Source organism: Microlunatus phosphovorus NM-1, from assembly GCF_000270245.1.
GTDB lineage: Bacteria > Actinomycetota > Actinomycetes > Propionibacteriales > Propionibacteriaceae > Microlunatus > Microlunatus phosphovorus.
This window is the reverse complement of the sequence record NC_015635.1, coordinates 4,663,550-4,719,789: the sequence shown is the minus strand read 5'-3', so window position 1 is coordinate 4,719,789 and position 56,240 is coordinate 4,663,550. Positions and strand designations below refer to the sequence as shown.

60 protein-coding genes (2 of these 60 running past the window's edge) are annotated in these 56,240 nt (G+C 66.5%); 29 read left to right on the top strand and 31 right to left on the bottom strand.

The genetic code is table 11. From position 1 onward, the window contains the following. On the top strand, positions 1-1,129 hold the 3' portion of the coding sequence (locus tag MLP_RS21325) for a cystathionine gamma-synthase (RefSeq protein ID WP_013865259.1). Its footprint begins 14 nt before the window's first position; 1,129 of the gene's 1,143 nt are visible here — the last part of the coding sequence; its start codon lies off the left edge, out of view; its stop codon occupies positions 1,127-1,129. A gap of 140 nt (positions 1,130-1,269) precedes the next feature. Next, positions 1,270-2,511, top strand: a complete 1,242-nt coding sequence (locus MLP_RS21320; protein WP_197536453.1) for a globin domain-containing protein — start codon at positions 1,270-1,272, stop codon at positions 2,509-2,511. A 130-nt stretch (positions 2,512-2,641) separates the two neighbouring features. On the opposite strand, the gene MLP_RS21315 is transcribed toward MLP_RS21320, so the two are convergent. From MLP_RS21315 to MLP_RS21305, 3 genes are all read right to left on the bottom strand, one after another. Further along, positions 2,642-3,322, bottom strand: a complete 681-nt coding sequence (locus tag MLP_RS21315; RefSeq protein ID WP_013865257.1) for a uracil-DNA glycosylase — start codon at positions 3,320-3,322, stop codon at positions 2,642-2,644. Between the two features lie 120 nt (positions 3,323-3,442). Beyond that, positions 3,443-4,663, bottom strand: a complete 1,221-nt coding sequence (locus MLP_RS21310) for an MFS transporter (RefSeq protein WP_013865256.1) — start codon at positions 4,661-4,663, stop codon at positions 3,443-3,445. Between the two features lie 4 nt (positions 4,664-4,667). Beyond that, complete coding sequence (locus MLP_RS21305) at positions 4,668-5,537, bottom strand: MBL fold metallo-hydrolase (RefSeq protein ID WP_013865255.1); 870 nt, start codon at positions 5,535-5,537, stop codon at positions 4,668-4,670. Positions 5,538-5,667: 130 nt separating this feature from the next. Between MLP_RS21305 and MLP_RS21300 the strand changes: the two genes are divergently transcribed. After that, positions 5,668-6,264 carry a TetR/AcrR family transcriptional regulator gene (locus tag MLP_RS21300; protein WP_013865254.1) on the top strand — a complete coding sequence of 199 codons (597 nt, stop codon included), beginning with the start codon at positions 5,668-5,670 and terminating at the stop codon, positions 6,262-6,264. A 159-nt stretch (positions 6,265-6,423) separates the two neighbouring features. Then, positions 6,424-7,872, top strand: a complete 1,449-nt coding sequence (locus MLP_RS21295; RefSeq protein WP_049804623.1) for an AI-2E family transporter — start codon at positions 6,424-6,426, stop codon at positions 7,870-7,872. Positions 7,873-8,144: 272 nt separating this feature from the next. Here the strand turns inward: MLP_RS21295 and MLP_RS21290 are convergent, their stop codons facing one another. From MLP_RS21290 to MLP_RS26740, 3 genes are all read right to left on the bottom strand, one after another. Then, positions 8,145-9,410, bottom strand: coding sequence for a L,D-transpeptidase (locus tag MLP_RS21290; RefSeq protein WP_013865252.1), 1,266 nt, complete (start codon positions 9,408-9,410; stop codon positions 8,145-8,147). A gap of 226 nt (positions 9,411-9,636) precedes the next feature. Further along, positions 9,637-11,301: an MDR family MFS transporter gene (locus MLP_RS21285; RefSeq protein ID WP_013865251.1), complete on the bottom strand. Its 1,665-nt coding sequence runs from the start codon at positions 11,299-11,301 to the stop codon at positions 9,637-9,639. Then, positions 11,298-11,750, bottom strand: a complete 453-nt coding sequence (locus tag MLP_RS26740) for a MarR family winged helix-turn-helix transcriptional regulator (RefSeq protein WP_013865250.1) — start codon at positions 11,748-11,750, stop codon at positions 11,298-11,300. Before MLP_RS26740 ends, MLP_RS21285 begins: the two co-directional genes overlap by 4 nt. 233 nt (positions 11,751-11,983) lie before the next feature. Between MLP_RS26740 and MLP_RS21275 the strand changes: the two genes are divergently transcribed. Further along, positions 11,984-12,976, top strand: coding sequence for a hypothetical protein (locus tag MLP_RS21275; protein ID WP_156821250.1), 993 nt, complete (start codon positions 11,984-11,986; stop codon positions 12,974-12,976). Next, positions 12,973-13,386, top strand: coding sequence for a DUF2089 domain-containing protein (locus MLP_RS21270; RefSeq protein WP_013865248.1), 414 nt, complete (start codon positions 12,973-12,975; stop codon positions 13,384-13,386). The genes MLP_RS21275 and MLP_RS21270 overlap by 4 nt, the downstream gene beginning before the upstream one ends. A 72-nt stretch (positions 13,387-13,458) precedes the next feature. Here MLP_RS21270 and greA read toward each other — a convergent pair whose 3' ends face one another. Together greA and MLP_RS21260 are read right to left on the bottom strand one after the other, a co-directional pair. Continuing rightward, positions 13,459-13,971 carry a transcription elongation factor GreA gene (gene greA / locus MLP_RS21265; RefSeq protein WP_013865247.1) on the bottom strand — a complete coding sequence of 171 codons (513 nt, stop codon included), beginning with the start codon at positions 13,969-13,971 and terminating at the stop codon, positions 13,459-13,461. A gap of 30 nt (positions 13,972-14,001) precedes the next feature. Next, positions 14,002-14,439: a DUF4307 domain-containing protein gene (locus MLP_RS21260; RefSeq protein ID WP_172641612.1), complete on the bottom strand. Its 438-nt coding sequence runs from the start codon at positions 14,437-14,439 to the stop codon at positions 14,002-14,004. A gap of 138 nt (positions 14,440-14,577) precedes the next feature. Here MLP_RS21260 and mca point away from each other — a divergent pair, with 138 nt between their 5' ends. Continuing rightward, complete coding sequence (gene mca / locus MLP_RS21255) at positions 14,578-15,495, top strand: mycothiol conjugate amidase Mca (protein ID WP_013865245.1); 918 nt, start codon at positions 14,578-14,580, stop codon at positions 15,493-15,495. Between the two features lie 117 nt (positions 15,496-15,612). After that, positions 15,613-15,801 (top strand): hypothetical protein, encoded by a 189-nt coding sequence (locus MLP_RS21250; RefSeq protein WP_013865244.1) that lies wholly within the window; start codon positions 15,613-15,615, stop codon positions 15,799-15,801. A gap of 77 nt (positions 15,802-15,878) precedes the next feature. Here MLP_RS21250 and MLP_RS21245 read toward each other — a convergent pair whose 3' ends face one another. The 6 genes from MLP_RS21245 to MLP_RS21220 form a co-directional block, all read right to left on the bottom strand. Further along, entirely contained in the window at positions 15,879-17,243 is a 1,365-nt protein-coding gene (locus MLP_RS21245; protein WP_013865243.1) for an FtsX-like permease family protein, read from the bottom strand. Continuing rightward, positions 17,240-18,031, bottom strand: a complete 792-nt coding sequence (locus tag MLP_RS21240) for an ABC transporter ATP-binding protein (RefSeq protein ID WP_041790415.1) — start codon at positions 18,029-18,031, stop codon at positions 17,240-17,242. Before MLP_RS21240 ends, MLP_RS21245 begins: the two co-directional genes overlap by 4 nt. 123 nt (positions 18,032-18,154) lie before the next feature. Then, complete coding sequence (locus tag MLP_RS21235; RefSeq protein ID WP_013865241.1) at positions 18,155-18,580, bottom strand: MmcQ/YjbR family DNA-binding protein; 426 nt, start codon at positions 18,578-18,580, stop codon at positions 18,155-18,157. Between the two features lie 10 nt (positions 18,581-18,590). After that, positions 18,591-19,640 carry an ABC transporter substrate-binding protein gene (locus MLP_RS21230; protein WP_013865240.1) on the bottom strand — a complete coding sequence of 350 codons (1,050 nt, stop codon included), beginning with the start codon at positions 19,638-19,640 and terminating at the stop codon, positions 18,591-18,593. A gap of 45 nt (positions 19,641-19,685) precedes the next feature. Continuing rightward, entirely contained in the window at positions 19,686-20,429 is a 744-nt protein-coding gene (locus MLP_RS26735; protein ID WP_013865239.1) for an SRPBCC domain-containing protein, read from the bottom strand. Then, a complete protein-coding gene (locus MLP_RS21220) occupies positions 20,426-20,737 on the bottom strand; it encodes an ArsR/SmtB family transcription factor (protein WP_013865238.1) in 312 nt (103 codons plus the stop codon). Before MLP_RS21220 ends, MLP_RS26735 begins: the two co-directional genes overlap by 4 nt. Before the next feature lie 151 nt (positions 20,738-20,888). Between MLP_RS21220 and MLP_RS21215 the strand changes: the two genes are divergently transcribed. The 3 genes from MLP_RS21215 to MLP_RS21200 all read left to right on the top strand — a co-directional run bounded on the left by MLP_RS21215 (position 20,889) and on the right by MLP_RS21200 (position 25,931). Next, positions 20,889-21,791 (top strand): DUF6544 family protein, encoded by a 903-nt coding sequence (locus MLP_RS21215; protein WP_013865237.1) that lies wholly within the window; start codon positions 20,889-20,891, stop codon positions 21,789-21,791. 723 nt (positions 21,792-22,514) lie between these two features. Further along, a complete protein-coding gene (locus MLP_RS21205; protein ID WP_013865234.1) occupies positions 22,515-23,597 on the top strand; it encodes a Fic family protein in 1,083 nt (360 codons plus the stop codon). Between the two features lie 96 nt (positions 23,598-23,693). Continuing rightward, positions 23,694-25,931, top strand: a complete 2,238-nt coding sequence (locus tag MLP_RS21200; protein ID WP_049804620.1) for a 2OG-Fe(II) oxygenase — start codon at positions 23,694-23,696, stop codon at positions 25,929-25,931. Positions 25,932-26,064: 133 nt separating this feature from the next. Here MLP_RS21200 and MLP_RS21195 read toward each other — a convergent pair whose 3' ends face one another. The 3 genes from MLP_RS21195 to MLP_RS21185 all read right to left on the bottom strand — a co-directional run bounded on the left by MLP_RS21195 (position 26,065) and on the right by MLP_RS21185 (position 27,612). Further along, a complete protein-coding gene (locus tag MLP_RS21195; RefSeq protein WP_013865232.1) occupies positions 26,065-26,616 on the bottom strand; it encodes a PIN domain-containing protein in 552 nt (183 codons plus the stop codon). Next, positions 26,617-27,135, bottom strand: a complete 519-nt coding sequence (locus MLP_RS21190; protein ID WP_013865231.1) for an excisionase family DNA-binding protein — start codon at positions 27,133-27,135, stop codon at positions 26,617-26,619. A gap of 195 nt (positions 27,136-27,330) precedes the next feature. After that, a complete protein-coding gene (locus tag MLP_RS21185) occupies positions 27,331-27,612 on the bottom strand; it encodes a hypothetical protein (protein WP_013865230.1) in 282 nt (93 codons plus the stop codon). Between the two features lie 213 nt (positions 27,613-27,825). Between MLP_RS21185 and MLP_RS21180 the strand changes: the two genes are divergently transcribed. Continuing rightward, a complete protein-coding gene (locus MLP_RS21180; protein ID WP_013865229.1) occupies positions 27,826-28,284 on the top strand; it encodes a hypothetical protein in 459 nt (152 codons plus the stop codon). Between the two features lie 193 nt (positions 28,285-28,477). Next, positions 28,478-30,487 carry a thioredoxin domain-containing protein gene (locus tag MLP_RS21175; protein ID WP_013865228.1) on the top strand — a complete coding sequence of 670 codons (2,010 nt, stop codon included), beginning with the start codon at positions 28,478-28,480 and terminating at the stop codon, positions 30,485-30,487. 86 nt (positions 30,488-30,573) lie between these two features. Here MLP_RS21175 and trhA read toward each other — a convergent pair whose 3' ends face one another. Then, positions 30,574-31,296, bottom strand: a complete 723-nt coding sequence (gene trhA, locus MLP_RS21170) for a PAQR family membrane homeostasis protein TrhA (RefSeq protein WP_013865227.1) — start codon at positions 31,294-31,296, stop codon at positions 30,574-30,576. A gap of 196 nt (positions 31,297-31,492) precedes the next feature. Here trhA and MLP_RS21165 point away from each other — a divergent pair, with 196 nt between their 5' ends. Next, positions 31,493-32,317: an isoprenyl transferase gene (locus MLP_RS21165; protein WP_041793159.1), complete on the top strand. Its 825-nt coding sequence runs from the start codon at positions 31,493-31,495 to the stop codon at positions 32,315-32,317. Between the two features lie 342 nt (positions 32,318-32,659). After that, entirely contained in the window at positions 32,660-33,982 is a 1,323-nt protein-coding gene (locus MLP_RS21160) for a PhoH family protein (protein ID WP_013865225.1), read from the top strand. Between the two features lie 8 nt (positions 33,983-33,990). On the opposite strand, the gene MLP_RS26730 is transcribed toward MLP_RS21160, so the two are convergent. The 6 genes from MLP_RS26730 to MLP_RS21135 all read right to left on the bottom strand — a co-directional run bounded on the left by MLP_RS26730 (position 33,991) and on the right by MLP_RS21135 (position 37,462). Further along, positions 33,991-34,503, bottom strand: coding sequence for a hypothetical protein (locus MLP_RS26730; RefSeq protein ID WP_013865224.1), 513 nt, complete (start codon positions 34,501-34,503; stop codon positions 33,991-33,993). A gap of 85 nt (positions 34,504-34,588) precedes the next feature. Next, positions 34,589-34,738, bottom strand: a complete 150-nt coding sequence (locus tag MLP_RS28155; protein WP_197536452.1) for a hypothetical protein — start codon at positions 34,736-34,738, stop codon at positions 34,589-34,591. Further along, complete coding sequence (locus MLP_RS27590; protein ID WP_013865222.1) at positions 34,735-34,974, bottom strand: PIN domain-containing protein; 240 nt, start codon at positions 34,972-34,974, stop codon at positions 34,735-34,737. Before MLP_RS27590 ends, MLP_RS28155 begins: the two co-directional genes overlap by 4 nt. A 1-nt stretch (position 34,975) precedes the next feature. Then, positions 34,976-35,236, bottom strand: a complete 261-nt coding sequence (locus MLP_RS21145) for a hypothetical protein (protein WP_013865221.1) — start codon at positions 35,234-35,236, stop codon at positions 34,976-34,978. Between the two features lie 58 nt (positions 35,237-35,294). Then, positions 35,295-36,683 carry a class II fumarate hydratase gene (locus tag MLP_RS21140; protein ID WP_013865220.1) on the bottom strand — a complete coding sequence of 463 codons (1,389 nt, stop codon included), beginning with the start codon at positions 36,681-36,683 and terminating at the stop codon, positions 35,295-35,297. Between the two features lie 104 nt (positions 36,684-36,787). Next, the gene (locus tag MLP_RS21135; RefSeq protein WP_013865219.1) at positions 36,788-37,462 is read right to left on the bottom strand and encodes a polyamine aminopropyltransferase; all 675 of its coding nucleotides are present in this window, start codon (positions 37,460-37,462) and stop codon (positions 36,788-36,790) included. Positions 37,463-37,557: 95 nt separating this feature from the next. Here MLP_RS21135 and MLP_RS21130 point away from each other — a divergent pair, with 95 nt between their 5' ends. Continuing rightward, positions 37,558-38,109: a DUF4245 domain-containing protein gene (locus tag MLP_RS21130; protein WP_013865218.1), complete on the top strand. Its 552-nt coding sequence runs from the start codon at positions 37,558-37,560 to the stop codon at positions 38,107-38,109. On the opposite strand, the gene MLP_RS21125 is transcribed toward MLP_RS21130, so the two are convergent. Continuing rightward, positions 38,096-38,278, bottom strand: a complete 183-nt coding sequence (locus MLP_RS21125; protein WP_013865217.1) for a hypothetical protein — start codon at positions 38,276-38,278, stop codon at positions 38,096-38,098. The genes MLP_RS21130 and MLP_RS21125 overlap by 14 nt on opposite strands. 85 nt (positions 38,279-38,363) lie before the next feature. Between MLP_RS21125 and MLP_RS21120 the strand changes: the two genes are divergently transcribed. Continuing rightward, entirely contained in the window at positions 38,364-39,344 is a 981-nt protein-coding gene (locus MLP_RS21120; protein ID WP_013865216.1) for a GlxA family transcriptional regulator, read from the top strand. A gap of 32 nt (positions 39,345-39,376) precedes the next feature. Here the strand turns inward: MLP_RS21120 and MLP_RS21115 are convergent, their stop codons facing one another. The 3 genes from MLP_RS21115 to xseA all read right to left on the bottom strand — a co-directional run bounded on the left by MLP_RS21115 (position 39,377) and on the right by xseA (position 41,357). Beyond that, on the bottom strand, positions 39,377-39,766 hold the full coding sequence (locus MLP_RS21115; protein ID WP_013865215.1) for a phage holin family protein: 390 nt from the start codon (positions 39,764-39,766) through the stop codon (positions 39,377-39,379). 110 nt (positions 39,767-39,876) lie between these two features. Further along, a complete protein-coding gene (locus MLP_RS21110; RefSeq protein ID WP_013865214.1) occupies positions 39,877-40,122 on the bottom strand; it encodes an exodeoxyribonuclease VII small subunit in 246 nt (81 codons plus the stop codon). Further along, positions 40,119-41,357: an exodeoxyribonuclease VII large subunit gene (gene xseA, locus MLP_RS21105; RefSeq protein WP_013865213.1), complete on the bottom strand. Its 1,239-nt coding sequence runs from the start codon at positions 41,355-41,357 to the stop codon at positions 40,119-40,121. Before xseA ends, MLP_RS21110 begins: the two co-directional genes overlap by 4 nt. A 324-nt stretch (positions 41,358-41,681) precedes the next feature. Here xseA and MLP_RS21100 point away from each other — a divergent pair, with 324 nt between their 5' ends. Next, positions 41,682-42,644, top strand: coding sequence for a 4-hydroxy-3-methylbut-2-enyl diphosphate reductase (locus MLP_RS21100; protein WP_013865212.1), 963 nt, complete (start codon positions 41,682-41,684; stop codon positions 42,642-42,644). A 488-nt stretch (positions 42,645-43,132) separates the two neighbouring features. Beyond that, positions 43,133-44,083, top strand: a complete 951-nt coding sequence (locus MLP_RS21095) for a DUF7507 domain-containing protein (RefSeq protein WP_013865211.1) — start codon at positions 43,133-43,135, stop codon at positions 44,081-44,083. A 103-nt stretch (positions 44,084-44,186) separates the two neighbouring features. Here MLP_RS21095 and rmuC read toward each other — a convergent pair whose 3' ends face one another. Continuing rightward, on the bottom strand, positions 44,187-45,761 hold the full coding sequence (rmuC, locus tag MLP_RS21090; protein ID WP_231851365.1) for a DNA recombination protein RmuC: 1,575 nt from the start codon (positions 45,759-45,761) through the stop codon (positions 44,187-44,189). 478 nt (positions 45,762-46,239) lie between these two features. Between rmuC and MLP_RS21085 the strand changes: the two genes are divergently transcribed. The 6 genes from MLP_RS21085 (at position 46,240) to MLP_RS21060 (ending at position 51,173) form a co-directional block, all read left to right on the top strand. Next, positions 46,240-47,538, top strand: coding sequence for a M18 family aminopeptidase (locus MLP_RS21085; RefSeq protein ID WP_013865209.1), 1,299 nt, complete (start codon positions 46,240-46,242; stop codon positions 47,536-47,538). 43 nt (positions 47,539-47,581) lie between these two features. Then, on the top strand, positions 47,582-48,655 hold the full coding sequence (gene ychF, locus MLP_RS21080; protein ID WP_013865208.1) for a redox-regulated ATPase YchF: 1,074 nt from the start codon (positions 47,582-47,584) through the stop codon (positions 48,653-48,655). Between the two features lie 152 nt (positions 48,656-48,807). After that, a complete protein-coding gene (gene vapB / locus MLP_RS21075; RefSeq protein ID WP_231851364.1) occupies positions 48,808-49,071 on the top strand; it encodes a type II toxin-antitoxin system VapB family antitoxin in 264 nt (87 codons plus the stop codon). After that, positions 49,062-49,481: a PIN domain nuclease gene (locus MLP_RS21070; protein ID WP_013865206.1), complete on the top strand. Its 420-nt coding sequence runs from the start codon at positions 49,062-49,064 to the stop codon at positions 49,479-49,481. Before vapB ends, MLP_RS21070 begins: the two co-directional genes overlap by 10 nt. Before the next feature lie 98 nt (positions 49,482-49,579). Further along, entirely contained in the window at positions 49,580-50,266 is a 687-nt protein-coding gene (locus tag MLP_RS21065) for a GNAT family N-acetyltransferase (protein ID WP_156821248.1), read from the top strand. Between the two features lie 85 nt (positions 50,267-50,351). Further along, positions 50,352-51,173 (top strand): sulfite exporter TauE/SafE family protein, encoded by an 822-nt coding sequence (locus MLP_RS21060; RefSeq protein WP_013865204.1) that lies wholly within the window; start codon positions 50,352-50,354, stop codon positions 51,171-51,173. A 24-nt stretch (positions 51,174-51,197) separates the two neighbouring features. Here MLP_RS21060 and MLP_RS21055 read toward each other — a convergent pair whose 3' ends face one another. After that, positions 51,198-51,674: a DUF1877 family protein gene (locus tag MLP_RS21055; RefSeq protein ID WP_013865203.1), complete on the bottom strand. Its 477-nt coding sequence runs from the start codon at positions 51,672-51,674 to the stop codon at positions 51,198-51,200. 312 nt (positions 51,675-51,986) lie between these two features. On the opposite strand from MLP_RS21055, the gene MLP_RS21050 reads away from it, so the two are divergent. The 4 genes from MLP_RS21050 to MLP_RS21035 all read left to right on the top strand — a co-directional run bounded on the left by MLP_RS21050 (position 51,987) and on the right by MLP_RS21035 (position 55,856). After that, a complete protein-coding gene (locus MLP_RS21050; protein WP_172641610.1) occupies positions 51,987-53,660 on the top strand; it encodes a phospholipase D-like domain-containing protein in 1,674 nt (557 codons plus the stop codon). Between the two features lie 84 nt (positions 53,661-53,744). Then, on the top strand, positions 53,745-54,248 hold the full coding sequence (locus MLP_RS21045; protein ID WP_049804619.1) for a GNAT family N-acetyltransferase: 504 nt from the start codon (positions 53,745-53,747) through the stop codon (positions 54,246-54,248). A 19-nt stretch (positions 54,249-54,267) separates the two neighbouring features. Beyond that, entirely contained in the window at positions 54,268-54,972 is a 705-nt protein-coding gene (locus MLP_RS21040; protein ID WP_013865200.1) for a GNAT family N-acetyltransferase, read from the top strand. A 20-nt stretch (positions 54,973-54,992) separates the two neighbouring features. Beyond that, positions 54,993-55,856 (top strand): transglutaminase-like domain-containing protein, encoded by an 864-nt coding sequence (locus MLP_RS21035; protein ID WP_013865199.1) that lies wholly within the window; start codon positions 54,993-54,995, stop codon positions 55,854-55,856. Positions 55,857-55,877: 21 nt separating this feature from the next. Here MLP_RS21035 and MLP_RS21030 read toward each other — a convergent pair whose 3' ends face one another. Beyond that, positions 55,878-56,240 carry the 3' portion of a VOC family protein gene (locus tag MLP_RS21030; protein WP_013865198.1) on the bottom strand. The gene runs 75 nt beyond the window's last position, so only the last 363 of its 438 coding nucleotides appear in the window; its start codon lies beyond the right edge, outside the window; it ends in the stop codon at positions 55,878-55,880.

Sequence of the window (56,240 nt, the reverse complement as noted above, 5' to 3'; positions counted from 1 at the left end):
CACTCGCGCCATCCACGCCGGCCAGGAACCCGATCCTGCCACTGGGGCGGTGATCACGCCGATCGTCGCGTCCTCCACCTTCGCGCAGGACGGCGTCGGCAACATGCGGAGCGGGTATGAGTACTCCCGCTCGGCGAATCCCACTCGCACCGCGCTGGAGGAGTGCCTGGCCGCGCTGGAGGGTGGCAGCCGTGGCTTCGCGTTCGCGAGTGGACTGGCCGCCGAGGACACCTTGATCCGCTCGATCGCGAAGCCGGGGGCGCACCTGGTGCTGCCGCACGACGCGTACGGCGGCTCGTTCCGGCTGTTCGCCCAGGTGTACGAGCCCTGGGGTCTGCGGACCGATCCCGTCGATCTGACCGACCTTGCCGCGGTCGAGGCTGCGATCCGGCCCGGGGAGACGGTCGCCGTCTGGGTCGAGACGCCGACCAACCCGCTGCTGTCGGTCGCCGACATCGCCGCTATCGCCGAGATCGCCCATTCCCTGGGCGCACTCGTCATCGTCGACAACACTTTCGCCTCGCCGTATCTGCAACAGCCGCTGGCGCTCGGCGCCGACGTGGTCATGCACTCGACCACGAAGTACTGCGGCGGCCACTCCGACGTGGTGGGCGGTGCGCTGGTGGTGGCCGATCCTGCGCTGGCTGAGCGGGTGCAGTTCCACCAGAACGCGCTCGGCGCAGTGGCCGGTCCGTTCGATGCCTGGCTGGTGCTGCGTGGGCTGAAGACACTCGCGGTCCGGATGGAGCGGCACAGCGACAACGCCGAGCGGGTCGCCGGCTTCCTGGCGCAGCACAGCCGGGTGAGCGAGGTGTTCTATCCAGGGTTGGAGTCGCATGCGCAGTTCGACGTCGCCAAGCGGCAGATGCTCCGGTTCGGCGGCATGGTCTCCTTCCGGGTGCGCGACGGCGAGCAGGCGGCTGTCGACGTCTGCGGACGTACCAAGGTGTTCACCTTGGCGGAGTCGCTGGGTGGGGTGGAGTCGCTGGTCGAGCACCCCGGCCGGATGACTCATGCCTCCGTGGCCGGCACCGCGCTCGAAGTGCCGTCCGACTTGATCCGGCTGAGCGTGGGGCTCGAGGACGTGGCCGATCTGATCGCCGATCTGGATCAGGCGCTTTCAGGCTGAGGGGGCGTCCAGCCCATCAAGTGCATTAAGTGCGGGACTTTAGTCCTGAGAGCGTAGGGACCTCTGGACGTATCGGGGCGGGGTTGCCGTCGTGACTATGGTCCGTGACCCCCCCCACGTGCAGGAAGGATTCTCCCATCGTGTCCAGCCCCACCCTGACCGATACGCGACCCACCGAGTTGCTGTCGGCGAATTCCCAGGCCATCGTCGAGGCGACTGCCGCCGTCGTTGCCGCCCACGCCGAGCAGATCACCTCGGTGTTCTATCCGAAGATGTTCGCCGAGAACCCTGAGCTATTGCGCATCTTCAACCAGGGCAACCAGGCCACCGGCGAGCAGAGCAAGGCGCTGGCCTCCTCCGTGGTGGCGTATGCGGTGCATCTGATCAGCCCCGACGCGCCGCCCTTCAACCATGTGCTGCGTCGGATCGCCTACAAGCACTGCTCGCTGGGGATCCGCCCCGAGCAGTACACGATTGTCGGCCGCAATCTGATGGCGGCCGTTGGTGAGGTGCTCGGTGACGCGGTGACCCCCGAGGTCGCCGCCGCCTGGAACGAGGTCTACTGGCTGTTCGGCGCCCAGCTGATCGCCGAGGAGGCCCGCATCTACGCCGCGGAAGGCGTCGATCCGAACACCCCGTTCCGTCCGTTCCGGCTGGTACGCAGGATCGAGGAGACGGACGACGTCGTGACCCTGGTCCTGGAACCGGCGGACGGTGAGCCCGTGGCGCCATCGGCGCCGGGTCAGTACGTCTCGGTGTTCGTCGACCTGCCCAACGGCCGTCGACAGGGCCGGCAGTACACGGTCTCCTCGACCGCGCTCGGCACCCGAGTGCAGATCACGGTTCGCAAGGTCTTCGGTGTCGACGGCGCCCCGGACGGCGAAGTGTCCTCCTTCCTGCACGACAGCCTGAAGGTCGGCGACCTGGTGGACGTCAGCGCGCCGGCAGGTGACTTCGTGGTCACCGATGCCGACTCGCCGCTGCTGTTGGCCAGCGCCGGTGCCGGTATCACCACCGTGCTGCCGATCCTCGAGCATGTCGCCAAGACCCAGCCGGAGCGGAAGGTGATCGTCGCGCACGCCGATCGTCATGCTGGTCACCATGCGTTGCGCGACACCGTTCGGCACGTCGGCCGGTTGCTCGACGACTTCAGCAGCTACATCTGGTACGAGAACGTCGCTGACGGCGACACCAGGTCGTTCGAGGGCTACATGGACCTGTCCGCTATCGACCTTCCTGAGGACGTGCAAGTGTTCACCTGCGGGCCGCTGCCGTTCATGCGGCTGGTCCGGCAGTCGCTCGTCGAGCGGGGGGTCCCGGCGGAGAAGATCCGCTACGAGGTGTTCGGTCCCGACCTGTGGGCCGCCCAGATACCAAGTTAATTCGTCACTCGCTGCTCGGCGGCGCGCTCAAGACTCTGTCTTCCCTCGGCGCGCGCAGACGATAAGGCGTTGTCTGCGCGCTTCTCGGTCCAGACAGAGCCGCGCGCCGTCTCGCGGCCGCTCGCGACGGTTAGGTGAGTTGCCAGTTGATCGGCTGGCCGCCTTGGCGGACCAGCAGGTCGTTGGCGCGGCTGAAGGGGCGGGAGCCGAAGAAGCCGGAGCGGGCCGACAGCGGGGACGGGTGAGCGCTGGCCACGTACGGCACGTCGCCGAGCATCGGCACCAGGCTCTGGGCGTCGCGGCCCCACAGGATCGCCACCAGCGGGCCGCCGCGAGCGACCACGGCCTCGAGGGCTTGCCGGGTGACCTGCTCCCAACCCTTGCCACGGTGAGAGCCGGATTTGCCTGGCGTGACGGTGAGCACCCTGTTGAGCAGCAGCACGCCCTGCTCGAACCAGCCGCTGAGATCACCGTGCGGGACCGGCGCGATGCCCAGGTCGGCCTGCAACTCGGTGTAGATGTTGATCAGGCTGCGTGGGATCGGGCGTACCGACGGCTCGACCGAGAACGACAACCCGACCGGGTGTCCTGGCGTGGGGTAGGGGTCCTGGCCGACGATCAGCACGCGTACGTCTGCGAGCGGTCGGCTGAAGGCGCGTAGCACCCGATCGCCGGCTGGCAGATAGCCGCGGCCGGCCGCGATCTCGGCACGCAAGAAGTCGCCCAGCGCGGCCACCGTGGGTGCGACCGGCTCCAATGCCGCCGCCCAATCGGGCGCGACCAATTCCGACAACGGCCGCCTGCTACTCATGAGCGGAGCCTTTCACGTCTGGCGCGTTGGATGGCCACGATCTGCTCGGGTTTGTCGGTGTCGCACTAACTACAGATAGAGCAACACCGACGAGATCGAGCAGATCAGTCCGGGCGGTGCTTATCCGTCGGCGCCGGGTCGGGCCGGCACTCCGGCGGGCATCCGGGTGGCATAGCCGGCGGCGAGCAGCAGCAGTGCGGCACCGAGCCCGAAAGCCCAGGGAAAGGAGAGGTGATCGGCCAGCAGGCCGGCGACGATCGGTCCGACGATGGCTCCGGCGTCGGAGAACATCGAGAACACCGCCACCGGGGTGCCTCGCGAGCCACCCGTCGCGTCACCCACCGCAGCCGCGGGGGCGGTGCCCAAGAAGGCCGCCGCGACCCCGTACGCGCACAGCGCGATGATCAGCACCACCATGGTGGAGGCGAACGGCACCACCATGATGGACAGCCCGGCGAGCAGCCCGCCGCCGATCATCGCAGGCCGACGGCCGACGGTGTCGACGAACTTGCCGGCCGGCGCCAGGGCCACGGTCTGCGCGACCGCGGCGCAGGCGAAGGCGATCCCGGTCCAGGTCGTGCTGCGGTGCATGACCTCAACCACCAGCACCGGGACCATGGCCGACCGCACCCCGAAGGAGGTCCAGCCTTGGGCGAGGTTGGTCAGGCAGGCCGCCTGGAAGCGGGAGTCCGCGAACACCATGCGCAGCGGCACCGGAGGCATGGCAGGTGCGTTGGCCTGATCGGCACCGCGGGTTCTGGTGAGCAACATCAGGCCAACGCTGCCGGCTACGGCGAGGGTGCCGGCGTAGAAGAAGAACGGGGCCCGGATCGACACCAGGGCAAGCAGGCCTCCGATGGCCGGGCCGGCCATGCCGCCGAGCAGGAAGCCGCCTTGGAAGAAGCCGGCCGCTCGACCGCGGAGGTCGGGTGGCACGCTGCCCAGCAGCAGACTCATCGCGGAGACCGTGAACATAGCCGAACCGATACCGCCCAGCCCGCGGAGGACGAGCAGTTGCGGATAGCTCTGGGCCGCCCCGGCCAGGCCGCTGGTGAGCGCCACGATGAAGATGCCGACCGCGAGCACCGTACGCTCGCCGAGCGCGGAGATCAGCCGTCCGCATGCCGGGCTGATCGCCAGGCGCATCAGGGCAAAGACCGAGATCACCGCGCCGACCGCCGTGTTGCCGACCCCGAAGCTGCGGGCGAACACCGGCAGCACGGGGACCAGCACGCCGAAGCCGACCGCGACGCAGAAGGCGATCAGGCCCAGCACCAAGACGTCGCGGGGGAGTGAGGTCCGTTCGCGCAGCCGACGGCGGATGGCTGCGGTGAACGACACCGCCCTAGTGTGCAGGACGTGAGGCGGACCTGGTCGTTCCTTCCATCAGGGCGGTGTCGGTGGTCGTGCGGATGGGACCGAGCTGAGCGGCTCCCGGCTCGTGAGCAGCGAACACATTGACCTCTGGATGTGACGCGATGAAGGCCCGCAGCCGGTCCTGGTTGTGGAACCGCAGCGCCTTGTCCGTGGTCACGACTCGTTGGAACATGCCTACGGCGAAGGCGCACTCACGCTGGGGCTGATGGACCTCGCGGCGGTCGAAGTAGGCGTCGCCCGCGTTGAGCAGCCAACCCTGGTCGGTGTCGACAGCGACGCCACAGTGCCCCATGGTGTGACCGGGGAGGGGGACGAACAGGATCTCCTCGGGCAGGCCGCGGAGGGCGCGAACGGCCTCGAATCCGAACCAGGGCTCGCCCTCGGTGGCATACGTCTGCCAGTTCGGGCCGTGCGCCCACATGCCTGGCCGGTAGCGGCCCCGGGCCTTGATCCCCTTGCGTGCCATCGCTGCCTGATGTTCGGTGGCGTGGACGTGGACCTGGGCCCAAGGGAAGTCGGAGAGTCCGCCGACGTGGTCCAGGTCGAGGTGGGTCTGCACGATGTGCCGGACATCGTGTGGATCCAGGCCCAGCGCGCGGATCTGCTCGATCGCGGCCAGCGACGGATCCACCGTGGGCTTGGCGTAGAGGTGGGCGAAACTCCAGCCGAGCCGGGAGGAGATGTCGGCATAGTCGGCCGTGCCGAGCCCGGTGTCGACCATGACCAGGCCGCTGGAGGGGGTCTCGATGACCATCACGTGGCAGGCGAGCACCAGCCCGTCGAGCTTCATGGTCGTCACGTGCGCACAGTTCAGGTGGTGTACGTGCAGGGTGCTCATGGCTGCCTCCTGGTGGCTGGTTGGGCTACGTGAGCGACGAAGACCCGCCGCTAACGCAACAATCTGTTGCGATTGACTCTAGTCCTGCTTGTCGATCTAACGCAACATCTAGTTGCGATAAGATTCTGGCATGGCTGATTCGCCTCCTGTCTTTGTCGCTCGACGCCTCGGCGGTCGCGCCGCCCGCGTACGGGAAGCGGTTCTGTCCGCGACCATCGCCGAGCTGATCGATGGTGGATATGCCGCGCTCAACGCCTCGCGGATCGCCGACCGGGCCGGCGTGCATCGCTCGACGGTGCACCGTCGCTGGCCCGACCTCGACGGGTTGGTCACCGAGGCGCTGGTCGAGGCGGCGGCCGACGCGATCCCGACGCCGGACTCCGGGGACGTCGCAGGCGATCTGAAAGCGCTGCTGCACTCGATCGCCGCGTACGTCGCCGATCCGCAGACCCGGATCCAGATCCGGGCGCTTGTCGCGGATGCGTCCCGATCGCCCGCCATCGCCGCCGTCGTCAGTCAGGTCTGGACCGCCCGCTTCCGGGTCGGGGAGGAAGTGATCGCTCGTGCCGCGGAGCGCGGTGAGCTGCGCGCGGATCTGCCACCGGCCACTGTCCTCTCAGTGTTCACCGGCCCGATCTACGTACGGTTGCTGCTGACCGACGAACCGATCGATGACGATTTCGTGGACTCGGTGGTCGAGTTGGGTCTGACTGGGGCGCGAGCCTGATGATGGCCCCGTCGACCAGGAGAAGACTCACCTGAGCCCGCGCCAGGTTTGAGGTGCGTCCGCTCCTGATCGGCATCGGTGCGCGGACCCGATTTTTTGGTCGGCGATAGCGTGGGGGATGGCAGCCTGCCGGCGGATGTCAGAAGAAGGAGGACTTGGGTGCACTTGGGCAAGAGTCTTCGGGCGCGCCTGAGCGCTCGTGGCGACAAGGGCACATCGGCGGACACGACCGGATCGGAGGCCGAGACTCCTGCTGCGGACGCGATCCTCGAGAGTGAGATCGATCGTGAGAGCGTGGCCGACAGCGACGTGCCGCACTCGGAGGACTCCACGTTGATCGATCCGCCGGGCGGGGACCGATCCGAGTCGGGTTGGCCCGAGGCTCCCATGGACGCACGGCCGCTGTTGCCCCGGCGGGGTCTGTTCGAGGCCGACCTGCCGCCGGTCGTCCCACCGATCGAGACCGAGGTCACGATCACCTCTAGCGCCGCCGCGTCCGATCGGGCGGTGCCGAACGCATTGAAGGTCGCGGCAGCCTGGGCCTGGCGGATCTTCCTGGTGGCGGGGCTGGTCTATTTCATCGGCTGGATCCTGGGATTCCTGTCCGAGGTCATCATCCCGGTCGCCGTCGCGATCTTGCTCGCTGCTGCCCTGAAGCCGGTCGCCAACAAGCTGCACGGCTGGGGACTGGCGCGGGGGCTGGCCGCCGCGGCCACCCTGCTCACCGGGATCGCGCTGATCGCCTTGGCCCTCACCTTGATCATCAACTCGATCGCCGGCCAGGCGGACGTATTGAGCGGCCAGGTCGTCGTCGGGTTCAGCCAGCTGATCGACTGGCTGCGCAACAGCCCGTTCGGAATCAGTGACGACTGGTTCAACATCGACGAGTGGGGCAACCGGATCCAGCAGTTCCTGATCGACAGCCAGAGCACCATCACCCGGTATGCCGGCGACATCGGGACCAGCGTCGGTCACTTCCTCGCCGGCATCGCGATCTGCCTGTTCACGCTGTTCTATTTCCTCTACGACGGCCGCGGGATCTTCAGCTTCCTGATCGGTCTGATGCCGAAGGCCGCGCAGGCGCGGGCCGATGCGGCCGCGATCCGCGGCTGGCAGTCGCTGTCCGGGTACGTCCGTGCGACCGTCATCGTCGCCCTGGTGGACGCGATCGGCGTGCTGATCGTGGCCCTTGCGCTGCGTCTGCCGCTGGCGCCTGCTCTGGCGGCGCTGGTGTTTCTGGGTGCGTTCATTCCGCTGGTCGGTGCGTTCGTGTCCGGCTTCGTCGCGGTGCTGGTCGCCCTGGTCGCGGTCGGCTGGGTGCAGGCGCTGATCATGCTGGCCGGCATCATCTTGGTGATGCAGGTCGAGGGCCACATCCTGCAGCCCTTGCTGCTCGGTCGAGCGGTGCATCTGCATCCACTGGCGGTGCTGCTCGCCATCGCCATCGGCATCATCGTCGCCGGTATCGTCGGCGCCCTGGTCGCGGTGCCGATCCTCGCCTTTGTGAAGACCTTCATCCAAGAGCTCTATCGCCAGGCGAATGACGCGGCGCGCACCGCATCGTCAGCCGGGCTGGCAGCAGACCCCGACGCAGCAGCACCGGCCTGACCTACGTACGTCTGTGGCCCGGAGGCGCAAGCCGTACCCGGTTGACGCCTGACCTCTGGTCGTCTGTGGTTGGCCGATGCCGTCGTACGCGAGTTTCCTCGGCGCCTGGATTCTGGTAATTGGACGCACAACAACATTCGCCTCACGCGATTTAGCCGATCTGATTCTGGGCCTGTGTGGCAGATTTTCGAAAAATCTGCCGGCCGACCTGCGAATCGGCGGGCCGTTCGTGGCCCGTGGGTGTCATCCGCCCGTGGCGGGCGGAGACGTCGTCAGAGAGCGGAGCCCTTCTTGTACTGCGACCAGGAGACGTCCCAGTCTGTGTAGCCGTTGCCCTTCTCCAACCCGCGGCCGGACCCGGTCATGACCACCGGATCACCGATCTGCACTCGGCTGAACAGCCAAGCGGCGTTCGCGGTGCTCATCCCGACACAGCCGTGGCTGGCGTTGACCCGGCCGAAGTTGCCGGAGTTCCAGGGTGCAGCGTGCAGGAACTCACCGGACCAGGTGATCCGCATGGCGTACTTGACCTGTAGGTCGTAAGACTCGTCGGCACCGATCATCTCGTTGGTCATCCGGGTCACCGGCAGCTTCTCCATGATCACCTTGGTGCCGCTGCGCGTCCGCCAGCCTGCCTTGCCGGCGCTGATCGGGATGGTGCGCTCCAGGTCGCCGTCGATGTAGACCTTCGCCTGCTTCGAGGACAGGTTGATCTTGGTGACCAGCGATCGTCCGACCTTGAAGGAGGACGAAGTGGAGTTCTGGCCGTAGACCCCGTTGCCCGCGTTCAGTCCGTTGACGTCGGCATTGACGGTGACCTTGGTGCCGGGCTTCCAGTAGTTCTTCGGCCGGAAGTGGACCTCCTTGTCGGAGAACCAGCTCCAGCTGCCACCCTGCTTGGGGCTGCTGGTCACTGACAGGTGCTTCTCGAACTCCTTGCGGTTCTTCACCGGCACGTCGAAGGTCAAGATCACCGGCATTGCCACACCGACCGTGGCACCCTTCCACGGCTGGAGTTGGGCGAACGTCTGCTGTTGCAGCGTCAGCGCCTGGGTCTTGAAGGTGGTCTTGGTGACGGTCTGCTGGCCTTCGGGGTTCTTCCCGGACATGGTCAGCGTGTACGTCGACGACGGCTCCAGCCGGTCACCAGCGGTCCAGCTTGCCTTGTCCTTCGCCAGCGTGCCATCGACGCTGCCCTTGATCGCCTTGCCTTTGCTGACGCCGGCATAGCGCAGCGTCACCTTGTCGAGCTTGCCATTGCCGGCCTTCACCGAGACGACCGTGCTGACCTTGACGTTCTTGGCCTTGTTCTTGACGTTGGGGGTGAGCGCCACCGGATCCGGGGTAGGCGTGCTGGACGGCGTAGCCGGCACTTCGACCGGTCCGTTGCCGGTGGTTGGTGCCTGAGACTCCGTGTGTGCGCCGGGTGCGGTCGCACCGCCTGCGTCGGGGATCGTGCCGCAGCCAACAACGCTGAGGGTGAGTGCGGCCAGCAGAGCGGTCCCAGCGAGGAGGCGTCGAGGTTGGAACTGAGGCATAGCAGGCGGTACCTATCCATCGGGGTGATCCGGCTCAGAGGCGGCGTCGGATCACTATCGTTCTATGGTCACAGGTGATTGACGGCTACCCAAATCTCCGCGTGTCGTCGGAAGGTCCAACGCCGGACGGCGTACGGAGGTTCCGGGGCCGGTGGTGTGTCTCCCAGTCGGCTTGGCTGGTGAGCCTTGACGGGTGAGCTGGGAGACGCACGATTTGGTGCACCGATCAGTGCGTGGTGACCGGCTCCTTGACGACAGGTGCCGGCTCCCGCCCTTGGAGCGGTCGCTCCCGCATGGTCAGTGCGATCAGGAAGGCGATCGCCATGAACGGCACGGCGACCAGGAACAGGTCGTCCATCGACTGCGTGAAGGCCGTGAGCACCCAGGTCTTGACCGGCTCCGGCAGCGCGTGGATGGCGGTGATGTCGTTCATCGAGGCTGCCGCCCCGCCGAGCTGGCTCTGCGCGGCAGCCGGGACGATCTCCTGCAGGTGATGGCTCAGCCGGGTGTTGAGGATCGCGCCGAACAGCGCCGTACCGATCGCGCCGCCCATGCTGCGGAAGAACGCCACCGACGCCGTGGCTGCTCCGAGGTGGCGCCGCTCGACACTGTTCTGCACTGCGGTCACCACCACCTGCATGGTGAATCCCAGCCCGGCACCGAAGAGCAGCATCGTGCACGCGAGGTGCCAGTACGGGGTGTCGACGGCGAGCCGGGACATCAGCACCAAAGCCACACCGACCACGGCCGATCCGGTGATCGGCATCCACTTGTAGCGCCCGGTCCGGCTCATCAGCTGGCCGCTGGAGATCGAGGTGGCGAACATGCCCACCACCATCGGCAGCATCGCGAGGCCCGACTCGGTGGCGGTGAAGCCCTTGACCGCCTGCAGGTAGATCGGCAGATAGATCAGACCACCGAACATGCCGACGCCCATGATCATCGCGAAGCTGATGTTGGAGACGAAGGTCCAGTGCCGGAAGAGCTCCGGGGGCAGGATCGGCTCCTTCACCTTGGTCTCCACGTACGCGAACGCGAGCGCCAGTCCGAGGAACGCGACCAGCAGACCGAGACCGGTGGGGGAGGTCCAGCCGAGATCGGGACCGGCCCAGCTCAGGTAGAGGACCAGGCTGGTGACCGAGCCCACGATCGTGGCCGCACCCAGATAGTCCACCGAGGCTTCCCGCTTGACGTGCGGCAGCTTGAGAGCCATCGAGGTGATGACCAGGGCGAGGATGCCGATCGGCAGATTGATGAGGAAGATCCACTGCCAGCCGAGGTGGTCGGTGAACAGTCCGCCGAGCAGCGGGCCGGCGACCGAGGAGACGCCGAAGACAGCGCCGAAGAAGCCCTGGTACTTGCCGCGCTCCCGGGGTGGGATGACATCGCCGATCACGGCGAGTGCGAGCGACATCAGACCGCCACCGCCCAGGCCCTGGATGGCCCGGCCGGCGATCATCACCTCGATGTTCGGTGCCAGTGCGCAGATGACCGAGCCGATCAGGAAGACCACGATGGCGGCCTGGAAGATCGGGCGGCGGCCGAGCAAGTCGGAGATCTTGCCCCAGAGCGGGGTCGCGGCGGTGGAGGTGAGCAGGTACGCGGTCACGACCCAGGACAGCTTGTCCAGGCCGCCGAGGTCGGAGGTGATCCGGGGGAGTGCGACGCCGACGATGCTCTGGTCCAGGGCGGCCAGGAACATGCCGGCCATCAGACCACCCATCACGACCAGGATCTGGTTGTGGCTGAGATAGCCGGTGGTCGGCCCGGAGGCAGCACCATGGTCTGCCGCGGAACGGTCGGAACGGTCAGCGGCGGTGGTGGTGCCGACGGAAGAGGCGGAGGTGGGGTCGTCGATGGGCGCTCGACGAGGCGCAGACTTATCTGTCACTGATTGTCCTGATTGTTCAGAGTGGTGTCGTTGGTGATGCCAGCGACGAATTTGCTGAGCAGCCGCTCGAACTCGGCGATGTCGGAGGGCCCCCACTCGGTGAGGGTGCTCTCGAGAATCGCGCGCCGACGCTCGAATGCCAGATCAAGCTGATGCTGCCCGTCGGCGGAGATGCCGACCAGCTGAGCGCGTCCGTCGGCCGGATCCGGGGTCCGGTCGATGAAACCGTTGCGCTCGAGTTGCGCGACATGCCGGGACACGGTGGAGGTGTCCAGATGCGTTGCCGTGGCGAGATCCGTGATCCGGAGCGGGCCGCGGTGAGCGATGGTCTTGAGCAGCCAGAACGTCCCCGGGTCGATGGCGTCGCCCTCCTGGCGCTGTCGCATGGCGCGACCGACGGCCATCAGGGCGGTGAGCATCGCATCGACGGCAGGGCTGGCTGTTTGCATGCTGCAACCATACGCCTGTTTGTATGATGCATCCAACTGAATGGGGATCGTGATCTCCACCACACCCTCTCCTGGGCGCCCCGTCCCAGACCGGATTTCTGGTCATTGGTCCACCGCAGAGGTGGACCAATAGCCAGAAATTCGGATCGGTGGGGCCATGGGGGACCCTGAGATACCCCCGAAGTCGAAAGCGAGACCTTCGAAAAGTTGAAGGTCGGGTTTACGTTCGTGACATGACTAGCGATCCGCGGATGACCGCGATTCTCGAAGAGCTTGCCGCGGGGCGCATCGACGCAGGCGAAGCTGCCCGCCGCATCGACGCGCTCAAGACGCCGTCCAGTCCGGGGTCTCCGGTTGAGGGGCCTCAGGATTCCGGCGCCGAGCCCACCAACGAGGAGCTTGCTGCTGCCGGTGAGGCTGATCCTTGGGCGGTGGCCACGGACCGGCCGCAGCATGCCACGTACACCACGGAGAGCTTCACCGCGCCGACCGGGGAGTCCCCGACGGAGTCGCCCAAGACCAAGCCGGCCAACTCCCGCGGCCCCGCCGACAAGGGCGCGGGCGGCAACAACGGGGTGGAGAGGATCACCGTACGGGCGATCGGCCGACGGGTCCGGATCGTGGGGGAGTCCGCGGTGGCGACGCTGGCGGCGGACGGCCCGCACGTGATCCGCCGCAACGGCTCCGTGCTCGAGGTGTCCAGCGACGGCGAGGTCGGCGCCTCGATCGACGGCTTCAGCATCTTCAAGGCACCCCGCAACCTCGACGAGTTCCGTTCCCTCGGGCTGGGCAAGGAACTGTTCCTCCGGGTGAATCCGGCGATCGAGGTCGATGTGGAAGTGACCGGCGGCAGCCTCAACACCGAGCGCGTACCGCATCTCGGCAAGGTCCGGCTGACCGCCGGTGCCGCAAAGCTGCTGGATGTCGAGGAGATTCACGATGCGCTGATCCAGGCCGGTCAGGCCACCATCAAGGGCACCATCACCCACGGCCGGTCCCGGGTGCGCGCCGAGTCCGGCTCGCTGTCGGTCCAGCTCGCCGACGCATCCAACGTCACCGTGCATGGCGAGGCCCAACTCGGCAAGGTCAGCTGGTCCGGCGGACACACCGGTGCCGGCGACGAGGTCGTGATGGGCAACGGCAGCGCTCGCCTGGACATCGAGGTCGTGATGGGCCACGCCGCGGTCAAGGTCGGCAGCGATCCGGCTGCCGAGGATCTCCGGTGAGCGAACGGACTCGGTCCGTTGGACGTCGGTCGGCGACCCCGCACGAGCATCGGGCCCCGACCGATTGCCCGGTTTGCGGCCACTACCTGGCCGTCACCCGGCTGGGCTGTGTCTCTTGCGGCAGCGAACTGGCGGGCGTCTTCAGTACCTGTGAGTTCTGCGGGCTGAGCGAGGCGGACAACGAGTTGCTGCGGGTGTTCCTGGCCTCGCGGGGCAACCTTCGGGAGGTCGAGCGCTACCTCGGCGTTTCGTACCCGACCGCTCGGCTGAGGTTCGACCGGGTGCTGGAGAAGCTCGGTCTGGCCGAGGAGCCGGAAGACACTCAGCTGACCCGGGATCAGGTGTTGTCCGAGGTGGCCTCTGGCGCGCTGTCACCCGAGGAGGCAGCGCGGCTCCTGGCCGACCTCTGAATCAGGACCGAGATAGCGAAGAACCCGGCTCGATCACCGAGCCGGGTTCTTCGCATGAAGGCAGATACCTGGCTATGGCTGGAACGGCTGCAGGTCGATGACGGTGACCTCGATGGCCTTGCCGTTGGGCGCTTCGTAGCTGGCCGAGTCGCCCTTCTTCTTGCCCAGGATGGCTGCCCCGAGCGGGGACTGCGGACTGTAGACGTTGGTCGAGTCGACCGCGTCGTCCAGCCCGAGCAGCTCGCGGGAGCCGAGCACGAAGGTGTCGGTGTCGGACTCATCGCCGAAGAAGGCGATGGTCACCTGGACGCCGGGTGCGACCACATCGGCAGAAGCCGACGGCTCACCGATCTCGGCCCGGCGCAGCATGTCGGTCAGCTGGCGGATCCGGGCTTCCTGCTGCCCCTGCTCCTCGCGGGCAGCGTGGTAGCCACCGTTCTCGCGGAGGTCGCCCTCCTCGCGAGCGGCAGCGATCTTGGCGGCCACCTCGGCACGACCCGGGCCTGACAGCTGGTCCAGCTCGGACTTCAGCTTGTCGTACGCATCCTGGGTCAGCCAGATGGCCTGTTGCGCATTCTGAGACATCGAACAAGCCTAGCAAGGGCTGGCAAGGGCTCAGGTCGGTGAGCATTCGTTGACCACGGCTGTGGTCGCCCGGCGGACGGTGGTGATGGTGACCGTCTGGTTCACGACCTCGTCGTCGGTCGCCTGGAACGGCACGATCAACTCGCCGACCGGTTGGAAATCGACGGCCTTGGCTGACACTCGGCACGCGACGGGGATCGAAGGGTCCGGGCGATCGACGGTGATCGTCACCGTGATCTTCGTGTCCGAGACGACGGTGTACCCGGGCACCTGAGCCGAGACCACCGGCTCGGCGTGGTAGAGCGCCGTCAGGACCAGCCAGGTCAGCGACAAAGCGGTGATGACGGCCACGACGGCGATGAGCAGCGGCCGGGGGACACGCGGTTTGGGATAGCGTCGCGCGAGCCGCTCGCGGTCCGCGGCGCTGAGCTGCGGGCGCGCGGTCGGGCTGCTCCGGGGCTGGTTCACCACTCCATTCTGACTGGTCGCGGTCGAAAGTCTGAGTTGACTGGTCGTGGTCGGGAGTCTGACTGGTCACGGTCGGCGAGGTGCCGCCTAGCGGTCATTGCCGACCGAAACCCGTTCCGGGTGGCAGCATGGGCCCTCATGGAACGACCCCCGCTGCGGTTGGACGCCGCCGGCGAGCGCTTGCGACTGCTGCACGTCCACGCCCACCCCGACGACGAATCGAGCAAAGGCGCGGCCACGACGGCCCGCTATGTGGCTGAAGGTGTCGAGGTTGTGGTCGCTACCTGTACCGGTGGAGAGCGTGGTTCCATCCTCAATCCGGCGATGGACCGGCCGGACGTGCTGGCCAACATCGCCGAGATCCGTCGTGCCGAGATGGACCGGGCCCGGGAGATCCTGGGCATCGAACAGGTCTGGCTCGGCTTCGTCGACTCGGGTCTGCCGGAGGGCGATCCGCTGCCCCCGCTGCCGCCCGGCTGCTTCGCGCTGACCGATCTGGAGGTCGAGGTCGGGCGGCTGGTCGAGGTGATCCGGCGGTTTCGACCGCAGGTGATGACCACCTACGACGAGAACGGCGGCTATCCGCACCCCGACCACATCCGCTGCCACCAGGTCAGCGTCGCTGCCTATGATGCAGCCGCTGATCCGGAGGCGTACCCGGAGGCCGGTGAGCCCTGGCAGGTGGCCAAGCTCTATTACCAGTTCGGTTTCCATCGACAGAAGTTCGTAGCGCTCAACCACGCCATGATCGAGGCCGGGCTGGAGTCCCCGTACGCCGAACGGCTGGCAAGCTGGAAGCCTGACCCCGAGCACGAGAAGCGGGTCACGACTCGGGTCGAGTGCGCCGACTACTTCGCCGTCCGGGATCAGGCGCTGATCGCCCACGCGACCCAGATCGATCCCGAAGGCCCCTGGTTCTCTGTGCCGCTGGAGATTCACCAGCGAGCCTGGCCGACCGAGGACTTCCAACTGGTCCGCAGTACCGTCGAGACCACCCTGCCCGAGGACGACCTCTTCGCCGGAATCCCCGTCGCGAGCGGCCGTGAGCTGGACTGAGGAGTGAGCAGACACGTCTTTCGTCTGTGAACGACGGGAAGACAAAGTCTGTGGAGCGCAGCGAACAGCGAGTGACGAAGACACAGCGAGTGATGAATCACGCAGTAGTGTTTGAGCATGATCGTGTTGCTGGGGATCGATCCCAACCTCGTGCGGCCGGGATGGACCCCGCTGTTGATCATCGTGGTGCTGGGGATCGCGCTGTTCTTCCTGGGCCGCAGCATGCTCAAACAGTTCCGCAAGATCGATGTGCCGGCCGATCACACCGGTGAGGGCGGTGGAGCCACCTCCCCCAAGCCTCGCTGACGCTGCCCCGGCCCGGCTGAGGGCGCAGGGCGTACCACCCCAGTCGAAGTCGCTCGGGTTCCTGGGAGTTGCTCGGTCTACAGATAGAGCGAAGCCGAGGAACCCGAGCGACTTCTGGAGACCAGCGGGTCGGTGAGCTTGACCGCGCCGAGTACCAGGCTGCAGCCGATCAGCAGCGCCAGGCCGACGACCACCAGCGTGAGCGGCTGAGTGAGCAGCGCGGCGCCGGTGAGGGGAAACACCAGGACCGCCGCGGTGATCGCAGAACCCACGGCGACCAGCAGCAACGGTCGGCGGACGGCGCGGAGACGGGCGCTGTTGATCTGGCTGACCGGTATGCCGATCCGGTGCAGACTCACGAGTTGATCGCGCCGGTCGAGCACTGCTGCCGCCTGGCTGACGGCGACCGCGCAGGCCACGGTGATGAAGGAGATCGCGATCGTCACCAGTACGCCGGTGAGGATGTCGGTGGCGATCATCTGGTTCTGAGCCTCGACCTCGCCGTCTCCGCCCGCGCTGGCGATGGAGCTGACCGCGACGCCGACGCCGCCGAAGACCGCCATGAAGGAGGTCATGGCGACGCCGCTGACCTGGCGCCAGGTGGCTTTCGGATCGTCGAGCATGGTGCGGGCGGCGAGCAGCCGTGGCGCGACCGGCTGCCGGTCGAGTCGCCGCAGCATCCACCTCGCCGAGACGCGGACGAGTGGGGGACCGATCAGGTTCAGCACCACCATCGTCAGCCCGAAGGCTCCGCCCAGGATCGCGATCAGACCGACCGGACCGAAGCGGCCACTCAGGCTGCCGACCGCGAAGACTCCGACGACCAGTACGACCGCGAAGCCGATCACCCGCCAGACGCTGAATCGGGCCGCCTGCTGCCGGGTGCGGACACCCAGCGGTGACACCACCACCCGACGCAGGCCCACGATCGCGCTCACGGTGGCCAGGGTGACCAGGCCGAGAATGCATCCCGCTGCCCCGAGCGGGCTGATCAGCACCCGGCTCGCGCCGAGTTGCTCACCGTGGAAGCGCAGCAGACCGGTGAGCGGTACGAGCATGAGGTGGCCGACCAGACCGAGCAGGCTCCCGGCGAGAGCCAGCAGAGCTGCCTCCAACACGGTCACCTGGGCGATCATCCGACGCGGTGCACCGAGCAGCCGCAAAGTGGCGAGCCGGTCGTCCCGGCGTCGAGTGGACAATCGTGCGGCTGCGCCGCAGAGCGTGAGCAGCGGCACGACGAGGAGAATCGTCGCAACCGTGCCCAGCACGGCGTACAGGATCGAGAGATCTTCCTCTCCGACGGCGAAGAAGAAGCGAGCCCCGCCGAAGACGGTGAGGGCGAGTGCGGTAACGACCGCAAAGGCCACGATCGGCAGCACCAGGGTGGCCCGGTCGGTGGTGCGGCGGATCAGCAGGAGGGTCAGCCGGGCGGCGGTGATCATCGGGTCGCTCCCAGTCGAGGGGAGTCCGTCGAGGCCGCTGTCATCGTGGGAGTCGCGGGATCTGTCGCTCGCGCCGGACCTGTCGGCGGGAGCTGACGCGTCGGCTGAGCGCCGGCCCACCGACCGTCCAGCATGCTGAGCACGCGATGGCATCGGTCGGCAACCCCGCGGTCGTGGGTCACGAGCACCAGCCCACGACCTTCACCGATGGTGCTGGCGAGGAGCGCGTGCATCACCTCCGACGACGTCTGTGAGTCGAGCGCACCGGTGGGCTCGTCGGCGAACACCACCGCCGGATCGCCTACCTGAGCGCGGGCGATGGCGACCCGCTGCTGCTGACCGCCCGACAACTGTCCTGGTCGCCGCTCCTCGAGCCCGGTCAATCCGAGCCGCGCCATCAGCTCCGCCGCTCGTCCGAGCGCGGCGCCTCGGCTGGTCCGACCGACGAGCAAGGGCAGCGCCACGTTCTCCACCGCGGTCAGCTCGGGCAGCAACAGACCTTGCTGGAACACGAAGCCGAAGTGGTTGAGCCGAATCGCTGCCCGGTCCTCACTGGAGGCGCCGCTGACGGAGACCGGACCATGGGGAGCGAACAGGGTGATCTGCCCGAGATCGGGAGCGATGACCCCGGCAAGACAGTGCAGCAGGGTGGTCTTGCCGCAGCCCGACGGACCCATCACGGCGACGGCCTCGCCGCGCCCGACGGTGAAGTCCACCCCGGCCAGGGCATGGGTTGGTCCGTAGGACTTGGTGAGCCCGGTGGCCAGCAGAAGATCGTTCGTACGCATGTCCTCCAACCTGCCGGTTTCGGGCACTGCCGCACATCGGCCTGCGGGCTTCGCTTTGCTGTCGTGCCATCCGACTGTGGGCCGACGTGCTCGGAGTGCTCAGGTCCGATGGGAGATGGTCGGTCAGGAGTTAGGAGTCGGAGGGTGGCTGCTCAGCCATTGCTGTGCTCGTCGGTTCGATGCCTGGGCCAGCCAGGCGTCCTGGATGATCTCGGTCAGTTCGACGTAGCAGACCTCGCCGAGTCGGGCGGCACGTACCAGAACCGAGGGATGACCGTCGAAGTGGTCGGTGCTGAAGAAGGGGCTGTCGGGATCCTCGACCAAGGCGAGCTTGTCGGCCGGCGAGCCGACCCAGATCATGATCACGTCCTCGTACCGCTCACCGGTGTCCGGATCGACCGCATCCGGTCGTGGCGTACGGAAGAAGACGAACGACTTCCCGCCTACCTGATACACCGGGTTGCCCTTCGGGCCGTGGATGAGCCTGACATACGGCATGGCCGCCGCGAGGTCATGGACGTCATCCACGACTGCCGGTCGCTCGCCCACCTGGGCCAGGCTACGCGTTGGTCTTGGGGTCCCCATCGAGGGCAGCGGCGAGCTTGGGGGCGACGGCCTGCAGGAAGTAGGGGATCGACAAGGGTGAATTCATCTGGGTTGCGGTGATGACGTCGTCCGGAAGGTAGATCCCACGCCCCTCCTTGACCAGCCGCATTCCGGGGTAGATCGGGTTGTCGGTCAGGATCTTCGCGTCGGAAGGGCGGACGAAGAAGATGGCGCAGTCGAGGTCGTCGATCAGGTCGACGCGCTCGTAGCTGAGCTCGATGTAGATGCCCTTCGCGTACTTCTTCAGTTGCTCGTCGGGGACGACGAACCCGAGTGACTCGAAGAGCTGGTTGTTGGCCTCCTTCGAGGAATACACGGTGAACGTGTTGGTGTCCGGCGAGATCGAATTGAAGGTCTTGCCTTCGAACTGGGGATATTTCGCCCGGATCGAGGCGATGGTGTCCTCGACGTGCGCGATCACCTCGCGGGCCTTGTCCTCCCGGCGCAGTGCCTTCGCGATCAGCTCCAGTTCCACGCGCCAGGGCGCCTCCCAGACTCGGTAGCCCGCCGGCGGAGCCACCACCGGCGCGATGGCCGAGAGCTTGTCGTACATCGCCTGATCGACGTCGTGGTAGGTCACGACGATGAGGTCGGGAGTCTGGGCGGCGACCCACTCGAGGTTGATCTCCCACTCCTTCAAGACCTCGGGCTCGGTGGTCCGGTAGCCGTCGGTCCACGGACCGGCGGCGTACGGGTAGCTGCCCTCCCACTCGTGCACCGCGATCGGCTGGATGCCGAGCGCCCAGAGGAAGTCCTGATCGTGCAGGCCTAGCGACAGGACCCGCTCCGGAGTGCCCTTGATCGTCGTGGTGCCGAACGTGTGCTCAATGGTGACACTGGCCTCGGCGTCGTCGGTGGTGGCGACATTGTCGTTGGCCGCGCATGCCGCCAGACCGACAGTCACGGTGGCCGCGAGAAACCCTCGTCGGGTGAGCTCACGCCAGGCGGCGTCCACTTCAAGTGACGACAGGGGCGCGGGCGTGTCAAACAACATGCCGGTCATGGGCGGAGCCTCTCCGTCGAGGATGGTAGGTGAGGCGACCCTAACTCATCCGGTCAGCATGACCCGCCATGGTCGAACGCGTACGTCGAGCAGCCCGGAGGTCACGCTGCCGTCTTCCAATTGCGCAGCCCTGATGACCTGCCGTGCCCCCGCTTGTGAAGACGCTCGGACGATCGTCATTCCGGCGCCGGGGGTGTCCGGCAGCGGTCCGGCGGCGACCAGGAAGCCGTCGGCGTGCAGCTGCCCCAGGAACTGAGCGTGTTTGGCGAAGTCCGGGGAGGCGAAGACGCCTTCGGGCGGGGCGGCGGGACCGGCGCTGTGTTCGAGGACGAACCAGAGATCTGTGGCGTCGTCGGGCGCCGGCGGCGCATCCGCGTAGCAGCCAAGCACCACGACCCAACCGCCGGCGTAGTTGCCGCGGGCGGCCGCTGGATCCCGGTACGCCTCCCAGCCGGAGTGTTCCAGCGTCACCAGGGTGACGTCCGAATCCCCGGTCGAGGCGAAGGCCACCGTGACGTGGGTCGCCTCTGCTGGGGCCTGGCCGGGATGCCAGGTGAAGGAGATCGACCTCGGTGGATCGTCCGCGGTGACGGTTCCCCAGGTCGCGATTTCGCCCGATGGTCCAGTCTCGACGATGCGCCGGCCGTCGAATGCGACGCTGCCGCCAGGTCCGAAGCAGCCGTGCGACTCCAGCGGCCACCAAGCGCCGATCTCATCGGTGAACAGGCGATAGGCGGTCGGTTGATCGCAGCCGACGAGCACCTGGCGGCGCAGGGGAGGAAGGCTCATGGCCGGCTCCTTTCCACATGTTCGGCGAAGGCACCCAGAGCGGTGTCCCATTGCGTCACGAGCCAACGTTGGACGACATCGAGACCGCCGGGGGCGAGGGCATAGAGATTGCGAGTGCCGATCGATCGATGCTCGACCAGCCCGGCGCCCTCGAGCACCTTGAGGTGCTTGCTGACTGCGGGCCGTCCCACCGGCAGGGCGTCGGCGAGGGCGCCGACCGGCCGCGGCCCGTCGCGCAGCACCTCGACGATCTGACGTCGAGTCGGGTCGCCGAGGGCATCGAGGGCAACGTACGCTTGGTTACTCATGGGCAACCGTTACTTTACAGCAACGGTTGCTTGCTGGCAACGCTTTGTCGGCGGGACCTTCGGCTCAGCGAGGCCTACCTTCTTCCCTGCCATCGAGCCGACGCAACGAGTTGGCTGGGAGGAAGAGCAACCGGTCGAGGAGGCACGACCGATGACTGCGGTGCGCTGGATTGTGGTTGGTCTGTTAGCCATGCTGCTGCTCCTAGTGGCGGCGCACGGCTTCGCGTCGCGCGGGCCGAGCAGCTTCGAGGCGCAGTTCCGCACTCAGTCCGCCGACGCCTTGGCCGTCGCGTCCGCGCCGTCCGGAGTCATCTCCGATGCCGAGGTCGACGCGCTGCCAGCACCGGTCGCCGAATACGTACGTCGCAGCGGGGCGGTCGGCCAACCTCACCTACGCAGCTTCTATGCCGAGATCCATGGCCGCATCCGCAGCGGCCCAGGTGACACGTGGATGCCATACACGGTTCGCCAGCTCAACACCTACGGTCCGCATCCGCACCGGTTCTTCTTGATGAACGCGACCCGGTTCGGCCTTCCGGTCAGGGTGTTTCACGCCTACGACGAGCACGCGACGATGCGTGGCCGACTGCTCGACGTGGTACCGGTTGTGCAGGCTGCCGGCGACGAGATGGACCGCAGCGAGACCGTGACACTGCTCAACGACCTGGTGCTCTTCGCTCCGGGCGCCCTCGTCGACGCCCCGATCAGGTGGACGAATGTCACCGGCACCACCGTCGACGCGACCTACACCCGAGGCGACCAGACGATCACCGCCCGGCTGGTCTTCAGCAACGGCGACTTGGTCGACTTCGTCTCCGATGACCGGATGCGCGCGAGCGGTGACGGCAGCACGTTCACACCGCAACGTTGGAGCACCCCCGTCAGTGGGTACGCCGTCTTCGGCGACCGCCGCATTGCCGCTCAGGGGCTGGGGAGGTGGTCTGCCCCGGCACCTGAGGGCCAGTTCACCTACATCGAGCTCACTGTGGACGACATCGCCTACAACGTGAATCCCGACCGGGTCCGCCCCCGAGCCGCGCAGGCAGAAAAGTGATTGGCCGAATGTGCGTCGTCGGTCAGCATGTCGTGCTGAGGAAGGAGCGGAGGTATTCGGTCATGACCACAGAAGCGACCTCAGAAATCGACACGCGCAGGCTCGTCACGGTGGAGACGATCGCGCAGATCGACGAGATCCCAGACGCGGACGCCATCGAAGCGGCGCGCGTACGGGGCTGATCGGCGTACGGAGGTGGGAGCCTCCGCCACCGGCCGGCATGACAGCGCTGGGCCCGTTTCCCGCCTTCCTTCAGAAGACGGATGCCGAGCGAGTGCAGAACCTCGACGGCGAGACCTGGGAGGGATTCAGGCGGATGCCGAGGCTTGGCGACCGACCGAGAAGGTGGACGGCAGTTCGCTGACCACCTGGCGTACCGCCGACGGAGTGCTCCATATCGCCGGGCGGAACTGGGAGCTCGACCCGACGACCTGCAACGTCTACTGGGCGGCTGCCGCGGCGGCGAAACTGCCGATCGGCCGGGTGTCGGCAGTGACCTCGATCCCTGCGTCGGTCATGGACGGAGTCTCTCAGAGAGTAAGAGCGACCTTCAGCGGGAGCGCACTCTTCCTGGCTTGCGGCTTGTCGCCTCACTTTGACGTCCTGCTCGGGGCGGTAGGGCCTGGGCATGGACGTGTTGAGATATCTGACATGTTGCGAAGACGTGTTAAGTTTTCCGTGAAATCCTAACGTTTAGTCGTGACGTGTTGAAGGAGTTGACACATGCCCTGGAGTCCCGAGGCACCCTTCAACGATCTGCCGCCGCTACCTCCGGACGGGGTCGACCTTGAACCGAAGCCGGTCCTCAAGGCCACGGTCGAGGCTCGAACCGCGCTGGCGACACTCTCCCAGGCAGGTCAACTGCTGCCGAACCCCAACATTCTCATCCATGCAGTCCCGCTGCTCGAAGCGCAGGCAAGCTCGGAGATCGAGAACATCGTGACCACTGCGGACGAGCTGTTCAAGCACGTGGAGTCAGGTGGAGGCGACCACGCCACCAAGGAGGCCCTTCGCTACCGAAGCGCAATCTTCGCCGGTGTCGAAGCGATAAGAAGCAGGCCGCTTACCGCGGGGACGGCGGCTCGAGTCTGCTCGGTCCTGCAGGGTCGCGAGATGGACGTCCGCGCTGTCCCGGGCACTCGGATCGCCAACCCTGCAACGCGGGAGATCGTGTACGCGCCGCCGGAAGGAGCCGACCTCATCCGCGAGAAGCTGACGGCGTGGGAGCGTTTCGTCCATGCCGAGGATGACCTCGATCCGCTGGTGCGGATGGCCGTGGCCCACTACCAGTTCGAGGCGATCCACCCGTTCCACGACGGCAACGGGCGTACCGGTCGCGTGCTCAACATCTTGATGCTCATCGAGGCGGGACTGCTGCGCGATCCGATCCTCTATCTCTCGCGGGCCATCATTGCCCGGAAGAACGACTACTACCGGCTTCTGCGAGCGGTGACCGCGGAGGACGCGTGGATCGACTGGATTCTCTACATGCTCGAAGTTGTCCGCGAGTCAGCGACATCAACGACGACGAAGATCGGCTCCATTCGGATATGCCAAGAGCACATCGCCGAGCGCGCTCGGGCAGCCACCCCGGGTGGGCGCAATGCCCAGTTCTTGGGTGTGCTCTTCGAACAGCCCTACTGTCGCATCAGCACCGTCGCTGCCCGGTGTGACGTCTCGCGGCAGACTGCGTCTTCGTGGCTGCACGCACTGGTCGCGGCTGGTCTTCTCAGTGACGTCAAGGTCGGCAGGGAGATCCTCTTCGTCAACCATGAGCTTCTGGATGTGCTCACACGTCCTGAGTGAGATCGAACCGAAAGGCGCGGCTGCTGTCTCGAACTTGCGGCCGAGGTCGTGCGGTCCACGACGACCTGCTCCGAAGGCGTCGGTAGGTTGTCGGTCGTGGTCAAGTCGGCGCGGGAGCAGATCGCCCTGTTGTTGAGGGGCGATGAGACGGCGGGGTCGTTCAGCGCGGAGACGTCTGCGCCGGTTGCGGGTGTGACGTTGTCGGTGGCCGGCGTCGGCCCGGTGAGGCTCCCGGTCGGCGCGCCGCAGGAGCGGAAGCTGGTTTCGGCAGCACAGCCGGCAATGTTCGGGCTTGGCGAGGAGACCCTGACTGACACCTCGGTACGCGACACCTGGGAGCTGACCGCTGACCAGGTCAGTCTGGGTGGGGAGTGGGACGGGCTCTTGGATGCGGCGCTGGCCGAGGTGCATGAGGGTCTCGGGCTGCCGAGAGGCGCGCGTCTTCGCGCGGAGTTGCATGCGCTGTTGGTCTATGGGCCGGATCAGTTCTTCGCGCCGCACCAGGACTCGGAGAAGGACGACGAAATGGTGGCGACGTTGGTGGTGTCGTTGCCCTCGGTCCATACCGGCGGGGAGCTGGTGGTCAGTCATGGTGGTGAGAGCCGTACCTACCGTCACACAGACCGGAACAAGATCGGTTTCGTGGCCTTCTATGCCGACTGTATCCACGAGGTGCGGCCGGTTCGTACCGGGCGGCGAGTGACACTGACCTTCAACCTGCTGGTCAGCCGCGATTCCGAGGCGGCGGTCGACCCTGACGACGAGTTGGCGGGCTTGGTCGGCGAGCATTTCGCCACTCCGGTGACTCGACGCTGGTCGGAGAAGACGTCTCCGCCTCCGAATCGCCTGGTCGTCTTGCTCGATCACCAGTACAGCGAGCGCGGACTGGCCGGGATCCGCCTCAAGGGCCGTGATGTCGAGTGGGTGGGCCGGCTGCGGGCTGCGGCGGGGAAGGCCGGCTGCCGGCACGCGTTCGCGCTCGCCGAGATCAAGCAGACGTGGAACGCGTACGAGGACGACCGCCCGCGGCGCTACCGGTATCACGATGATGAGGACGAGGACTCGTCCGAGTCGTACGAGGTCGGTGACCTGATCGACGACGAGATCTCGCTGGGCTGGTGGAAACGCGCTGGGACGGCCGAGGGGGAGCAGATCAGCCTCTACGTCAACGAGAGCGAAGTCTGCGCGGTCACGCCGACGGCCTCGTTGACACCGTACGAGTCCGAGTACGAGGGCTACATGGGCAACTACGGCAACACCGTCGATCGGTGGTATCGCCGGGCGGCAATCGTGCTCTGGCCGCAGGAACGAGACTTCATTGCCCGCGCCGAAGCTGATCTGCCCGCCGCGATCGCCGAGCTCGATGCCCGACTGAACAACGGCGAGGATCGCGAGCAAGCTCGGGCGGATGCGCGGGAACTGGTCGGTCTGCTCGGGAACGGTAGTACGAGTCTGCTGCCCTCGCTCCTACCGGTCGCCGATGCTCTCGATGAGGCCGAGCTTGCCCATGAGCTGCTTGCCCGGCTGAGCGGTGAGGGGCTGACCGCCGAGTGCGCCGCGGCGCTCGCTGCGGCTTCTGAGCGGTACGGGGACGCGTGGACGCGGAGGATCGTCGAGTCCTGGTTCTCCGTCGGTGGCTACCACCACGGGCTGTGGGGATGGGTGAATGGCACCTTGCCCAGCCTGGCGGCGGCGCTGCGGCGGATTGGTGCAGACAGTGTCGTCGTCCATCTGTGCCGACGGATCTGGGCCAACTTGTCGGTCTCGATCACTGCGGGTCTCGTGCCCGGGCCGCAAGCCCGCGCCGCAAGGATGGCGCCGCTCGTGGCCCCATCGGCAGCGCTCTTCACAACGGCCGATGCCGAGCAGGTCGTCGAGTTCGTCGCCGCTCTGGCGGCGTGTGGCGACGGCGTACTCGATCTGGAGCTTCCGTTGCTGCGTAGCCTCGGCACGAATGTGTCCTCGTCGCTGGTGGACGACGCCGTACGCCGGCTGGAGGGCCTGCTCACCGTGCCACCCCGGTCCGCCGACGACTGGTCGATCGTCTGGTCCGGTTGTGGCTGCGAGCTGTGCGGCACCTTGCAGGACTTCCTCGCTGACCGCAGTGTCACCGAACTTGACTGGCCGCTGCGGACCGATCGGCGTCAGCACATCCATCAGCGCATCGACGCCGCTGAGTTCCCGGTTACCCATCGCACGATCCGCAAGGGCAGCCCATACACCTTGCGTCTCGCCAAGCAGCGCGACCTGCACGCACGCGAGGCCGAGCAGCGGCGCCAACTGATGGCAGACCTCGCGTGGTTGCGCCGGGAGCCGTGGAGCGGGGAGTCGTGAGAGAGTCGGCTTCATCACAGAACGGTACGGGTTCGAGGTGATGTGGCGCGCCGAAACGGTACGGGTATGAATGAACAGGGAGTGATTCGATCAGACGTTGCCGAGGCAGATCTGTCGGCGCGACGCCCGTCCTTCAGAGGTAGGCTCGGACAGCGCTGGCGAAGCCGGGCACGCCAGCGTCAGCCAGACGGACGAGGAGGTCTTCCATCTCCAGGACTGGGCTGGAGTAGTCCTCGATCAGTTGGCGGAGAACCCCGACCGCCGGCCCCGGATAGAGATCCAGTTGGTCGAGTAGGAACTTGTCTGGATGGACGATCTCGATGTCGTAGGCATCGACGCTGTTAGCGGGAAAGTCGCTCAGATTGAAGGTGACGAGTACTTCGCAGTTCGCACGTATGCCTGCGGCAAGCGCATGGCGGTCCTTGGGATCGTTGGTCATCTGCTTGATCAGGTCTTCGTAGCCGGTGACTGTGGCGTCCGGGAACGCGCCCTGCATCGCCGAGATCCGTTTGGTGGTACTCGCTGCGGGGAGACCGTATGCCTGGAGGTTCCTCGACAGCTCGTCCAGAATCATGTCCGACCACAACGGTCGGAACAGCCCGCGCTCGGCCATCCCCAGAATCACGTCGTTGAGATGGAAGCCGAACAGGACGTTGGTGTCGAAGAGCGCCGGGAAAGTTGCCACTCAGTCCTCGAACTCGGCTAGGCGTTTGACCGACGGCGTGCCATTCGGCAACGTGTCGTGGTGCTCAAGCGAATCCCTCGCGAGGGAGGCGAGCGCCGCCCGGCGTTCCGCTTGCGCACGTGCCTGATAGGCGACCACATCACGAAGCGTCACGCGACGGTGGCGTCCAACAGTCTCGAACTCGATCTCGCCGGCCTGGAGAATCTTGACGAACGTGGGGCGAGACATGCCTAGGAAGTCGGCTGCCTCTTGGGTGGTGAGCTTGGCCGCGTAGGGCAGGATCGAGATCCCGTCGCCGAGCGCCAAGACGTTGGCAGCTTCCTCCAGCACCTGGAACAGCCCGGCAGGAATGGGCACCCGTTGGCCGTTCGGGCCGACCAGCATTGCCTGACCTGGCTCGCCTAGGGCGAGGTTGATGCCGTTCAGCACCTGGGCAAACTGAAGTAACTCTTCCCGCTCCTGGTCGGGCAGATACGTCTTCGACTGGCGCAAGCGCGCGACCTTCTCTGCAGCTGCCATGCCACAACCATACTCGAAATATTCGAAATCTGGCTGGACGATACGCCGCGCCGTAGTCGTACACTCGGTCTTTCAGCCGGTCAGGCTTCGCGTCGTGCCATCGCCAGAGCTTCGGCAACCTCGTCGTTGGTGAAGTCCTCGAACTCTGCCGAGCTGCAGTAGCCCTGGAGTAGAGAGCCGAGAAGCCGGCTTGCCTTACCGCTGCCTGGGCGCTCCGCGTTCCCACCAGCCGGTGGGAGCTTCCTCGGCAATGACGCGAGCGGCGATATCGATGTGGGTCAGGTTGCAGAACTTCCACAGTTCCTTGGCAGCCCGCGAGTACTGGAAGGCGACTTGGTCGACGTCGAAGGCATCCAGGTTGCCGGCTCGGTAGCCATCGATCGCGTTCGCCAGGTGTTGGACGAGTTGGCCGAGCTGCTCTTCGTGGTACGCGGCGACCGTCTCTCGCGCCGCCCGCCGTTCGGCCTTGGTGGACACGATGTGAGGCTAGCGGTTAGCTCGGCCCCAGTCGACCAACAGCCTTGCTCGTCGTCAGCCAGTGACGTGGGGTCGAGGCCTACACGACAGTTTCGGGCGTCTCTAGGCTACAAATTCGGGCGTTGCCGAAGGTCTGGGATCGATGATCGCGCCCGACTTGTCGCTATTGGAGCAGGAGAGCGAGGCCAAGTTCGGTGAGATCGAGGGGGAGTCGTGAGTGACGACGACAAGGACATCTCAGAGTTGGTGAGGAGGTTGTCCGACGTGATCCAGGAGGCGCGCGACTTCGCCCGCGCGGCCTACGGGTACGAGTTCGACCAGGCGCGCCGCAACATCCCGTCGGATGCAACCGGGCTGGAGATCGACCGACTGAAAGACCCGTATGCGCTGGAGTTCCTCGGTCTGGAACCTCTCCCCGGTGACCCGACCATCGAGGACATGGAGCGCCTGTCTGCCGACGACGACCCGCCTGAACCGGAGGAGATCGAGGAGACAGTCAACGAGGTGATCCTTGATGCCGAGAAGTTGAATGACGCTGCGCGTGCGGTCTTGACGGCACGGGTCGACGGGGAGTGGCGCCACTCAGAGGTCGCGTACACCCGTGCGGTGTTCAGTGACCCGCGTCTGCTCGAGTACCTCGGTTTGGACCAGCAGACGGAGGGTGAGGCGTAGCCGAGGTCTCACAGGCAAGCAGCTGGTCGAAACGCCAGCGGTCCGGGTGGGTCATCACCGGCGGCGGGACGAGGGGCGCGGTCCTTGAGACGACTCGCTGCACGGAGTGCCTCCACAAGGAAGACTTGCATCACTTGTTCGCATCAGTTCAGGGATTCGTGATGCGGCTATCACTGGTAGGGAGCAGCAAACAATGGCCAACCGCCTCGCCAGCGCCACGAGCCCGTATCTCCTGCAGCACAAGGACAATCCGGTCGACTGGTGGGAGTGGTCCGACGAGGCGTTCGCGGAGGCGGAGCGGCGCGACGTACCGGTGTTCTTGTCGGTCGGGTACGCGGCGTGCCACTGGTGCCATGTGATGGCACATGAGTCGTTCGAGGACGAGACGACGGCCGCGTACCTGAACGAGCATTTCGTCTCGGTCAAGGTCGATCGGGAGGAGCGCCCCGACGTGGATGCGGTGTTCATGGCCGCGACTCAGGCGCTGGCCGGGCAGGGCGGCTGGCCGATGACCGTCTTTCTCACCCCGGACCGACGTCCGTTCTATGCCGGCACCTACTTCCCGCCCCGGGCGCGGCAGGGAATGCCTGCCTTCGCCGATGTTCTGGCGGCGATCGCCTCAGCCTGGCGGGATCGGCGCGACGAGGTGTTGTCGAGTGTCGCGCACATCAGTGGTGAGCTGGAGCGTCGGCATGCGCCGAAGCTGCCAGGTGAGGTGACCCGTGCCGGGCTGGATGTGGCCCGGGCGAATCTGCAGCGCGAGTTCGACGAGGTACGCGGCGGGTTCGGCGGAGCGCCGAAGTTCCCGCCGTCGATGGTGCTGGAAGGCCTGCTCAGACTGGGCGATGACGAGTCGATGGCTATGGTCGACGTCACCTGCGAGGCGATGGCCCGCGGTGGGATCTACGACCAGTTGGCCGGCGGCTTCGCCCGCTACAGCGTCGATGCCGGGTGGGTGGTGCCGCACTTCGAGAAGATGCTGTACGACAATGCGCTGCTGCTCGGTGTCTATACCCACTGGTGGCGACGGACTCAGAATCCGATCGGCGAGCGGGTGGTGGCCGAGACGGTCGAGTGGCTGGTCGCCGAGTTGCGGACCCCTCAAGGTGGCTTCGCCGCCAGCCTGGATGCCGACAGTCTCGACGAGCAGGGTCATTCCGCCGAAGGGGCCTACTACGCCTGGGATCCGGTGGGCTTGACGGCCGTGCTTGGGGAGGACGATGGGCGCTGGGCGGCCGAGGTCTTCGGGGTTACGGACCAGGGGACCTTCGAGCATGGTCGCTCGACCTTGCGTTTGCTTGGCGATCCCGATCCAGTTCGGCTCGCCTCCGCCCGCGAGCGCTTGCGGACCACGCGGGAGCAACGTCCCAGACCAGGCCGGGATGACAAGGTGGTCGCCGCCTGGAACGGGTGGCTGATCGCTTCGCTGGTCGAGGCGGCCGGGGTCTTCGGTCGGCCAGACTGGCTGGCGCTGGCTCGGGAGGCTGCCGAACTCATCTGGCGGGTGCACTGGGTCGACGGCCGGCTGCGGCGTACCTCGCGGGATGGTGAGGTCGGCTCGGCGGCGGGAGTGCTGGAGGACTACGCGGCGATGACGATGGCCGCGGTGCGGTTGGGCTGCGCGGAAGCGGATGCGACGTGGCTGACCAGGGCTGAAGCGCTGGCAGAGGTGATCCTGGCCGAGTTCGGGGATGGAGACGGCTTCTTCGACACCGCGTCAGGGGCGGAGAGCCTCTATCTGCGACCCCAAGACCCGACGGACAACGCCACGCCCTCCGGGCTGAGCGCGACCGTGCATGCGCTCGCGTTGCTGGCGGAGACTACCGGTCGGAGCGACCTGGCCGAGCGTGCCGAACGAGCCGCCGCGACGGCCGGAGGACTGGTCGACCGGGCGCCGCGGTTCGCCGGCTGGCTACTGGCGTACGCGGCAAGTCGGCTGGTCAGTCCGCCGGTGCAGGTGGCGATCGTGGGGGATGCGTCGGACACCGGAACACAGGAACTGGCTCGGACCGCCTACCGGTGCGCGCCCGCCGGGTCGGTGATCATGGTCGGCGTCCCCGACGAGCCTGGCCTGGAGCTGTTGGCGGATCGCCCGCTGCTGGACGGCCGACCGACAGCGTATGTGTGTCGAGGATTCGTCTGCCGGCTTCCTGTCACCGACTCGCAAGAGCTGGCCGATCAGCTGCACAGCCCGAAGGAGTGACGAATGCGCGGCTCAACGGCTGGCAACCGGCGTGTCGGGCTCGTGCGGGCCGTTGAGCCGCTGATTTGTCCCGAGGCGGGCCTGTCTCAGCTGTATTCCGCGATCGAGATCGCCACATATTGCGCGGTAAAGGCCAGGATTGTGCAGGCGTGGAAGATCTCGTGATAGCCGAACCAGGTCGGCGACGGATCGGGTGATTTCCGGGCGTACACCACCGCGCCGATCGTGTAGAGCAACCCGCCGACGATGATCAGGGTGAACACTGCAACCCCGCCGTTGACGAAGATCTGCGGCAACCAGAACAACGCCGCCCAGCCCATCGCCAGATAGAGCGCGGTGTAGAGCCAGCGCGGCGCACCCAACCAGCACAGCCGGAACAACAGACCGGCGACCGCGGCCGACCAGATGATCGTCAGCAGCAGCGCGGCCGAGTTGGGCGAGAGCATCAAGACCGCGATCGGGGTGTAGGTCGCGGCAATGAAGAGATAGATGTTCGCGTGGTCCCACCGGCGCAGGATCGCTTCGCCGCGCGGACCCCAGGTGAACCGGTGATAGATCGCGCTGGTGCTGAACAGCAGCAGCGAGGCGGCGAGATAGATCGCGGCGGCGATCCGCGAGCCGCGGTCCGGAGCGAGAGCCACCAGCACGATCCCGCCGGCCGCCGCCAGCGGCGCCATGCCGGCGTGCAACCAGCCGCGGAGCTTGGGTTTGACGATCCGGGCGACCCCGCCCAGCCTCTGCTTCGCGTTGTCGGCTGTGGCGGTGGGATCGATGGATCGGTCCCTATCTGAGGGCGCCAGGCTGGCCATCGCTGTTGTCCTTCTGCCTGTGGTCGGCTGCTTGTGGTGGGTGTGGCTCGCGTTCGGGTCGAACTTTACTCGCGGTAAGTTACGGTCCCGTAGGTTCAGCGTACGAGAGCGCGGCTGGGAAGAAAATGGGTAGTGACTGTGAATGTGGTCGCATCGCGGTCGATGTGGTCGAACCAGCGGGCGCTACGCTGCGGATGTGCCCCGACTTCCTCGTGGCCGCCTCGAACGGCTGAAAGAGGTGGTCGACCGGCTTCATCCGTCGGGGCTGCTCTATGCCACCTACGAGCATCGGCTGATCGCCGAGCTGGATCCGGACCGGCGCCCGCAACATGTGGCGGTGCTGGCCGACGGCAACCGGCGCTGGGCGCGGACCAACGCTCCGGGGCAGCCGCTGGTCGCCGGCTATCAGGCGGGCGCGGACAAGCTCAAGGAGTTCGTCGAGTGGTGTGACGAGTTGGCGATCCCCGTCGTCACCTTGTGGGTGCTCTCAACGGACAACTTCCAACGCAGCGACACGACCGAGATCGGACCGCTGCTGAAGGTGATCGAGCAGATGGTCACCGACTTGGCGGCTGCGCGACGCTGGCGGATCCACCCGGTGGGCGCGTTGGATCTGTTGCCGCCGGAGACGGCCGAGGTGATGAAGAACGCCGACGCCAGCACCAGTTCGATCAACGGCATGCTGGTCAACATCGCGGTGTCGTACGGGGGGCGGCACGAGCTTCGCGACGCAGTCCGCTCGCTGCTCGCCGAGCACGCCCGAAACGGCACCTCGATCGAGGAGTTGGCACAGACGCTCGACATCGAGCACATCGCCCAGCACCTCTACACGCGCGGCCAGCCCGATCCCGACCTGATCATCCGTACCTCCGGTGAACAGCGACTATCCGGATTCTTGATGTGGCAGTCCGCGCACAGCGAGTTCTACTTCTGCGAGGCGCTGTGGCCGGACTTCCGCAAGGTGGACTTCATCCGTGCGCTCCGCTCGTACGCGGACCGGGAGCGTCGGTTCGGCGGTTGAGGCTGTCGGCCCCGCTTCTGAGTGCGTAATCGTCGAACTGGAAGAGGGGCAGGACCACGGCGCGCCGTTCGATGAGGACAACGTGTGAATTGGTTCGTTGTACACGACGCATAACTCACACACTGTTCTCGTGGCGACCGGCGTGTAGTCCCTGAAGCGGCCTCGATCCGACGTACGTTGCCAGTGGCGGACCGCAGTTGGTGTGGACCGCCCGGGAGGCGCCCATGATCCGTCACCTGACGGACCCGATCGACGGACCACCAGTGGTCCGAGCATCCCGGCCAATCACCTAGGTGTGAGGCCGGGCGCAGCGGGCGCGCGGCCTCCAGAAGGGGACACGCAGTGTCGTCTGCAACCGAGTCTTCTGCCATCGACCGTCGCACTTATGTCATCGATACGTCGGTCCTGCTCAGCGATCCCCATGCGCTGCGCCGCTTCGCCGAGCACGACGTCGTCCTGCCGATCGTGGTGATCACCGAGTTGGAGTCCAAACGTCATCACCCCGAGCTTGGCTATTTCGCCCGGGTCGCGCTGCGTCACCTGGATGATCTGCGGATCGAGTACGGGCGGCTGGACGCGCCGGTGCCAGTCAACGACGTCGGCGGAACCATCCATGTCGAGCTCAACCACACCGATCCTTCGGTGCTGCCGGCGGGCTTCCGGCTTGGCGACAACGACTCCCGGATCCTCGCTGTGGCGTTGAACTATCGGGCCGAGGGTCGTCAGGTCACGCTGGTGTCCAAGGACCTGCCGATGCGTGTGAAGGCGTCGGCGGTGGGTCTGCCGGCTGAGGAATATCGGGCCGAGCTTGCCGCCGAGTCCGGCTGGACCGGGATGACCGAGCTCCAGGTGGCCCCGGGCGAGATCGCCGCACTTTATGAGCACGGCTTTGTGGATCTCGAGGCGGCCCGCGATCTGCCCTGTCACACCGGGGTGGTGCTGCTCGGTGGGCAGTCCAGTGCACTGGCTCGTGTCACGCCGGCCAAGGACCTCAAGTTGATCAAGGCCGATCGCGATGCGTTCGGCATCCATGGTCGCTCGGCCGAGCAGCGGGTCGCGCTGGACCTGCTGCTGGATCCGTCGGTCGGCATCGTTTCGATGGGCGGCCGGGCCGGTACGGGCAAGTCGGCGCTGGCGCTGTGTGCCGGGTTGGAGGCGGTGCTGGAGCGGCGGCAGCACGCCAAGGTGGTCGTCTTCCGGCCGCTCTATGCGGTCGGCGGCCAGGATCTCGGCTATCTGCCCGGGACCGAGGGGGAGAAGATGGCGCCTTGGGCACAGGCGGTCTTCGACACCTTGGGGGCAGTGACCACCAAGCCGGTGATCGAGGAGGTGCTGGCTCGCGGCCTGCTCGAGGTGCTTCCGCTGACCCACATCCGCGGCCGCTCGCTGCACGATGCGTTCGTGATCGTCGATGAGGCGCAGTCGCTGGAACGCAATGTGCTGCTCACCGTGCTCAGCCGGGTCGGCCAGGACTCGCGGGTCGTGCTCACCCACGACGTGGCGCAGCGGGACAACCTGCGGGTCGGTCGCCATGACGGTGTGGTGGCGGTGGTCGAGAAGCTCAAGGGCCACCCGCTGTTCGCCCATGTCACCCTGCATCGCAGTGAGCGGTCGCCGATCGCGGCCCTGGTCACCGAGATGCTGGAGGAAGTCCCGCTGCACTGAGCTCCGCCTCAGGCCAGCGGCAGCCCAAGCGCCTCGCGGAGGTAGCTGTTGGCGCCGGCCGCTTCCAGGGATGCCTTGATTCGTTCGACGGAGCGCTCCGAAGGCCAGACGTGGAGAGCCAGCAGGTTGAGTGTCGCCGCACACCCGAACAGCACGAGATAGAAGCCGCCGGGGATCGTGAATGACAGGGTCATGGCCACGAGCATCGGCAGCTCGGCGGTCATCACCCGACGGAACAGTGCGGTCTGATAGGACAGCTTGGCCTGCTCCATCGCCTCCTTCTTGCTGGTCCCGCGGGCAAGTGCGACCGCATGGTATCCGGTCGCGCGCAAGATCAGGTGCCCGACGACGGCCAGCACCAGCACGCCGATCACGTACAGCCATGGCGTTGGATCGGTCAACGTGCTGCCGAGCGCGAACCACATCACGATCAGCATGACCACCGGCACGGCGAACAGCACTCCGGCCAGGATTCGCAGTGGACGCAGGTGGTCGGGCTTGGCTGGGACCGAGGCGCTCATCGCATAGAACCTAGTCGTGCCCGGGCTGACCTACCACGGACGACACGAGCTCCGAGACAACAGCACCCCAACCGGTCCAGGGCCTTCACGGAAGGAACTCGCAGCTGACGCCGGTGAGGGAGCGCACCGGGCCGCTAAGGGTGACCAGCGGACAGTCCAGGGTCTCGGCCAGCGCGACGTACGCGGCGTCGTGGGCGGTTGCCCGGGGCGTGAGTTCCAGGATACGACCGATCAAACCCGGTATTCGGTACGTCGACATGTCGGCTCGAGTCGCCTGGTGCACCGCAGCCGTGAACCCTCCTTGCTGAGGTGTCCGCCGAGCCACATGCCACGCAGTGCGCTCACCACCTCGACCATGAAGTGCTCGGGCGCCCTCCAATCACCGTCATCCTCCATCACCGGCCCGATGGCCGACGCTCGCGGACCGCCGACGATCAGTTCGGTCAGGGCAGAGGCGTCGATGACAAGCACCTCAGTCGACCGTGGGCTTTGCCAGGTGCCGTTCGCGGTCCCGGCGGTGACGGCCCAGCAACTCGGGCACGTCGACGGCCACTGCGGACGCTAGGGGGCGGGCCATCCAGTCGCGTACCAGGCGCCGGTTGTTCACCGAGGAGGCTTCCCGGGCGACGACTTCCAGAAGATAGTTCTGCAGCGACTCACCCCGGCGCTCGGCCTCCGCGCTCAGCACGTCCCGGATCTCCTCCGGGACATGGCGAATCTGCAAGGCGACCATGCATGCGCTTTAGCATGCACCAGTCATGGCCGACCCGGCCAACCTGAGCGGGCAGAAGTCAAGCAGACGGAGCCCTCGTCATCGCCAACACATCCAAGGCAGTATCGAGCTGTTCCTCGGTGAGCTTGCCATCGGCGACGAAGCCGGATTCGATCACGACCTGGCGGATCGTCTTGTTCTCCTTCAGTGCTTGCTTGGCCACCGCTGCGGCATTCTCGTACCCGATGTAGCGGTTCAGCGGCGTCACGATCGACGGTGAGGACTCGGCCAGTTTGCGGCAGTGGTCCACGTTGGCGACGATGCCGTCGACACAGCGGTCAGCGAGCAGCCGCGAGACGTTGGCGACCAACCGGATCGACTCCAGCAGGTTGCGGGCCATCACAGGCAGCATCACATTCAGCTCGAAGGCTCCGGTGGAGCCGGAGAAGGCGACTGCTGCGTCATTGCCGATCACCTGGGCGGCGACCATGGTGGTTGCCTCGCAGAGCACCGGGTTCACCTTGCCCGGCATGATCGAGGAGCCCGGCTGCAGATCGGGCAAGGCGATCTCGCCCAGACCGGCGCGCGGCCCGGAGCCCATCCAACGCAGATCGTTGGCGATCTTGTTGAGACTGACAGCAATGGTGCGCAGCGCCCCGGACGCCTCGACCAAGCCGTCCCGGGCACCCTGGGCCTCGAAGTGGTTGCGGGCCTCGGTCAGTGGCAGGCCGGTCTGCACGGCGATCGTGTTGATCACCGCCGCCGCGAAGCCGGGTGGAGTGTTGATCCCGGTGCCGACCGCGGTGCCACCCAGGGGCAACTCCGCGACTCGCGGCAGCACCGCTTGGATTCGCTCGATGCCGTACCGGACCTGAGCCGCGTAGCCACCGAACTCCTGGCCGAGGGTGACCGGGGTGGCATCCATCAGATGGGTGCGGCCGCTCTTGACGACATCGCCGAACTCGACGGCTTTTGCCTCCAGCGACTGAGCCAGGTGCCCCAAGGCGGGGATCAAAGTGTTGGCCAGACTGTCGGTCGCGGCGATGTGGATCGCGCTCGGGAACACGTCATTGCTGGACTGGGATGCGTTCACATGATCGTTGGGGTGCACATCTGAACCGGCGAGGGAGGAGATGACCTCGTTGGTGTTCATGTTGGACGAGGTGCCCGAGCCGGTCTGGAACACATCGATCGGGAACTCGCCGTCGTGCTTGTTGGCGGCGACCTCGGCGGCTGCGGCGACGATGGCATCGGCCCGGTGCTGGTCGAGCACGCCCAATGCGGCATTTGTGCTGGCCGCAGCGCCCTTGATCAGTCCCAGGGCGCGGATCAGGGCCGGGTCGATCGGCACGCCGGAGATCGGGAAGTTCTCCACCGCCCGTTGAGTCTGCGCCTTGTAGAGCGCGGCGGCGGGCACCCGCACCTCGCCCATCGTGTCGTGCTCGATGCGAAAGTCGTCGTCGGCCATGCCGGTCATTGTGGCGCAAGGAGCTGACAGTCACGCAACTGGTGCGGGTGTGACGTACGACGTCACAGCCCGTACGGCGGACGTCCCGACCGCTCGCGCTCCGCCTAGTGAGGTGCGCGTGCGGTGTAGATGACATACGAGATCAGATGCCGGCCGCGCTGGACCTTGTGGACCTCCTCCCGTGCCGTCGAGGTCAGGGCCTGCAGTCGCGACCGGAGACCGGCGTTTGCGCCCTGGCACCAGATCGCCAGCAGTCCCCCAGGGGCCAGCCTCGCGTACGCGGCACTGAGCGCCTCCTCCCTGTACAGGGCGGCATTCTCGGCGTGGATCAAGAAGTCGGGACCGTTGTCGACGTCGAGCAGGATCGCGTCCCACGGTCCCGCCGGCTCTGGCTCGTGGCCGGTCAGCACGGCCCGTACGTCGGCGACCCACAGGCGTACGCGGGGATCGCGTGCCACCCGGCCCAGCCGTAAGGTCACTCCTTCGTACGCCCAGGCGACCAGCGCCTCCTCGATCTCCACCACATCGACCGTGCCGACTCGCGCATCCAGCAGCGTGGCGGCGGTGAACCCGAGCCCGAGACCCCCGACCAGCACTCGAGCACCCGGCCAGGTGAGGTCGGCGAGAGCTTCCTCGGACGCGGTTTCGGCGCTGTCCATGGCGAAGGCGCCGTTGACGATCAACTCCTCGATCGCGTCGTCGGCGACCCCGTGACGACGCAACACGACCTCGCCGCGCGGCCCGCTCCACCGGGCGATCGTGACCGGCATGTCGTCCATGCCCGGACCGTACCGCGGCAGTCTGACATCTCCCTGACATCTCCGTCGGTGCCAGCCGGAAGGCAGTGCGCCGGTGCAGCAGGCAGAATGTCCGGGTGGCCCGCACCAAGAAGCCGGCGACCACCGGGGACATGATCCGCACCTTGTTGGTGATCGTGGTCCCGGTGGCGCTGATCATCATCTTTTTCAGCCGGACCCTGCCGGACTACCCGGTGCAGGAGGTCGACTGGCGACCGGTGCTGGCCGAGGCGCGGAAGAACGCTCCCTATCCGGTGCTTGCCCCCGAGGGTCTGCCGGACACGTGGCGACCGACCAAGGCCGCCTGGGTGGCGAAGGGGGAGCCGCATCTGAATGGCGATGCGTCGGTGCGCAACCTGTGGGAGCTCGGTTTTCTCGACCCGCACGACGTCTATCTCTCGCTCCACCAAGGCGACGCCCGGCCGGAGTTGTTCGTGGATGACGTCACTCGGCAGGGCTACGCCGACGGGCAGAGCGCCGTTGGCGGCCAGACCTGGGTGCGATACATCAGTCCGGATGAGCGCACCCGATCCCTGGTGCTGACCTCGCCGAAGGTGACCACCATCGTGGTCGGCGATACGACGTACGAGGCATTGGAGGCATTCGCGGGGACGCTCACTGCCGGCTGAGTCGCGAGTTGGTGATCTCCGCCAGTATGCGTTCCCGGTCACGGTCGACGGTCTGCTCCGCGCCGGAACGGAAAGCTGCCGCGCCGCCGAGCTTGGCACGTCGATGGGCGGGTTCCAGCGCAAGAATCAGCAGCACGACCATGGTGACAACGATCAGTAATCCGGTCATGGCAGAGATCTTTCCTTCGGTGCATATCTGCCACCAGTGGCACGATTGCCTTCGTGCGATGGATTGCTGCCATTAGGATTGACGCATGCTGAAGTCGGTGAGTGTGATCGTGTTGGAGCCCATCGCTGTCTTCGAGTTCGGGGTCGCGGTGGAGGTGTTCGGAGTGGACCGCACCGATGAGGGGATCGAGCCGTTCGACTTCCGGGTCTGTGGTGTCGAGCCAGGGCGGCCATTGGCCACCAAGAACGGTGATCCGTTCACCATCACCCCACAGCGTGGTCTGGACAGTGTCCTCGGCACCGACCTGGTGATCGTGGCGCCCACCGCTCCCCAAGCCGATGAGGCGTATCCGGCTCGAGTGTTGGAGGTGTTGCGTCGCGCCCATGACGAGGGAGCGACGATTCTCAGCCTGTGCTCCGGCTCCTTCGTGCTCGGCGCGGCGGGACTGCTCGATGGCCGGCGGTGCACCACCCATTGGATGTATGCCGACGAGATGAAGCGTCGCTTTCCTGCCGCCGAGGTCGACCCGCGGGTGCTGTTCGTGGAGGACGGCCGAATCGTGACCAGTGCCGGGACGGCGGCCGGGATCGACGCGAGCCTGCATCTGGTGCGCAAAGAGCTCGGCACGGCGGTCGCGACCAAGATTGCGCGGCGGATGGTGGTGCCGCCACAACGCGACGGCGGGCAGCAGCAGTACGTGGACCTGCCCATCCCTTCGTGCCGGGCCGACAGCCTGGCCGAGCTCCTCACCTGGATGGTGGAGCACCTGGAGGTGGAGCACACCGCGTCGTCACTGGCAGCGCGAGCGATGATGAGCGAGCGTACGTTCGCCCGGCGATTCGCCGCCGAGACCGGCACCACGCCACACAAATGGCTGACCCGGCAGCGGGTGCTGGCGGCCCGCAGCCTCCTCGAGGAGAGCGATCTGTCCGTCGATCAGGTTGCCAGCCGGGTCGGCTTCAATTCCGCCGTCGTGCTGCGCGAGCATTTCCGGCGCACGATCGGCGTGCCGCCCAGCGACTACCGGCGTCGGTTCGGCGCCGTGACCACGGAGCTCAGCGCCTGAGCTGCTCGGGTCCCAGGAGCCGCGTGGGCGGATCAGGCCGCCTGCCGCTTCTCCCACCAGCGCTTGATGATGAAGATGCCGAGGATCCAGGTCCCGAGCGCCGTGATGAGCCAGACGACCAACGGGGTGACGATCCAGGCCGTCACTCCATTGATGTGCAGACCGTTGGGGAACAGGGTCGCGACGAACAGCGCGAGGAAGGTGGAGACCAAGCCGATGCCGCCGAGCACCGCGGAAGCGTACTTGCGCGCCATATTGAACACGAAGGGTGCCAGCAGCGCCTGCGCTGCGGTGAAGACGAGGACCGCGATCACGAAGCCGGCGGGCTGCATCTGGACGCCGTCGACGACAGCAGCCGCGACGAGCAGTGCGACCGCGGCCGACACGATGCTGATGGCGACATTGAGCAAGAACCTGATCATGTGCTCATCGTGACAAGGCGTCGGAGGGTTGTCAGCATGGGACGCGTGAAATCACCCTGGGGTAGTGAGACCGTTATCAATCAACGGTCTCGACTATCAACGGACGGGGCTCAGCCTGTCTCAGCCCGGGCGGCGTCGATCTTGGCCTGGGCGCCGTCCAACCAGCGCTGACAGACCTTGGCCAAACGTTCGCCACGCTCCCACAGGGCGAGCGATTCATCCAGTGGCACTCCGCCGGACTCCAGTTGCGTGACCACCCCGATCAGTTGAGCGCGGGCCTCCTCGTAGCTCAGCTCGGCGAGGTAGGCGTCGCCCGCTGATGATGGATCGGTTGGCGGTTGCGAGGCGTCGTTCATGGGAGGGCTCCTTCTTCTCGAACGGTGACATCCTCGACGCTGAGGCTCAGCTGCCCGTCATGCAGGTATGCCAGCAGCGACTGGCCAGGCTCCACCTCGCCGGCCGAGTCGACCGCATGTCCGTCGGCGTCGACGACGATGGCGTACCCGCGCTCGAGCGTGGCCTTGGGTGACATCGCACGTACCCTGGCGAGCGCATGCTCGATGCCAGACCGTTCGTGACGAAGCCGGCCTTGCAGCGCCCGCTCGGATCGGGCACGTAGCTCCACCAGTTCGGTCGACCGAAGGGCGAAGCTGGCGCCGGGGTCGGCCAACATCGGACGGGCCCGGATGTGGTCCAGCCAGTCGCGTTCGCGTTGGACCAGCGCTGTCACGCAGCGACGCATCCGATCGCGAGCCTGCTGAACTCGGGCCAGTTCCTCGGCGACATCGGGCACGACCCGTTTGGCGGCGTCGGTGGGTGTGGAGGCTCGCAGATCGGCGACCAGGTCCAGGATCGGCATGTCGGTCTCGTGTCCGATCGCGCTGACCACCGGCGTACGGCAGGCGAACACGGCCCGGACCAGGCCTTCGTCGGAGAACGGCAGCAGGTCCTCCAGTGAGCCGCCACCGCGAGCGATGATGATCACCTCGATCTCCCGGTCGCGGTCCAGCACTCCTAGCGCGAGCATGATCTGCTCGGCGGCCTCGCGGCCCTGGGTCAGTGCATACCGGGGGACCACCCGCACCGCCGGCCACCGCCGCCGCGCGTTCTCCACCACATCACGTTCGGCGGCACTGCCGGAACCGGTGATCAGCCCGACCGCGCGAGGCAGGAAGGGCAGCGGCTTCTTGTGGTGTCGTTCGAACAGACCCTCCGCCTGGAGCAGACGCTTGGTCTGCTCCAGTCTGGCCAGCAGCTGACCTTCGCCGACGGGCGAGATTGCGTCGCAGTAGAAGGAGAGTCGCCCGCTCTGCTCGTAGTAGGAGGGTTTCAGCCGTGCCACCACGGTCGCCCCCTCCGCGAGTGGGGCGGATGCGGCCTCCAACGTGGCGGGGGAGAGGGTCACCGACACCGAGACGTTGGCCAGCTTGTCGCGGAGTGTGAGGAACACGGTCCTGGCACCTGCCCGCCGATTGATCTGGATCACCTGGCCCTCGACCCAGACGGTCCCCAGCCGCTCGACCCAGCCGCGTACGGCGGCCGTCACCACCCGCAGCGGTTGCGGGTTCTCCTGCGACGATTCTAACGGCACCCGCGGAAGGTTAGTCGGGCCCACTGACAGTGTTGGTCGTCAACTCGCTGTGAAGCTGCTCGCGACGGGGTCGTCGCTCGCTGTCCGGCTGCGCTCCCCGGACTCCGTCCTTCGACCCAAACCCCACTTCGCACCATTTGATGCGACCTCGCACCAAGCGTGCGTGGTGCGGAGTCGACCTAAATGGTGCGAAGTGGGGTTTGGGTGGCCACAGAGGGCCCTGGGGGAGTGGCGCAGGGGCGCAGGGGCCTGGGAATGGGGGAAGGCCGGCCGGAATTGCGACGGCGGGGTGCGATGGCGCCGCACCTTCTACACTTGACGCCTATGGCTGACAAGCGTGTGGTGGTGGCTGCTCCCCGGGGATACTGCGCCGGGGTGGACCGTGCCGTCATCACGGTCGAGAAGGCCCTGGAGGCGTACGGCGCACCGGTCTACGTACGCAAGCAGATCGTGCACAACCGGCATGTCGTGGAGACCCTCCAACAGCGCGGTGCGATCTTCGTCGAGGAACTGGACGAGGTGCCCGAGGGCGCGACGGTGGTGTTCTCGGCCCATGGCGTGTCGCCGGCTGTGCACGCTGAGGCCGCTGATCGGCATCTCAAGACGATCGACGCCACGTGCCCGCTGGTCACCAAGGTGCACCACGAGGCGAAGCGGTTCGCTCGGGAGGACATGGAGATCCTGCTCATCGGCCACGCCGGCCATGAGGAGGTCGAAGGCACCGCTGGTGAGGCGCCTGAGCACATCACGCTGGTCGAGTCGCCCGAGCAGGTTGCCGATGTCCAGGTGAAGGATCCGAGCAAGGTCGCCTGGCTCAGCCAGACCACGCTCAGTGTGGACGAGACACTCGCCACGGTGAATCGGCTGCGCGAGCGGTTCCCGCTGCTGATCAATCCGCCGAGCGATGACATCTGTTATGCCACTCAGAATCGACAGCTTGCGGTCAAGCAGATCGCCGGTCATTCCGATCTGGTGATCGTGGTGGGTTCGGCGAACTCCTCCAACTCGGTACGCCTGGTCGAGGTCGCGTTGGAGGCCGGCGCCAAGGCGGCACACCGAGTCGACTTCGCTTCCGAGATCGACGACGCCTGGCTCGACGGGGTGAGTTCGGTGGGTGTGACCAGCGGTGCCTCAGTGCCCGACGAGTTGGTGCAAGGCGTGCTGAATCACCTGGAGTCCCGTGGATTCCCGCCTGCTGCTGAGGAGCGGCTGACCGAGGAGAGTCTGGTCTTCGCGCTGCCGCCGGAGTTGCGGCGAGACCTGCGGAAGAACGCGATCAAAGACTGAGTCGTCGAGGAAGGCACGGCTCGACGCTTTAGGAAACGGCGTGAACCGCTGATACCGTGCTGGCGCGTCCGATGGTGGGATCTGCTTCGGCGTGTCGTCTTGTCGTTGTTTGGTTTGGAGCCTGTATGTCGCACGTGATGCCACGCCCTCTCGCGGGTTTGGCAGCGGCTGGGCTAGTTGCAGCGGTGCTTGGCGTTCCGTTGTTGGCGTATGCGGACACAGGTACGTCCGCGACACCCTCCGCGACGCCCGAGTCAGCTGGTGCGGCGAAGGGGACGGCTGACCCCAGCACCACACCGAGCTCGACGCAGGAAGAACCGTCCGCCGAGACCTCCGCCGCCGCCACTCCATCTCCGGAGTCGGCCTCGCCGAGCTCGGCGCCGGCTTCCTCGGCCGAACCTACGGAGCCCGAGGAGCCACAGACCGCGTCGAAGGAGTCGGCCTCTCCGAGCCACGACGCCCTACAACCTGGTGTGGCACTAGATGGGGTGCAGGCGCCACAGTCCGAAGCCGAAGCCGCCGAACCTGAGGGAGTCGGTGCGCGGGTGCAGGCGCAAGCCGAGGGACCGACTGAGGCAGGCATCTCGCTGACGAAGACGGCCTCGCCCAGCCGGGTGTCGAAGGTCGGCCAGGTGATCACCTATCGATTTGTCGCCACCAATACCGGCGCTCTCGACCTGACCAATGTCGCAATCAGCGATGAGCTCGAAGGACTGAGCGAGCTGAGTTGCGACCAATCCGGAGCAGCCACGCTGGCGCCGGAGCAGGCGTTGCGCTGCTCGGCGACCCTGACCGTGACGCAGGAAGTCCTCGACTTCGGGGACATCGACAACTTCGCCACGGTGTTCGGCGAGTACGACATCGAAGGGCAAGGCGACTATGTCGGCGCCAACGCGGCCGCGCACGTCTCCGTCGTCCAACAGTCTTCGATCGGACTAAAGGCAACAGTCGCGCCGAGCGGCAAGGCAGACCGCGGTGATCGGCTCCGCTATGCAGCGACGGCGACCAACACGGGAAACGTCACTTTGACGAGTGCCCGGATCACCAGCAACCTCCAGGCTCTCGATCTGACCTGCCAGCCCGCTGCCCGAACCACGCTGGCACCGGGCGCAAGCATGAGTTGCTCTGGCGTTTATCGGGTCAGCCGGGCTGACGCCAGCCGTGGCCGGGTCAGTGCGACGCTGACCGCCCGCGCTGAGCAGCCATATGGCGACCCCGGCGACAGCAGCGACGACGTCACCAACTCACGCACACTCCGCGTTGCGGTCACGAAGCCGGCCAGCAGTAGCCACGAGAACTCCGACGCTGCCAGCTCTGGGGCGTCCGGCAGCGACCTTGCCGATTCTGGCAGCCCTCAAGGCTCGCTGCTGGTCGGTTTGTTCGGCGCGGTCCTGACCGCCTTCGGAATCGGGCTGATCCGACGCGGTCGGCGCCGCTGACGCTCAGCCGACGCGAGACTGACGCGAGCGGTTAGAGTCTCCCGCGCTCTCGCGTGGCTGCTGGCTCGATCAGCTGCGAGGGATCGCCATCAGTTGGCGAGGATCATGAACTCGCACGATTCTGATCTGCGTCGACGGCCGGCAACTCATCGGCGGACACCAGTTCGAACAGCTCCGGGTCTGCTCGACGTAGCGCGTCGGACTCAGGCAGCACCTCCTTGTCGGGTTGAGCGCCTCGGCGTGGAGCCCGCCGGCTCCGACCCACGATGGGCGCGACCTGGACTGCGTCATCGACGAGTTCGGGTGCCTGGATCTGACGCACCGGATCGTCGACGCTGGTCAACGCCTTCAGCTCGGCATCGCTGACCTTCAGCTCAGTAAACTGCCTGGCTTTCACGAGCACCCGGCCCTCCATCGTGGCGATGGTGTCGTTGTAGGCCGTGACGGAGGTCCGCAGGGCGCGACCGAGCTTGTCGAATCTGCTGCCCAGCGTGCCGAGCCGGTCGTGGAGCTCCCGCCCCAACTGCAGCACGTCGGCCGCGTTCTCGGCCAGCTTCGCCTGCTTCCAGCCGTACGCCACCGCCCGCAGCAGCGCGATCAGTGTCGTCGGCGTGGCAAGCACGACGTCCTTGCGGGCGGCGTACTCATGGAGGTCGGGCAGCACAGCGAACGCCTCGGCTGCCAATGCCTCACTCGGCAGGAAGAGCACGACGAACTCGGGGCTGCCGACTCCGGACTGCCAGTAGCGCTTGCCGCCGAGCTGGTCGACGTGACTGCGGACGTTCTGGGCGAATCGGCCCATCGCCTCCTCACGAAGCCGGGCGTCGTCGGTCTCCTGGGCGTCGAGGAAAGCCGTCAGTGGCACCTTGGCATCGACATAGACGAACTTGCCCTCGGACAGGTCGACCCGGAGATCTGGTCGAATCACTCGATCGTCAGCGGTGTCGGTCCGCTGGCGAATGAAGTCACAATGCTCGACCATCCCCGCGAGCTCGACCACCCGCTGCAGTTGCAGCTCGCCCCAGGCCCCGCGTACCTGCGGCTTGCGTAGCGCGGTGGTCAGTGCGTGCGTCTCACGCCGTAGCTGCTCCCCGGTCTGCTGGACGTTCTGCACCTGCGTGCGCAGGTCCGCAGCGATGGCCACCCGCTGCTTCTCCACCTCGCCGAGCCGATCGGCGAACCGGTGCAGCGTCTCCTTGACCGGGCTGAGCAACTGCTCGGTGGCCTTCAGTCGAGCCTCGGCCTGCGCGTCGGCGGTCCTGGTCTGCCGCTCGATGGTCTCGTGGGACAACACCTTGAACTGGGCGAGCAACTGTTCGCGGTCGCCGGCGAGCGCTTTGGCATGTGCCACTGCGGCGTCCCGTTCGGCTTCGGCCCGAGCGACTGCGGCCGATACCTCGGCTGCCTCCGCCTGGGCAGCGGATGCGAGGGCGCGGGCTTCGGCGACATCGGTCCTCGCCTGCGCCATCTCGGCGCGGGCATGTGCGGTCTCGGCGCGAGCCTGGGTCGCCTCAGTCCTCGCCTGTGCCAGATAGGCCTCCTGTTTGGCGTCGTCGGCCTCGGTCCGGGCGACGTCGGTCTGCTGCCGGCTGCGACTGACGACGTAGGCGATTCCGCAACCGCCAACGGCGCCGAGGATCACGCCGGCGACCAACGCGACCATGGTGGTGATGTCCATGCCGCGCATCATGCACGGCGCCACTGACAGTGTTGGTCGTCACTCGCTGTTCGCTGCGCTCCACGGACTCCGTCTTCCCTCGTCACGCGCAGACGATGAAGCGTTGTCTGCGCGCTCCTCAGTCCAGACGGAGCCGTCGCTTCGCTCACGGCCGCTCGCGACGGGGTCGTCACTCGCTGTTCGCTGCGCTCCACAGACTCCGTCTTCCCTCGTCACGCGCAGACGATGAAGCGTTGTCTGCGCGCTCCTCAGTCCAGACGGAGCCGTCGCTCCGCTCACCGCCGCTCGCGACGGGGTCGTCACCCGCTGTTCGGCTGCGCTCCACAGACTCCGTCTTCCCTCGTCACGCGCAGACGATGAAGCGTTGTCTGCGCGCTCCTCAGTCCAGACGGAGCCGTCGCTCCGCTCACGGCCGCTCGCGACGGGGTCGTCACCCGCTGTTCGGCTGCGCTCCCAAGATGCCGATTAGGGTGATCGGGTGAGCGCAGCCCTGGAACATGCCCGAGATCTCGCGGAATTCGTCACTGCCTCGCCGACCTCGTTCCACGCCGCGGCCGAAGGGCGGCAGAGGCTGACCGCGGCCGGGTTCAGCGTCGTCGATGAGCGAGCGGCCTTCGAGACGGCTCCCGGGGCCTACGTGCTGGTGCGTGACGGTGCCCTGCTGGCCTGGCGGATTCCAGCCGGTGCCGGACCAGGTACGCCGTACCGGATTGTCGGAGCCCATACAGACTCGCCCGGGTTCGTGTTGAAGCCGCGGCCCGATATCTCTGCCTCGGGCTGGCAGCAGCTGGGCATGGAGGTCTACGGCGGGCCGCTGCTCAACTCGTGGCTGGACCGGGAGTTGGGCCTGGCCGGTCGGGTCATCCTGACCAGCGGCGAGCAGCGGCTGGTTCGAACCGGCGCCATCATGCGCATCCCCCAGCTTGCGATCCATCTGGACCGGTCCGTCAACGACGAGGGCATCAAACTGGACCGACAGTTGCACACTGCCCCGGTGTGGAGTGTCGGCCGATCCGATCTGAGGATCATGGACCAGATCGCGTTGCTGGTCGGTTGCGCATCCGACGACATCGCCGGAGCCGATCTGTCGGCGTACGCGACGACGCCGCCGGAGATCTTCGGCCCGACAGATGAGTTCCTCGCCTCCGGCCGGCTGGACAACCTGTCCAGTGTGCATGCCGGGCTGGCGGCATTGATCAGCACAGCCGAGGCCGATGCATCGGACACCAGCGCCGCAGGCAGCGAGGCGATCACGATGCTGGCTGCTTTCGACCATGAGGAGGTCGGCAGCGCCTCTCGTTCTGGCGCGGCCGGACCGCTGTTGGCTGACGTCCTCAGTCGCATCTCGGCGGCTCTGGGTGCCTCGCTCGACGACCATCAGCGGGCATTGGCCGGGTCGATCTGCCTCTCGGCAGACACCGGTCACGCTGTCCATCCGAACTATGCACAGCGACACGATCCGGCCAATCGGCCGTTGCTCAACGGCGGTCCACTGCTCAAGATCAATGCCAATCAGCGGTACGCGACCGATGCCGTGGGCGCTGCCAGTTGGCGGCGAGCCTGTGATGCCGCCGGTGTGCCGATCCAGGAGTTCGTCTCGAACAACGCCGTACCGTGTGGCAGCACCATAGGGCCGCTGACCGCCACCCGGCTGGGTATCCGTACCGTCGACGTCGGCATCCCGCTGCTGTCCATGCATTCCGCGCGCGAGTTGGCCGGCGTCAGGGATCCGCTGCACCTGCGTCGGGCGATCGAGGCGTTCTTCCAACAGCGCTGAGCGAGTCAGACCGACCAGGCGTGCGCCCATATGCTTGTCCGTCGTGGCACTCACCATCGGCATCGTCGGCCTCCCCAACGCGGGCAAGTCGACTCTCTTCAACGCACTGACCCGCAACGACGTCCTCGCGGCGAACTATCCGTTTGCGACGATCGAGCCCAATGTCGGCGTGGTCGGCGTACCGGATCCGCGGCTGGAGGTGTTGGCGAAGATCTTCGGCTCCGAGCGAATCCTGCCCGCGACGGTGAGCTTCGTCGACATCGCCGGCATCGTACGCGGCGCCAGCCAGGGCGAGGGGATGGGTAACGCCTTCTTGTCGCACATCCGTGAGGCCGACGCGATCTGCCAGGTCACCCGGGTCTTCGACGACCCGGACGTCACCCACGTGGACGGCAAGGTCAACCCGGGCAGTGACATCGAGACCATCTCGACCGAGCTGATCCTGGCCGACCTGCAGACCATCGAGAAGGTGCTGCCGCGGCTGGAGAAGGAGGCCCGGATCAACAAGGCCAAGGTTGCGGCGCTGCAAGCAGTCAAAGAGGCGCAGGAGGTGCTGAACTCCGGCCGTACGGTCTTCGCCGCCGGTTTGGACACCGAGCCATTGCGGGAACTGTTCCTGCTGACCGCGAAGCCGTTCCTGTATGTGTTCAACTGCGATTCCGATGAGCTTGTCGACGAAGACCTCAAGGCCCGGATGCGGGCGCTGGTCGCCCCTGCCGAGGCGGTCTTCGTGGACGCCAAGATCGAGTCTGAGCTGGCCGAGATGGAGCCGGATGAAGCCCGCGAGTTCCTGGCCGAGATGGGCATCGACGAGCCGGGTCTGGACCACCTCGCCCGTGTCGGCTTCGACACCCTCGGACTGCAGACCTATCTGACCGCGGGGCCGAAGGAGTCCCGGGCCTGGACGATCCCGAAGGGCGCGACTGCCCCCGAGGCGGCCGGCGTCATCCACACCGACTTCCAGAAGGGCTTCATCAAGGCCGAGGTCGTCTCCTTTGACGATCTGGTCGAAGCCGGCTCCATGCAGGCCGCCAAGGCCAAAGGCAAGGTCCGGCTGGAGGGCAAGGATTACGTGATGGCTGACGGCGACGTGGTGGAATTTAGGTTTTCGAACTGACCTCTGCGATCTGGAACGCGCGTGCGAGCGCTGACACGGTCTCCGGGAGTGCTGCTCCAGGCTCGCGAGTTCGTCGGTTCTGAACCCAGCGAAGATCATCGTGCTCTTCCGATGCGGCGTTGCCCGGTCCTCGGTCGCTGAGAACCTATTCGATGGTCGATATCGTGATATCATCCTGGCTGGAGGTGGCCGTCATGACGAACGTGCTCATACGAGGGCTCAGTGACTCAACCGTGGAACGGATCGATGCGGAGGCGTCAGCATTGGGGCTGTCCCGCAACGAGTTCCTTCGCCGGAAGCTTGAGGGGGACAGTCCTCGGTCAGGCGAGACGACGACTGATGAGAACTGGCGGCGTGCCGGTGAGATCTTTGCCGATCTTGCGGATCCAGCCGTGATGGCTGACGCGTGGCGGTGACGAGTTGGCTGCTCGACAAGTCGGCGTTCGTGGGGCTCCAGCTCGACCAGGTCGTCGACGCCGAGGTGTGGAAGACCAGGATTGATCGCGGTCTGGTGCGGATCTCGCCGATCACTCGTTTGGAGCTCGGGTACTCGGCACGGACGGGGGTTGACGGGCGAGAGGGGTTCCGCCGGCCACCGGTCTCGCTGATGCCGGTGGAGCGGATCACGCCTGCGATTGAAGACAGGGCTGAGGAGGTGCAGATGCTTCTTGCGGACCGAGGCCAGCATCGCGCGCCGTCAATCCCAGACCTGCTGATCGCCGCCACGGCTGAGAAGGCGGGCCTCACGGTGCTGGCCGTGGATAAGGACTTTGACCTGATCGCTGAGGTCACGGGGCAGCCGGTGGAGACGCTCGCACTGCGCTGACCACCCGGCCTGCATGAGACTGCCCAACGTGCGGCGACGTGGTCGAATTCCGGTTTAACGTCTAGCGTCAATGACGCGATGCGGTATACACGAACGGAGTGATCAGGTCCTTCGCAGACCGCGACACTGAACGCGTCTGGCGGCGGGAGTCGTCGAAGAGACTCGATCCGCGCATACACAAGACGATGAATCGAAAGTTGCACCTGCTGCCGCGCCATCGCTCGACGCGCTGCGAGTTCCTCCAGGAAAACCGCTTGGAGGCGCTCAAAGGCGATCGGGCCGGCCAGCACAGCATCCAGATGGGCGATCTTGAGGCCGTGCATGCTTTCGCTTCTGATCCCGTGGTGTGCAGGTACACGACCTGGGGCCCGAACACTTTGGCCGACACGAGGGCGTTCCTGGAAGACGCCATGGTCGGCCGTGTCGGCGAGTGCTCGCTGGCGGTGGTTCGACAGGATCAAGTGATCGGTTCGGCCGCCGTGTGGACCACGAGTGTGACGGACCGTGCTGGCGAGATGGGTTACACGATCGCCCGGTCGCATTGGGCTCAAGGGCATGCGACAGAAGTGGCGGGACTGCTGCTCGATCTCGGCTTCAGCCGACTCGGGCTCGAACGTCTGGCCGCAACCTGCGATCCGGAGAACGCTGCTTCGGCCAGGGTGCTCGAAAAAGCTGGGCTACAGCACGAAGGAAGGCTCCGCGGGAACGTCCTGGTGCGAGGCCGTCGCCGGGACTCGCTCATATTCGGCGTGCTCCGTACAGACCTGCGAGGAGAGGCTCCTTGACTACCATTGACAAGCTTGCGCCGATCCTTCCTGGTGAGGTGCTGATGGAGGGCTTCATCACCGCCGCGGGTCGCATGAGTGAAGCGTGACGGCGTCGCTCCTGGTTCTCTTCTTCGTCGGGCTGGCGGTCGGCGTGACCACCGTGCTGTTCGGCTTCGGCGGCGGCTTCGTCACGGTTCCGATCATCCTGCTCGTCGACGCGGCGCGAGGACCCGATGCACTGCGCATCGCCGTCGCCACCTCGGCGCTGGTCATGCTCGTGGGTGCGATCGTCGCGACGGCGGCGACGCGGCGGAGTGTCCTCGCCCATCTCCGCGGTCGTCGACGGCTGTTCGTGCTGCTCGCGGTCGGCGGCGCGGCAGGCGCGGTCGGCGCCCTGTTCGTGCCTGACGTCGTCCCGCGGTGGGGTTTCGTGATCTACATCGGTGTCACCGTTGTCGATCTGCTCCTCCGTCCAGGGTTCCTCCCAGAGCGAAGGACGACGCGACGATTGGAGAACGGGAGAGGGGCGAGGAAAACGAGCGGTCGCCCGCTCCCGGATGGCTGGGGGCTCCCGATCGGCGGGTGCGCAGCCTTCCTTGGCGTCGGCGGAAGCGTGATGACTGTGCCGATGATGCGACGCTCCGGCATGGAGATGGGCGTGGCGACCTCGTTGGCGAACCCACTGACCATCGCGATCGCGGCGCCGGCCATGGTGGTGGCGGCCGCGTTCGGCGGTGGCGTCGCCTCCGCCCCTGGTCTGATCGGGACGGTCGACGTTGCCTCGGCACTTGCGCTGCTGGCAGGGGCGATCCCCGTCATCGTCCTGCTGCGGCGACGACCGCCGAAGATCCCCGATGCTGTGCACAGCTGGGCATACCTCGCCCTGCTCGTCGTGGCCGCGAGCACCGTGGCGATCACTGGCTGACCAGTCCCACGTCTGGAGTGTCCGTCAGCGGATCAGGTAGAGGATGGCGTGGCCCCGGGCGGCAGCGTCGGCGGTGAAGGTCTGTGCCTCGGCGAGGTAGTACGCCAGGTAGCCCTCGTCATCTCGTCGGACCTGCTGATCGCCGTAACGGAGCCCACTGCAGAACAGCCGGACGTCCGATCGTGAGACGGATGCCACGTCGCGGGCGATCGTCGGTACCCGGTCACGAGCGATCACACCCACATAGGGTTCGTATCCCTCGAGATACCCATACGGGTAGGTGACGTCGCCCGCCACCAGCTCGTACCCGGGTTTTGGCTGCCGAACCCCTTCCGGCGAGAACAGTCGTTGCAGCAGTGGCCACGCCTTGTCGAAGCAGGTGTTGGTCCAGCCTGGCTCGTCACCGCGGCGATCGGCCCGCCGGATCACCGGCCAGGGATCGGTCCTGGCCTCGGCGGCCTCCTCGTCGGTGATGGCCCATCCGTAATATCGAATTCCCATGCGCCGCAGTGTTCTCGGGCGCGCCGACAGTCTTGCCGCCTCGCGTGGCCACGATGCCGTGAACCAGGGGGTTCCACGCATCGAAAAGGAGCACTTACAGGCCAATCGGCCGATTTCGCCTGTAACTGCGCCTTGTCGAGGAGGGCTCCTCCTTTTCGACGAAGGTGCCTCGCCTCCCGCCTCCCGCCTCCCGCCGTCCCCGGGACCGATTCGCAACAAACCCAGGTATCAAAAGGGCCCCTGGGATTACCTTGAGATATGAGGTCCCGGTCGCGTTCTCTGCGCGGCATCAGGGCGTACGCGGTGTGCGGCGTGAACACCGTGTCGTTCGCCCTGACTGCCACCGATGCCGCACGCCATGGCCTGCTCGGGTTCTGCGTCGAGCGGTCGACCGACGGCGGCCCGTTCCGCTGGCTGTCGGGATTCAAGGTGTTTCGCTCCCTGGTGCCAGACCCCTCGCCCGACGATGAGGTGTCGACCTATACGCACCCGATCCAGGCGCTGGTGTGGGACGACTTCACCCTGGCTGAGGACACCGCTTACACGTACCGGTTCCACCCGATGCGAGGCACCCCGGCCAAACCGCGCCGCAATCAGCCGATCAGCATCACCATCCATACCGAGCCGCTCACCGGCGGCGCACATGACGTGGTGTTCAACCGCGGAGTGGCCTCCAGCCAGGCATATCAGCACCGCTTCAGCGGCCTTGCACCCGACAAGCAGCCCACGTCGGAGCTTCGGCAAGCGGCCCTGGACTGGCTCAGCCGAGATCTCGACGATCGTCTGCTGGCCTTCATCAACAGCGCTGGTGCGGGTGATCGACTGCATGGCGCGTTCTACGAGTTCAGCTACCGGCCAGTGCTGGAGGCGCTGGTGGCGGCCGCCGGGCGTGGTGTCGAGGTTCGCCTCGTGGTCGACGCCAAAGACGCCAAGAGCAGTCCGCGGGACGCCAACAACGCCGCGATCGCGGCCACCGGGTTCCCACCCGAGACGATCATCCGGCGCGAGGCGCGGGTGTCGGCCATCGCGCACAACAAATTCCTCGTGCTGCTCCGCAGTGACACGCCCGAGCAGGTCTGGACGGGTTCGACGAACCTGACCATCGGCGGCATCCATGGCCAGTCGAACGTGGGGCACCTGGTGCGTGATCCTGCGACGGCGGCGGCCTATTCCGCGTACTGGGACCTGTTGGCCGCCGATCCCGGCGGACATCGCGAGGATCCCGCCAGTCTCAAACGCAGCCGCAACGCGGACTACCTCGCCGCGGTTGCATCGCTCAGTCCGTCGCCGACCGATCGGTCCGAGGTGGTCGCGGGAGTGACACCGGTCTTCAGCCCTCGGCCCGGTTTGAGCGCCTTGCAGCTGTACGCCCGGTTGATCGGCGCCGATGCCACGTCGCTGGTCTGCGCCACCTTCGCGTTCGGCATCGCCCAGGAGATCCAGGACGAGGCCGCCGCTGGCACTCCCGATGGCCCGCTGCGCTTCTTCCTGCTCGAGACGCTCGGCAAGGCGACGGTGAAGCTGAACGCCAGTCGCAATGTGTACGAGGCTTGGGGCTCGGAACTCGACCACCCGCTGGGCCGCTGGGTGGCGGAGACCACCACCCGCGAATTGGGGCTCAACAAGCACGTCGCGTTCATCCACGGCAAGTTCCTGCTCTGCGACCCTCTGGGATCGGACCCGATCGTCGTCACCGGCTCGGCCAACTTCTCCCGGGCATCGACCACCGACAACGACGAGAACATGATCATCATCCGCGGTGATCGGCGGGTGGCCGATATCTACTTCACCGAGTTCAACCGCTTGTTCTTCCACTACTACTTCCGGTCTGTTGTGCAGAGCATCGAGGACCGGGGTGGCTCGGTCGACGACACGTCGATGGATCTGGTCGAGGACGACTCGTGGACCGCGAAATACGCACCCGGCACGCTGCGGGCCAAGCGGGTCGCGAAGCTCGCCGAGATGGTGGGCACCCAACTGAGTTGATCTGCACGGTGGGAAAGGCGGGGGAATTGTGTCCGATGACCTGCCTCAGTGACGCGGCAGCCAGCGGACTTACCATCGTGGACTATGAGCGATCGCCCGACCTCGAACGGAACGTTGCGCCAGGGGGACGAGCAGACATCAGACCGAGTACGTCCGCTCGAGCCGGCCGATGAGACCACGTGGCGTGAACTCTTCCGCGCCTACCGCGAGTTCTATCGGCTGCCGGAGTCGGAGGAGGTCGTCTCGCGGGTGTGGGGCTGGCTCACCGACCCCGAGCATGAGTGCGAGGCGCTGGTCGTCGAGTCGGCAGGCCGCGTGGTGACCATCGGTCACTACCGGCGCTTCTCGCGCCCGTCAGCCGGAACGGTCGGCATCTGGCTCGATGATCTCTTCACCGCACCTGGGGCGCGGGGCAAGGGGTCTGCCCGGGCGTTGATCGCACGCCTGACCGCGATCGCCGGATCCGAAGGGTGCTCGGTCGTGCGTTGGATCACTTCGGAGGACAATCATCAGGCCCAGGCGCTCTACGACCAGGTCGCGCACCGCACCCGTTGGGTGACCTACGATGCCGCGCCGGTCACTGCGTGAGCGCGTGAGGGCGCCATCCATGCCAAAGATGAACGACTACGGGCAACCCATCGGGGCTTCGGTGCCAGGCTGGTCTCCGGTGGCCTTGCCGACGGCTCAGCGGGTCGAAGGGCGCTACTGCGCGCTCGAGCATCTCGATGCCGACCGGCATGCCGACGATCTCTACGTCGCGTACGCGGCTGCTCCCGACGATCGGGACTGGACCTACCTGCCGTACGGGCCGTTCGCTGACCCGGAGTCCTATCGTGTGTGGGCGACGGCGGCGGCGCGTAGTGCCGATCCCCGGCACTACGCGGTCATCGATCAGGCTACGGGTCGCGCCCTCGGCACCCTCTCCCTGATGCGCCAAGATCCCGCCAACGGGGTGATCGAGGTCGGCAATGTGGTCTTCTCACGCAGCCTGCAGCGCACACCGATCTCCACCGAGGCGCAGTACCTGGCGATGCGCCATGTCTTCGACGATCTCGGCTACCGCCGCTACGAGTGGAAGTGCGACAGTCTCAATGCGCCGTCGTGCAGAGCCGCCGAACGACTTGGCTTCACGTACGAGGGCATCTTCCGTCAAGCCGTCGTCTATAAGGGGCGTAACCGTGACACCGCCTGGTTTGCCTTGATCGATCGTGACTGGCCGGGCGTACGTGACGCCTTCGAACGCTGGCTCGATCCGGCCAACTTCGACGCCGAGGGAAACCAGAGGCAGGCCCTCGCCGTGCCGGAGCGTTGAAGATCTCGAGGAGGACAACAATGCGCGACTGGGTGAGTCACAGCCCTTACTCCGATCCGGGTCGTCACCGCCGACTGCTTCGTGAGCTGCCCGGTCAGATCGAGGTGATCTGCGCTGCCGCCCGCAATGTGATCGGCCACTACCGAGCCGAGATGCCCGATCTGCCGGAAGAGCGCTGGGGCGAGATCGACAGCCGCTGGCTGGAGGTGATCCTCGATCGCGACCAGGGCCGTCACCCGGGTCCACTCCTCGAGTCGCGAGACCCGTCCAGTCGAGTTGCCGGTTGCTGTCGCGACCACACGCTGCTCGTCGTCGGCGCGCTCCGCGAGCACGGCGTTCCCGCCCGTAGCCGCATCGGCTTCGCCGGCTACCTGATTCCGGGCTATCACCTGGACCACGTGATTGCCGAATACTGGGACCAGGGCCGGTGGCGCCGGGTCGACCCCGAGCTGTCGGAGGCGGCCTTCGACCCCACCGATCTGCCGCATGGACCTGAAGCGCCCTTTCAGACAGCAGCCGAAGCCTGGCGGCGCTATCGCGACGGTGACCTGGACGCCGACCGCTACTGCGTCTTTCCCGATGCGCCGCCACCCCTGGTGGGGCCGCCGCTGATCCGTTGCTATGTGCTCTTCGAGGTCGCCCACCGTTTCGGAGACGAGCTGCTCCTGTGGGACGAATGGGGGATCGCCGGTGACTCGGGCGAGGAAGACCTGATCGACCAACTCGCGGATCTCCTCATCCGTGCCGACGCCGGCGATCAGGCCGCAGAGGACGAGCTCGCTGACCGATACGCCCGCGATGATCGGTTGCATCCCGGCACAACCGTCACCCAGCACTCGCCCTACGGCCGCCCGTCGCAACGGGTCGAGCTCGGCCGCAGCTGACCGGAGTGACCAAACCTCGCCTCAGTCGAGGCAGAACTCGTTGCCCTCAGGATCGGCCATGGTGATGAAGCCGTTCTCCATCGGCGGCGCCGGCTCCACCCGATAGAGCAGTGACCCGCCCAAGACGGTCAGTCGCTCACACTCGGCCGCCAACGCCGCCATCCGTTCCTCGCCCTGCAGGCCGACGGCCGCACGCAGGTCCAGATGCAGCCGGTTCTTGGCCGCCTTGCCCTCGGGAACCTGCTGGATGAAGATGCGTGGACCGACTCCGTCGGGGTCGACGATGGCCGATCGGGAGTTCCATTGGTCCTCGGGGACGCCGAACGCGGTCAGTGCCTGGTCCCAGGTGTCGAACCCGGGCGGAGGCGGCTGGTGCACATAGCC

Coding starts and splice junctions, on each gene's coding strand:
- MLP_RS21315 (WP_013865257.1), bottom strand. CDS start 3,322: ATGAGTAGCAGGCGGCCGTTGTCGGAATTGGTCGCGCCCGATTGGGCG.
- MLP_RS21305 (WP_013865255.1), bottom strand. CDS start 5,537: ATGAGCACCCTGCACGTACACCACCTGAACTGTGCGCACGTGACGACC.
- MLP_RS21300 (WP_013865254.1), top strand. CDS start 5,668: ATGGCTGATTCGCCTCCTGTCTTTGTCGCTCGACGCCTCGGCGGTCGC.
- MLP_RS21290 (WP_013865252.1), bottom strand. CDS start 9,410: ATGCCTCAGTTCCAACCTCGACGCCTCCTCGCTGGGACCGCTCTGCTG.
- MLP_RS26740 (WP_013865250.1), bottom strand. CDS start 11,750: ATGCAAACAGCCAGCCCTGCCGTCGATGCGATGCTCACCGCCCTGATG.
- MLP_RS21275 (WP_156821250.1), top strand. CDS start 11,984: ATGACTAGCGATCCGCGGATGACCGCGATTCTCGAAGAGCTTGCCGCG.
- greA (WP_013865247.1), bottom strand. CDS start 13,971: ATGTCTCAGAATGCGCAACAGGCCATCTGGCTGACCCAGGATGCGTAC.
- mca (WP_013865245.1), top strand. CDS start 14,578: ATGGAACGACCCCCGCTGCGGTTGGACGCCGCCGGCGAGCGCTTGCGA.
- MLP_RS21250 (WP_013865244.1), top strand. CDS start 15,613: ATGATCGTGTTGCTGGGGATCGATCCCAACCTCGTGCGGCCGGGATGG.
- MLP_RS21245 (WP_013865243.1), bottom strand. CDS start 17,243: ATGATCACCGCCGCCCGGCTGACCCTCCTGCTGATCCGCCGCACCACC.
- MLP_RS21240 (WP_041790415.1), bottom strand. CDS start 18,031: ATGCGTACGAACGATCTTCTGCTGGCCACCGGGCTCACCAAGTCCTAC.
- MLP_RS21230 (WP_013865240.1), bottom strand. CDS start 19,640: ATGACCGGCATGTTGTTTGACACGCCCGCGCCCCTGTCGTCACTTGAA.
- MLP_RS26735 (WP_013865239.1), bottom strand. CDS start 20,429: ATGAGCCTTCCTCCCCTGCGCCGCCAGGTGCTCGTCGGCTGCGATCAA.
- MLP_RS21220 (WP_013865238.1), bottom strand. CDS start 20,737: ATGAGTAACCAAGCGTACGTTGCCCTCGATGCCCTCGGCGACCCGACT.
- MLP_RS21215 (WP_013865237.1), top strand. CDS start 20,889: ATGACTGCGGTGCGCTGGATTGTGGTTGGTCTGTTAGCCATGCTGCTG.
- MLP_RS21205 (WP_013865234.1), top strand. CDS start 22,515: ATGCCCTGGAGTCCCGAGGCACCCTTCAACGATCTGCCGCCGCTACCT.
- MLP_RS21190 (WP_013865231.1), bottom strand. CDS start 27,135: ATGGCAGCTGCAGAGAAGGTCGCGCGCTTGCGCCAGTCGAAGACGTAT.
- MLP_RS21175 (WP_013865228.1), top strand. CDS start 28,478: ATGGCCAACCGCCTCGCCAGCGCCACGAGCCCGTATCTCCTGCAGCAC.
- trhA (WP_013865227.1), bottom strand. CDS start 31,296: ATGGCCAGCCTGGCGCCCTCAGATAGGGACCGATCCATCGATCCCACC.
- MLP_RS26730 (WP_013865224.1), bottom strand. CDS start 34,503: ATGAGCGCCTCGGTCCCAGCCAAGCCCGACCACCTGCGTCCACTGCGA.
- MLP_RS21145 (WP_013865221.1), bottom strand. CDS start 35,236: ATGGTCGCCTTGCAGATTCGCCATGTCCCGGAGGAGATCCGGGACGTG.
- MLP_RS21140 (WP_013865220.1), bottom strand. CDS start 36,683: ATGGCCGACGACGACTTTCGCATCGAGCACGACACGATGGGCGAGGTG.
- MLP_RS21135 (WP_013865219.1), bottom strand. CDS start 37,462: ATGGACGACATGCCGGTCACGATCGCCCGGTGGAGCGGGCCGCGCGGC.
- MLP_RS21125 (WP_013865217.1), bottom strand. CDS start 38,278: ATGACCGGATTACTGATCGTTGTCACCATGGTCGTGCTGCTGATTCTT.
- MLP_RS21120 (WP_013865216.1), top strand. CDS start 38,364: ATGCTGAAGTCGGTGAGTGTGATCGTGTTGGAGCCCATCGCTGTCTTC.
- MLP_RS21115 (WP_013865215.1), bottom strand. CDS start 39,766: ATGATCAGGTTCTTGCTCAATGTCGCCATCAGCATCGTGTCGGCCGCG.
- MLP_RS21110 (WP_013865214.1), bottom strand. CDS start 40,122: ATGAACGACGCCTCGCAACCGCCAACCGATCCATCATCAGCGGGCGAC.
- MLP_RS21100 (WP_013865212.1), top strand. CDS start 41,682: ATGGCTGACAAGCGTGTGGTGGTGGCTGCTCCCCGGGGATACTGCGCC.
- rmuC (WP_231851365.1), bottom strand. CDS start 45,761: ATGGACATCACCACCATGGTCGCGTTGGTCGCCGGCGTGATCCTCGGC.
- vapB (WP_231851364.1), top strand. CDS start 48,808: ATGGTCGATATCGTGATATCATCCTGGCTGGAGGTGGCCGTCATGACG.
- MLP_RS21055 (WP_013865203.1), bottom strand. CDS start 51,674: ATGGGAATTCGATATTACGGATGGGCCATCACCGACGAGGAGGCCGCC.
- MLP_RS21045 (WP_049804619.1), top strand. CDS start 53,745: ATGAGCGATCGCCCGACCTCGAACGGAACGTTGCGCCAGGGGGACGAG.
- MLP_RS21040 (WP_013865200.1), top strand. CDS start 54,268: ATGCCAAAGATGAACGACTACGGGCAACCCATCGGGGCTTCGGTGCCA.
- MLP_RS21035 (WP_013865199.1), top strand. CDS start 54,993: ATGCGCGACTGGGTGAGTCACAGCCCTTACTCCGATCCGGGTCGTCAC.